Source organism: Streptomyces sp. NPDC048257, assembly GCF_043201855.1.
In the GTDB taxonomy this organism is placed as follows: Bacteria; Actinomycetota; Actinomycetes; order Streptomycetales; family Streptomycetaceae; genus Streptomyces.
In genome coordinates this window covers 57,672-115,342 of the sequence record NZ_JBICZI010000017.1, presented here as the reverse complement: position 1 = coordinate 115,342, position 57,671 = coordinate 57,672, and the positions used below count along the sequence as shown (strand labels likewise).

Genomic DNA, 57,671 nt, shown 5'->3' with positions numbered 1-57,671 from the left:
CAGCTCGTCGATGTACGCCCAGTGCGTGAGCGCGTAGTGGTCGGCGGTGGGGGAGCCCTGGGAGGGGTTCCCGGCCGTGGGCCCGAACGAGACGAGGGAGGAGATCCGGGCCCGGCCGGCGCGGGCGTCCCGGTTCGCCGGGACCGGCGTGAACCGCTCCGCCAGGGGAACGGTCGCGGTGTTGTGCGCCAGATCGGGATCGCTCTCGGGGGTCCACCGGGCGAGCGAGCGCCACACGATCCCGGGGCCGGGGGTCCCCGCCGGGAGGGAGTCCGGGAACCAGTACGAGGCGTACGGGGCCAGGTCGGCCGGCGTCGGTGCCGACGTCGGTGCCGACGCCGGTGCCGACGCCGGTGCCGGTGCGGACGCCGGGGCCCCCGGGGGTAAGGGCGCGGCGGCGGTGTCGGCGGCGGCCCGGGCGCGACCCGCCAGGCCCAGCAGCGCGGCGGCCCCCGCCCCGGTCACCAGCACCCTGCGCCGGGTCGGCCGTATCGCGGCGGGCGGCGGCGTACGCGGATCGACGCCGTTGTCGGTCTCGGGCATGCGGGGCTCCTCACGAGGGGATCGGTCAGGTCACGTCGTGCACGCGCAGCACCTCGGTGATGCCGCGCGCGGCCAGATGGGCCGGTTCTCCGGCCAGCTCCGCCAGGACCACCGCGGGCCGCACCCCCTGGGCCGTCAGCGCTGCCCAGGCTTCGAAGAACGCGCCGCCCGGGGCGCACACCGAGCGCCCCGGAGCCTCCTGCGCCCCGCCGACGTCCACGGCGAGCGCGGTGGACCGCGGTGCGGGGCGGTGCGCGCGGCCACGCCACTGCCCGGCGATCCGGGCGATGGCGGCGCCGGCCGGCTTGGTACGGCGGTCGTTGGTGAGCAGGCCGAGGCCGTACTCCAGCTCCGGGAAGTCCGCGAGCTCCCGGGACACGTCGTGCGAGCACCACCAGGTCACGCCCCACACGTCCGGGCAGTCCAGGGCGTTCGCGACGGTGGCCTCGGTGAAACGCGCCGCGCGTCCGGGCGGGACCAGCGGCGCCGGCGCGCCGACCTCCTGGAGCCAGACCGGGCGATGCGGGTCCAGGGCCCAGGCCTTGGAGAGCTCGATCAGGTACGCGGCATGGTGCTCGGTCGCCGACCCGCTCCCGCCGTGGCGCTGCGCGGTGCCGTTGAACACCCAGGAGTGCACGGCGGTGGCCGCGCCCAGCCGGGCCGCCTGGGCCGCGGTGAAGGGGTGCCCGTCCTGGTACCAGGCGGCGTCGTACTCGGCGTGCAGGTGCAGCCGCCCGGGAGCGCCCTCCTCGCAGGCGGCGAGCATCCGCTCCAGCCAGCGGGCGGCCTGGTCCCGGGTGATCCGGTCGGGGTCGGGGTGCGGGGCGCCGGAGAACTGGTTGATCTCGTTGCCGACCGTCATGCCCAGGAAGTTCGGCCGGTCGGCGAGGGCCGCGGCCAGCGTGCGCAGGTACTCCTCCTGCCCGGCGATCACGTCCGGGTCGGTGAAGATGCTGCGCCGGTGCCAGGTCCGGGTCCAGGCGGGCAGGAAGTCGAAGCTCGACAGGTGCCCCTGCAGGCCGTCCACATTGACGTCGAGCCCGCGCTCGGCGGCCGCATCGGCGAGGGCGACGAGCTGCTCCACGGCACGCGGCCGGATCAGCGTCCGGTTGGGCTGGAAGACCGGCCACAGCGGGAAGACGCGGATGTGGTCCAGCCCGAGCTCGGCGATCGAGTCGAGGTCGGCCCTGACCTCGTCGAGGTCGAAGTCCAGCCAGTGGTGGAACCAGCCGCGGGCCGGTGTGTAGTTGGCGCCGAAGCGGAGCGCGTGATCGGGCACAGGGCGTCCTGGAGTTCTGGGTGAATTCACCGGATGCGCCACAACCTGCCGGTGTCGATGGGGAAAGTCAACAGGGCCTTCCGGCCGTGTACTTATGCGCTTCAGTCCAGTTGACACAAGGGTTCTGTTCGGCGGAGCCTGAGTGTACTAATGCGCTTTAGTTGAGACCGGCAGCGGGGAAGTGCGGGAAATGGACAGTGGTATTTCGGTCACCCGGTCAGCACTCCGGCGCTGTTCACCGGGCCGCCCGGCCCGCCGCCCGGATCGCCCGCCCGGGTGGTCCGCATCCGGATCCGCACGGACCGTCCGGCCGGCCCGCTGCACGTCACCGTGCACGGCCCGGGCCTCGGCACCCCGCCCCCGCAGATCCCGCGCGCGGACCCCACCGCGGACACCGGCACCGCGGTCGAGGTGACCGCTCCGCGCACGGTGGAGCCCGGCTGCGACCCCACCGGATCCGGGACCTGCCGGTCCTGGTGCACCCCGGGTCACCGGCGAACCGGCCCGGGCCGTCGCCGCATCCGGCCGTCCGGAGACCGCCGGGCAGCCGGCCGGGGTGGCCGCGCACGAAGCTCCGTACGCGCAGCGCACCGTCGGTGACCGTGCCCGGTCCGGGGACCACCGGACGGGCGTGCAGGCAGCCTGTCAGGGCAGGATCGCGTACGGTCCGGCCATTGCCATCCGTATTCCGCCGCGCGTGACGCACCCGAAGGACGAATGAGGCAGGCCATGGCCCGCAGACCCACGATCAAGGACATCGCCCGGCAGGCCGGGGTGTCGGAGAGCGCCGTCTCCTTCGCGCTCAACGACCGGCCGGGCGTCTCGCAGGACACGCGGGCCCGGATCCGCCGCGTCGCCGAGGAACTCGGCTGGCAGCCCAACAGCGCCGCCCGCGCCCTGTCCGGCGAACGCTCCGGGGCCGTCGGCCTGGTCCTCGCCCGGCCCGCGCACACGCTCGGCGTCGAGTCCTTCTTCCTCCAGCTCGTCTCCGGCATCCAGGAGGTCCTCTCCGCCGCCCGGACCGCCCTGCTGTTCCAGGTCGTGGAGGACATGGACGCCGAGTGCGCGGTCTACCGCCGCTGGTGGGCGGAGCGGCGGGTGGACGGCGTGCTCGTGGTCGACCCGCGTACGAGCGACCCGCGACCGGCGCTCCTGGAGGGACTGGCCCTGCCCGCGGTCACCATCGGCGAGTCCGGGACCCCGGGCGCCGACACGGGCGGGGCCGGACTCTGCGCCACCCTCTCCTCGGTCCGGGCCGACGACGCCGGCGCCATGGCCCAGGTCCTGGACCACCTCCACGGGCTGGGCCACCGCCGGATCGTGCACATCGCCGGGCTGCCCGGCCTCGCTCACACGGTCCGCCGGATGGACTCCCTGCGGACCGAGGCCGCCCGCCGCGGGCTCGGCCCGGACCAGGTGCGTTCGGTGGTCACCGACTACTCCGACGCCGAGGGCGCGGCGGCCACCCGCCGGGTCCTCGCCGAGCCGCAGCCACCCACCGCGCTCATCTACGACAACGACGTGATGGCCGTCGCCGGGAGCGCGGTCGCCGCCGAGCTGGGCATCCCCGTACCGGGCCGGCTGTCCATCGTGGCCTGGGACGATTCCGCGCTCTGCCGGGTCACCCACCCCCGGCTCACCGCCCTCGTGCGGGACACCGCAGGCTTCGGCCGGCTGGCCGCCGGGGAACTCCTCGCCGTCCTCGCGGGCAGCCCACCCGGTGTCCGGATCAGCGAGCATCCGCGACTGGAGCCTCGCGAGAGCACGGCGCCGCCCCCGGCGCATACTGAATCCTGAACCCTCCCTGGAGCCGCCATCGTGATCATTCCCACCGCCCCCTTCCCCGCACCGCGGGCCGCCGCACGGGCCTCCGGCCCGACGGTGGCGATCGACATCGGCGGTACGAAGATCGCCGGTGCGCTGGTGCACCCCGACGGGACGATGACGGCCACCACCCGCCGCCCGACCCCGCGCGGGGTGGACGCCGACGGCGTCATGGCGGCGGTCGCCGAGGTCGTCGCCGATCTGTCCGAATCGCCGCTGTGGGCCTCGGCCGTCCGCTGCGGGATCGGCAGCGCGGGCCCGGTGGACGCCTCCCGGGGCACGGTCAGCCCGGTCAACATCGGGGCGTGGCGGGAGTTCCCGGTCCAGGAGCGGGTCGTGGCGGAACTCGCGGCGCGCGGAGCCGACCTGCCGACCGTGCTGGCCGGTGACGGGGTCGCGATGACGGCCGCCGAGCACTGGCTGGGCGCGGCCCGCGGCCATGCGAACGCGCTGTGCATGGTGGTCTCCACGGGCGTCGGCGGCGGCCTGATCCTGAACAACCAGCTCCACCCCGGCCCCACGGGCAACGCCGGACACATCGGCCACATCAGCGTGGCCTTCGACGGCGAACCGTGCGTGTGCGGCGGCCACGGCTGCGTCGAGTCGATCGCCTCCGGTACGGCGATCGCCCGCTGGGCCCGGGAACAGGGCTGGACCCCTTCCGGCACCGCGGGGAGCGTGCGCGACGCCACGGCGGCGGGCGTGGCCGCTGCCGCCGCCGAGGGGGACCCGATCGCGCTGGCCGCCTTCGACCGGGCGGGCCGGGCCCTGGCCGCCGCCATCGCGGCCACCGGGACCCTCGTGGAAACGGACATCGCGGTCATCGGCGGTGGGGTGGCGTCCGCCGGGGACACCCTCTTCGCCCCGATCCGCAGACACCTCGCGGCCTACGCCACGCTCTCCTTCGTCAAGGACATCCAGGTGGTGCCGGCGATGCTGGGCACCCACGCGGGGCTGATCGGCGCGGCCGCGGCGGCGACCATGCTGCTGCCCTCGCCCTCGTGAACCCGGTGAAACCCCGGGCGCAGGCCCTGGGAGACCCCGGAGCCCTGCGAGCCCTGGGAGCACTCGCCGCCCGCGGAGTCTTCAGGGCTTGACGGACCGGTAGTACCGGCGCGCGCCCTCGTGCAGCTCCAGGGGGTCGGTGTAGATCGCCGTCCGCAGGTCCACCAGCTGCGCCGCGTGCACCTCGTGCCCGACGCGGTCGCGGCTGAGGATCACCGTCCGCGTCAGCTGCTCGACGAGCTCGCGGTCCGTACCGGCCGTGGTGACCAGCAGGTTCGGCACGGCCAGGGTCGCCACCGAGCTGGTGTTGCGCGCCCGCGCGTACGCGTCCTGCGGCATGACCGCCGTCCGGTAGTAGCGCGCCGGGCTGCCGCTCTCCTGCAGCTGTTCCACCAGGTCGCCGAGCTGCACGAGCCGGATGTCGAACCGCTCCGACAGCTCGCGCACCGCATTGGTCGGCAGGCCGCCGGACCAGAAGAAGGCGTCGATCCGGCCGGCCTCCAGCTCACCGGGCATGGTGTCGATGCCTATGGACACCGGAGTCACGTCCAGCACCGGGTCGATCTTGGCCGCCGTCAGCAGCCGCTCGGCGACGAGGCGCACGCCGGACCCCGGCTGGCCGATGGCCACCCGCTTGCCGCGCAGGTCACGGGCCGACTGCACCGGGGATCCCGCCGGGACCACCAGTTGCACGTAGTCGTCGTAGAGCCGTGCGCACCCCTGCAGCCGGTCGGCGCCGGGCTTCCCGTCGAGCCGGTACTTGGCGACCGCGTCCGCCGTCGCCACCGTGAAGTCCGCCTCACCGGTGGCCAGCCGCTTCAGGTTCTCCTGCGAGCCCTCGCTGGTCTGCAGCCGTACGTCCACCCCGGGCATGTCCCGCCCGAGCGCCTGCTCCAGCAGCTGCCCGTACCGGTGGTAGACGCCGGTGCGCGCGCCCGTGCTGATGGTCAGCTCGCCGTGCAGTTCGGACGGCCCAAAGGGTTTCAGCCACCAGGTCAGGACGCCGAGCACGGCGAGTACGGCCACCAGGACCCGCAGGGCGTGGCGCCTGCTGATCCGGGGCGGTACGAGAGGCATGGCCGAGATCCTGCCACCCGGCCGCCGTCCTGTCACGGCGCGGCCCGTCCGGGGCTCCCGAGCGGAGCCTCACCAGCAGCGTGCGGGCGGCGGGGTTGTGCGGTCCGTCCCTTCACCAGGCCAGAACGACGCGCCCGTTCAGCCCTGGATTTGGTGATCCGCACCGCGCACAGTCCGACGTCGTTGCCGCTGCCGCTGCCGCCGTCTCCGGTCCGCGGGGTGGCTGCCTGCTCCGCCCCGGAGGGCGCCACCGCCATCCCCGGAGCCCGCGCGGCCAACGGACCGGTGCGGCGGGCGCCGCCGCCTCGAAGTCCACCCGCGGGGCGCATCCCGCCTGCGCGCACGCCCGTTCCGGCACCCCCGCGCAGCCCCGTCCCGCGCGGCAGGCCGATCCGGGCCGGCCCGCGCTCCCGCGGTTCGCGGCGGCGGTGGTCACCAGCGGGCCGTCCGCCCGGACCGCCGCGAGCAGGGGCTCGTCCAGGACCAGCTGCAAGGAGATGCCCGCCGGCGGCTCACGGCGCAGGCCGACCACCCAGATCCGGCTCCCCGCGCAGCAGCGCGGCCGGCATCCGCTCCCAGGTGTCCACGAACAGTGCGATCTCCACACCGGGGTGCTCGTCGTGGAAGTCCCCGAGCACCTCCATCACGTCGAGCGCGCCCTCCGTTGCGCCGGCCGCCCCCTGGGACCAGCCCGACGGGCCCCGCCCGCGCAGCAGGCCGGAGAACTCCTCGGCCGCGCGGCGTACGGCCTCCACCGCCGCCGGCGCGGCCCGCGCGGCCCGCGCGGAGGAGAGCCGCGCCCGGCTCCCGCTCCCGCCGCCCGATCCGTGCGCTCAACCCGGGCTGTGACACGTGCAGCCTCGCCCCGGCGCGGGGGAAGCCGCCCCCCTCCACCACGGCCACGAAGTGGCGCAGCCGAGCCAGTTCCAGAAACCCGGCTTCCAGATCTCGGAAGCACCCGCTCTTGCACTTGTGCCGGACGCCGGCTCGACCCCGAAGCCAAGAGCCGATCAGCACCCCGACCCACGCCCGCCCCGCCGCGAGCCGGCCGACGTACCGGACGCCCTCGCCCCGGACCGGTGGGATGACCGACCGGCCCCGCGAGCTCGCCGCGCTGCTCCGCGAGAACGCCGGCCACCCCTGGAAACCGCCCGCCGCCGGCCCCACCGGAGTCTTCGCCCACGACGTGGTCCACGGCCTCGACATCACCGTCGCCGTCGGCCACGAGCGAGGCGTGGACCTGACCGGCATCCAGCTGCGCGCACAGGACCTGGACTGGCCCCACGGCGAGGGAACCCGGCTGAACGCGTGCGCCTCGACCTGCTGCTCGTCCTCTTCGGCCGCCGCCTGCCCGAGGGTCGGCTGAACGGGGGACCGGAGGGCCACCGGGTACCGCCTACCCTTATTGCATGACCAGCAGCGACCGGAGCCAGGCAGTGGACGTGAAGCGAAGCTACGAGGTGCGCACCTACGGGTGCCAGATGAACGTGCACGACTCGGAGCGGCTCTCCGGTCTGCTGGAGGACGCCGGCTACGTCCGGGCGCCCGAGGGCGCCGACGGCGACGCCGACGTCGTGGTCTTCAACACCTGCGCGGTCCGCGAGAACGCCGACAACAAGCTGTACGGCAACCTCGGCCGGCTGGCCCCGATGAAGACGAAGCGCCCCGGCATGCAGATCGCCGTCGGCGGCTGCCTCGCGCAGAAGGACCGCGACACGATCGTCAAGAGGGCCCCCTGGGTCGACGTCGTCTTCGGTACGCACAACATCGGCAAGCTCCCCGTGCTGCTGGAGCGCGCCCGCATCCAGGAGGAGGCGCAGGTCGAGATCGCCGAGTCGCTGGAAGCCTTCCCCTCCACGCTCCCGACCCGCCGCGAGTCCGCGTACGCCGCCTGGGTCTCGATCTCCGTCGGCTGCAACAACACCTGCACCTTCTGTATCGTCCCGGCCCTGCGCGGCAAGGAAGAGGACCGCCGGCCTGGCGACATCCTCGCCGAGGTGGAAGCCCTGGTCGCCGAGGGCGTCTCGGAGATCACCCTGCTCGGCCAGAACGTGAACGCCTACGGCTCGGACCTGGGCGACCGCGAGGCCTTCAGCAAGCTGCTGCGCGCCTGCGGCCGGATCGAGGGCCTGGAGCGGGTCCGCTTCACCTCCCCGCACCCGCGCGACTTCACGGACGACGTGATCGCGGCCATGGCCGAGACCCCGAACGTGATGCCGCAGCTGCACATGCCGCTGCAGTCCGGCTCCGACCCGATCCTTAAGGCGATGCGCCGCTCGTACCGGCAGGAGCGCTTCCTCGGCATCATCGAGAAGGTCCGCGCCGCGATCCCGCACGCCGCGATCTCCACCGACATCATCGTGGGCTTCCCCGGTGAGACGGAGGAGGACTTCCAGCAGACGATGCACACCGTGCGCGAGGCCCGCTTCGCGAACGCCTTCACCTTCCAGTACTCCAAGCGGCCCGGCACCCCCGCCGCCGACATGGACGGGCAGATCCCCAAGGAGGTCGTGCAGGAACGCTACATGCGCCTGGTCGCCCTCCAGGAGGAGATCTCCTGGGAGGAGAACAAGAAGCAGGTCGGCCGCACGCTGGAGGTCATGGTCGCCGAGGGCGAGGGCCGCAAGGACGGCGCCACGCACCGCCTCTCCGGCCGTGCGCCCGACAACCGCCTGGTCCACTTCACGAAGCCGGAGGCGGAGGTCCGGCCCGGCGACGTGGTCACCGTGGACATCACCTACGCGGCCCCGCACCACCTGCTGGCCGAGGGCCCGACGCCGACCGTGCGCCGCACGCGCGCCGGCGACGCCTGGGAGAAGCGCAACGCGGCCCCGGCGCAGCCGGCCGGCGTCATGCTGGGCATCCCGACGCTGGGCGTTCCGGCGCCCCTCCCGGCCGCAGTGGCCGGCTGCTCGGCCCCCTAGGGCCTGACCTGGGTGCGGGGGCGCGCCGGTGCACGTCCCGCCCCCGCGGTACGTCCGGCTAGGCTGCGGATCATGCTCGTAGCCGCTGCCGTCTGTCCCGCCCCGCCGCTGCTCGTGCCGGAGGTCGCCGCGGGGGCCGCCGCCGAACTCGGCGACGCCCGTACCGCCTGCTCCGACGCGCTGGCGGTGCTCGCCGCGTCCCGGCCCGACCTGCTGGTGGTGGTCGGCGCCGCCGACCGGGACCACCGCGGGTCCTACCCGCAGGGTGCCCGCGGTGGGTTCCGCGGATTCGGCGTCGCGAGCGACGTACAGCTCGGGGAGGGCGAGGAGGGGCCGCGGCTGCTGCCCGCCTCGCTCGCCGTGGGCGCCTGGCTGCTCGGCCACGCGCGGTGGGGCTCGGCCCCGGTCGAGGGGCTCGGGGTCGAGGAGCCGCTGGACACCGCGCGCTGCCTGGAGACCGGCCGGGAACTGGGCGCGCGCGCCGCCCGGGTGGCGCTGCTCGTGATGGGTGACGGCAGCGCCCGGCGGACCGTCAAGGCCCCCGGCTACCTCGACGAACGCGCCGCCGCCTTCGACGCGGCCGCCGCCCGCGCGCTGGGCGCCGCCGACGTGGCCGCGCTGGCCTCGCTGGACGCCGGTCTCGCGGCCGAGCTCCAGGCCGCCGGACGGGCGCCCTGGCAGGTGCTGGCCGGGGCCGCGGAGGGCGCGGAGCTGGCAGGGCGTCTGCTCTACGAGGACGCACCGTACGGCGTGGGGTACTTCGTGGCCGCCTGGTCGTAGCCGAGGGGTCGTAGGCCGGGTCGTGGCCACCGCCTCTTGGGACGCGGTCGCAGGGCCGCCCGGGGGACCCCGGAAACCCCGAAGGGGCGCGGGACCGGCATCAGCTGGTCCCGCGCCCCTTCCGGGACCGCCTCAGGAGGCGGCCGGCGGCGTCGGCCCGCCGGGGGTGTCCTTGTGCGCGATCTTGCCCAGGGCGTCCTTCGCCTTGCCCGTGCCGCTCGTGATCCGGTCGCTGTACTTGCCGTGGGTCTTGGAGTCCACGGCCTTCGCCACCTTGTCCAGACCCTCGGCGATCCTGCCCTCGTTCTTCTGGGCGAGGTCCTCGACCTTGTCCTTCGCGGGCCCGAGCTTGGCCTTCAGATTGTCCAGCAGGCCCATGGGTCACCTTCCGTTGGCGGTCGCTACGTGCGGGCGCCCTCGCCGGTCTCGCTGTCCGCGGCCACCGGGGCCGACTGCTGCTTCGGAATGTCCACGGCTTCCACCGCCTGAGCCTCCGCAACAACAGGCTCGGCCGGGTCGGCCGCACCGGACTCCGCCGTCAGGTCCGCCGCCGCGACCTCCTCGGTCACGACCTGGTCCTTACGACGAAAAAACCGATCAAAAACGCCCATGTCTACTCCCGTAACGTTACTCGTGTGAGCGAAGTTCCGCCCTGGCCGGACCGGCCTGCGCCGGGCGTACGCAGGGCGTATGTCCGGCCGGAACCTCGCCAGGGCAACGACCCCGACCCCACTCCGTCACGTAGCTCGATCGGGTACATGGCAGCGTCTTGACCAGGGGCTGCGAGACTGGGGCAGTGAGGAAAGCAGCCCCCGCCCCGCGGGTCATCGCCGTCGTCGGTCCCACCGCGGCAGGAAAGTCCGACCTGGGCGTCGCCCTGGCCCGCCATTTCGACGGCGAAGTCGTCAACGCCGACTCCATGCAGCTGTACCGGGGGATGGACATCGGCACCGCCAAACTGACGACCGGGGAACGCGGCGGCGTCCCGCACCACCTCCTCGACATCTGGGACGTCACCGACACCGCCAACGTCGCCGACTACCAGCGGCTGGCCCGCCTGGAGATCGACAAACTGCTCGCCGAGGGCCGCACCCCCGTCCTCGTGGGCGGATCCGGCCTGTACGTCCGCGGCGCCCTGGACGTCATGGAGTTCCCCGGCACCGACCCCGAGGTCCGCGCCCGGCTGGAGGAGGAGGCCACGCTGCGGGGCCCCGGCGCCCTGCACGCCCGCCTCGCCGCCGCCGACCCGGCCGCGGCCCGGGCCATCCTGCCCAGCAACGGCCGCCGCATCGTCCGCGCGCTGGAGGTCATCGAGATCACCGGCCGACCCTTCACCGCCAACCTGCCCGGCCACGAGTCCGTCTACGACACCGTGCAGATCGGCGTCGACGTGGCCCGGCCGGAGCTCGACGAGCGGATCGCCCTGCGGGTGGACCGGATGTGGGAGGACGGGCTGGTGGACGAGGTCCGCACGCTGGAGGCCCGCGGGCTGCGCGACGGAATCACCGCCTCCAGGGCGCTCGGCTACCAGCAGGTGCTGGCCGCGCTCGCCGGCGAGTGCACCGAGGACGAGGCCCGGGCCGAGACCGTCCGCGCGACCAAGCGGTTCGCCCGCCGTCAGGACTCCTGGTTCCGCCGCGACCCGCGGGTCCACTGGCTCAGCGGGGCCGCCACCGACCGGGGGGAACTCCCCGGACTCGCGCAGTCGTTGGTCGAACGAGCGGTCACAGCCTGATCACGTGATGGCCACGGGACGCCTCACGCGCCAGTAGCGGGGCCGAGGGCGTGCCATCATCAAACTCCAGCGGGTGCGATCACCTGCGATGAACGGCGGCGTACTGAGTCCGAGTGGGGAGGGCGCGTGGCGATGGAGGCCGGCCCTCGCGACACCGGGCGGGACGACACCCGGAGAGAAGCGGATCCGATGCTTCTGGACGGGACGGACGGTCCCGCCGGACTCGGGCTGCCCGCCGACCCGGCGCGACTGACCCCCGACGGCCCGGACGCCCCGGACTCCGCCGAGGCGGAGGCCGCCGCCGGACCCGAGTTCGAGGTGGAACTGCGTCCGCAGCGCCGCCTGCGCCTGTGGCAGATCGCCCCCATCGTCATGCTCGCCGCCACCGGTTCGCTGATGTTCGCCTTCCCGCTCGCCTTCGAGTTCGGCGACGGCGGAGCCGTGGTCGCCATGCTCGGCTTCCTCATCAGCTGCTGCGCCGGAGGCTGGGGAATGATGGCCGCCCGCCGGGTCGGCTACACCTGGCCCGGCCTCCCGGCGCGCGGGAGCGGCCGCCGCCCGGACTGGCGCCTGGCCGCGCTGTACGCCGTGGTCGCACTGGCCGTCGTAGGTCTCGCCGTGTACCGGGTGGCCCGGCTCCGCTGACCGCCCCTCGGACGGCTCGACCCCTCTGAGCAGGGGCTGGGTACGATGGGCGGGTGACGCAGACCACCCTCTCCTTCCTCAAGGGCCACGGCACCGAGAACGACTTCGTGATCGTCCCGGACCCGGACAACGCCATCGAGCTGCCCGCGGCCGCCGTCGCGAAGCTGTGCGACCGGCGGGCCGGCATCGGCGCCGACGGCGTCCTGCACGTCGTCCGGTCCGCCGCGCACCCGGAGGCCGCGCACCTGGCCGACGAGGCGGAGTGGTTCATGGACTACCGCAACAGCGACGGCTCCATCGCCGAGATGTGCGGCAACGGCGTGCGCGTCTTCGCCCGCTACCTCCAGTACGCCGGACACGTCGAGCCCGGTGACCTCGCCGTCGCCACCCGCGGCGGCGTCAAGCGGGTGCACCTCGACAAGGGGGGCGACGTCACGGTCTCCATGGGCCGCGCCGTGCTGCCCGAGGGCGAGGTCACGGTCAGCGTCGGAGAGCGGAGCTGGCCCGCGCGCAACGTGAACATGGGGAACCCGCACGCCGTGGCGTTCGTCGAGAGCCTCGACGACGCCGGGAACCTCTTCACCGCCCCGCCGTTCAGCCCGGCGTCCGCCTACCCGACGGGTGTCAACGTCGAGTTCGTCGTCGACCACGGTCCCCGGCACGTCGCCATGCGCGTCCACGAGCGCGGCTCCGGCGAGACCCGCTCCTGCGGCACCGGCGCCTGCGCCGTCGCCGTCGCCGCCATCCGCCGCGACGGCGCGGACCCGGCCGCCACCGGGGACGCGGTCGCGTACACCGTCGACCTCCCCGGCGGAACCCTGATCATCACCGAACACCCCGACGGGCAGATCGACATGACCGGACCGGCCGTGATCGTGGCCGCGGGCGAGTTCGACACGGCCTGGCTCACCGAAACGGCTTTCGGCTGAAGCTTCCCTCTAATGGGTGATCCGTTTCACGCTGAGCGAGAGGTGGACTGCGCCACGTGGTGGGGTCGGTAACATCAGGCACCGGCCCTGAGGGCTCACCCCATGCCCACCACCGCCGGTCGAAGCCGCCGGAGGTGCCCATGAGTGCAGAGGCCACGAACCCCGAAGCACACCCCGAAGCGCGCCCTGAGCTCCGCAGACGGGGGCGGACCAGGCTCGATCTGCGCCGCCTCGGGCGCGCGGCCCTGCTCGGGCCGACGTCCCGGGACCGGCTCCCGGACGCGATCGGCCACGTCGCCGAGGCGCACCGTGCCCATCATCCGGACGCCGATTTGTCCATTCTGCGGCGTGCGTACCTCCTCGCGGAGACCTCGCACCGCGGTCAGATGCGCAAAAGTGGTGAGCCGTACATCACACATCCGCTCGCCGTCACCCTGATCCTCGCCGAACTCGGCGCCGAGACCACCACCTTGACGGCCTCTCTGCTCCACGACACCGTCGAGGACACCGACGTGACCCTCGATCAGGTCCGCGCGGAGTTCGGCGACGAGGTCTGCTTCATCGTCGACGGCGTCACCAAGGTCGAGAAGATCGACTACGGCGCCGCCGCCGAACCCGAGACCTTCCGCAAGATGCTCGTCGCCACCGGCAACGACGTCCGCGTCATGTCCATCAAACTCGCCGACCGGCTGCACAACATGCGCACCCTGGGCGTGATGCGCCCCGAGAAGCAGGCCCGCATCGCCAAGGTCACCCGCGACGTCCTCATCCCGCTGGCCGAACGGCTCGGCGTCCAGGCCCTCAAGACCGAGCTGGAAGACCTCGTCTTCGCGATCCTGCACCCCGAGGAGTACGAGAGCACCCGCGCGCTCATCGCCGCCCACGCCGGCGAACGCGACCCGCTCCCCGCCATCGCCGAGTCCGTACGCGGGGTCCTGCGCGACGCCGGCATCGCCGCCGAAGTACAGGTACGGCCGCGGCACTTCGTCTCCGTGCACCGCATCGCCCGCACCCGCGGCGAGCTGCGCGGCTCCGACTTCGGCCGCATCCTCGTCCTCGTCGGCGAGAACGCCGACTGCTACGCCGTGCTCGGCGAGCTGCACACCTGCTTCACCCCGGTCGTCTCGGAGTTCAAGGACTTCGTCGCCACCCCGAAGTTCAACCTCTACCAGTCCCTGCACACGGCCGTCGCCACCCCCGAGGGCTACGTGGCCGAGGTCATCGTGCGGACGCGTCAGATGCACCGCGTCGCCGAGGCCGGTGTGGTGGCCCTCGGCAATCCGTACGCCACCGCGACGCCCGACGCCGCCACCGACCCGGACGAGGAGCGCGTGGACCCCACGCGGCCCGGCTGGCTGTCCCGGCTGCTGGACTGGCAGCAGTCCGCGCCCGACCCCGACACCTTCTGGACCGTGCTCCGGGCGGAGCTGGCCCAGGACCGGGAGATCACCGTGTTCCGGGACGACGGCAGCGCCACCGGTACGATCAGTCTGCCGGCCGGGGCCAGCTGTATCGACGCCGCCTACGCGCAGCACGGCGAGGCGGCCCACGGCTGTATCGGCGCCCGGGTCAACGGGCGCCTCACCTCCCTGTCCTCCCCGCTGTCCGACGGGGACACCGTCCAGCTGCTGCTCGCCCAGGACGCCTCCTCCGGACCCGCCGCCGAGTGGCTGGACCACGCGCGGACCCCCGCCGCCCGGATCGCCATCAGCAGCTGGCTCGAAGCCCATCCCGACCGGGCCATGGCCACGACCTCGGCCGCGCGGGCGCCGCTGTCGGTGGTCGGGGCCCGCGGTGGCGGGGGCAACGCCGTCGCCGACCTGCCGGACGCCCCCGTGCGCCTGGCCGGGTGCTGCACCCCGGTGCCGCCGGACGCCGTCGCCGGCTTCCTGGTCCGTGGCGGGGCCGTCACCGTCCACCGCGTCCACTGCGCGGCGGTGGCACAGATGCGCGCCGTGGGGCGCACCTCCGTCGCCGTGCACTGGCGGGCCACGGCGGACTGCCGCGTCACCCTGCTCGCCGAATCGTTCGGCCGCCCGCATCTGCTGGCCGACCTGACCGAGGCCATCGCCCGCGAGGGGGTCGAGGTGGTCTCGGCGACCGTGGAGCCGCCGGTCGAGCAGCGGGTCCGGCACACGTACACCCTGCAGCTGCCCGACGCGACCGGGCTGCCCGCGCTGATGCGGGCGATGCGGGACGTGCCGGGCGTGTACGACGTCCGCCGCGTGTAGCCACGTGTAGCCGTGTCCAGCCGCGGCGTCAGCCCGGCGTAGGCCGGGGCGGCTCCGGAAGGCCCCGTTCGGGTGGTCCCGTCGCGCGCCGTACGCGGCCGTGTGGCGGGCGCTGGTAAGCGGTGGTGGATGCAGCTCTCCTCCCCGCGCCTGCGCGCCGCCCTGCTCGCCGCGGCCTCCCTCACCCTCGTCGCCGCCGTACTGCCCCCACCGAAGCCGCTGGGCATCGGCGACCGGCTCTTCCCGGAGCTCGGGAACCCCGGGTACGACGTGCTCGCGTACGACCTGTCCTTCGCCTACAAGGACAACCTGAGCCCGCTCGACGCCGTCACCGTCATCGACGCCCGCGCCCTGGAACCGCTCGAGCGCATCAACCTGGACTTCACCCACGGCAAGGTGGCGTCCGTCGAGGTCAACGGGGAGCCGGCGCGGTTCGAGAGCGTGGCGGAGGACCTCGTACTGACGCCCGCGCGCCCGGTGGCGGACAACATGCCCCTGCGCATCACCATCCGGCACACCAGTGACCCGCGCGGCCGCGGGGACGGCGGCTGGGTGCCCACGGAGGACGGCCTGGCCATGGCCAACCAGGCGGACGCCGCGCACCGCGTCTTCCCCTGCAACGACCACCCCGCCGACAAGGCGGTCTTCACCTTCCGGATCACCGCCCCGGCCGGTCTCACGGCCGTCGCCAACGGGGAGCAGGTGGCCCCCGCCCTGCGGATCGGTCCCACGACGACCTGGACGTACCGGACCCGGCACCCGATGGCCACCGAACTGGCCCAGGTCTCGGTGGGCAGGTCCGCGGTCGTCCACGGCACCGGACCGCACGGACTCCCGCTGCGCGACGTCGTCCCCGCCCAGGACCGGGAGCGGCTGGATCCCTGGCTGAAGAAGACCGCGGGCCACATCGAGTGGATGGAGGAGCGGGTCGGACGCTATCCCTTCGAGAACTACGGGGTGCTGATCGCGCGGGCGACGACCGGCTTCGAGCTCGAGACGCAGACCCTCTCGCTCTTCGAGAGCAACCTGTTCTCTGGCGAGGGCTACCCCGAGTGGTACGTCGAGTCCGTGATGGTCCACGAGCTCGCGCACCAGTGGTTCGGGGACAGCGTCACCCCGCGGACCTGGTCCGACCTGTGGCTGAACGAGGGACACGCCACCTGGTACGAGGCCCTGTACGCGGACGGTCTCGGCAAGTACTCCCTGGAGCGGCGCATGCGCGAGGCGTACCAGCGCTCCGACCAGTGGCGGGCGGCGGGCGGCCCCCCGGCCGCCCCGAAGGCCGCCGCACCCGGCGAGAAGATCGGGCTGTTCCGGCCGGTGGTCTACGACGGGGCCGCGCTGATCCTCTACGCGCTGCGGCAGGAGATCGGCGCCCCGGCCTTCGACCGGATCGAGCGGCGCTGGGTCGCGGAGAACCGGGACGGGATCGCGGGGACGGCCGACTTTGTCCGCCTGGCCTCGCAGGAGGCGGGCCGGGACCTCGGGGCCTTCCTGGAGCCCTGGCTGTACGGGACCACGACCCCGCCGATGCCCGGGCACCCGGAGTGGAGCGGCGCGGCCGCCGCGTCGGTCAAGGCCGCCTCCGGCAAGGCCCCGGCGGGCGGGAGCGCCCGATAAAGCGTGTGACCGGTGAGGAACGGGCATGTCACCATCGACAGGCCCGCACGGGGAATCCCCCGGCGGTGTGACACGTTGGACGTGACAGTTAACGTGACACTGCTATTCGAATCGACGTAAGGATCCAATGACCTCCTCTTCTTCCCCTTCCCAGGACGCGCGGGACGCACAGGACGTGCCGGACCCGCAGAGCTTCACCGAGAGCCTTCGGGCCGATGCCCTGATGGAAGAGGACGTCGCCTGGAGCCACGAGATCGACGGAGACCGGGACGGCGAGCAGTTCGAACGCTCGGAGCGCGCGGCCCTGCGCCGCGTGGCCGGCCTCTCCACCGAGCTCGAAGACGTCACCGAGGTCGAGTACCGGCAGCTGCGCCTGGAGCGCGTCGTGCTCGTCGGTGTCTGGACCTCCGGCACGGTCAACGACGCGGAGAACTCCCTCGCGGAGCTCGCCGCCCTAGCCGAAACGGCGGGTGCCCTCGTACTCGACGGCGTGATCCAGCGCCGTGACAAGCCGGACCCGGCCACTTTCATCGGCTCGGGCAAGGCGCGCGAGCTGCGTGACATCGTCATGGAGAGCGGCGCCGACACCGTCGTGTGCGACGGTGAGCTCAGCCCCGGCCAGCTCATCGCCCTCGAGGACGTCGTCAAGGTGAAGGTGGTCGACCGGACCGCCCTGATCCTCGACATCTTCGCCCAGCACGCCAAGTCCCGAGAGGGCAAGGCGCAGGTCGCGCTCGCGCAGATGCAGTACATGCTGCCGCGACTGCGTGGCTGGGGTGCCTCGCTGTCCCGCCAGATGGGTGGCGGCGGCGGTGGCGGCATGGCCACTCGAGGCCCCGGTGAGACCAAGATCGAGACCGACCGGCGCCGGATCCGCGAGAAGATGGCGAAGATGCGCCGGGAGATCGCGGAGATGAAGACCGGCCGTGACATCAAGCGGCAGGAACGGCGCCGCAACAAGGTGCCCTCGGTCGCCATCGCCGGCTACACCAACGCGGGCAAGTCCTCGCTGCTCAACCGCCTCACGGGCGCGGGCGTGCTGGTGGAGAACGCCCTGTTCGCCACCCTCGACCCGACCGTGCGCCGGGCCGAGACGCCGAGCGGCCGGGTCTACACCCTGGCCGACACGGTCGGCTTCGTCCGACACCTGCCGCACCACCTCGTCGAGGCCTTCCGCTCCACGATGGAGGAGGTCGGGGACTCCGACCTGATCCTGCACATCGTGGACGGTTCGCATCCGGCGCCGGAGGAGCAGCTGGCGGCGGTGCGCGAGGTGATCCGCGAGGTCGGCGCGGTCAACGTGCCCGAGATCGTCGTGATCAACAAGGCGGACGCCGCGGACCCGCTCGTCCTGCAGCGGCTGCTGCGGATCGAGCGGCACTCCATCGCCGTCTCGGCGCGGACGGGCATGGGCATCGAGGAACTCCTCGCGCTCATCGACTCCGAGCTCCCGCGGCCCGAGGTCGAGGTGGAGGCCATGGTGCCGTACACCCGCGGCTCGCTGATCGCCAAGGCACACGCCGAGGGCGAGGTGATCTCCGAGGAGCACACCCCGGACGGCACCCTGCTCAAGGCCCGGGTCCACCAGGAACTGGCGGCGGACCTGGCGCCGTACGCCCTCGCCAAGCGCTGAGCCGGTGTGACGGCTCGGAGAGCCTGGACGGCCTGACGACCGAGGCCCCCCTGCGGTGCAGGGGGGCCTCGGTCGTTCGGTCTTGCTCCGGGGCTACTTGAACTTGCCGCTGACGGCGTCGAAGACGCCCTTGGCCTCCGGACCGAGGCGCGGGCCGGCCAGCCAGCCCGCCTTGGCCGGGCCGATCGAGGTGTTCGACACCAGCGCCGGCTTGCCGTCGGAGCCCGCCGCGACCCAGCCACCACCGGAGGAACCACCGGTCATGGTGCAGCCGATGCGGTACATCACCGGGGCAGCGGCGTTCAGGGACAGCCGGCCCGGCTTGTCCGTGCACTGGAAGGCGCGCTGGCCGTCGAAGGGAGCCGCCGCCGGGTAGCCGGTCGCCGTGACGCCCGCGACCTTCGGCACGGCCTGGGCGTTGAACTCCACCGGGAGCGCCGTACCGACCGTCTCCTCCAGGGACTTGCCGCTGCCCTTCTCGGGCGTCACGTGCAGTACCGCGAAGTCGTACGGGGCACCCGCGCCGCCGGTCGGACCGCCGGTCGCGATCCACTGGTCGGAGGTCTGCGCCCAGTCGCTCCACCAGACGCCGTACGGGGCCACCTGCTCGCGGGGCGCGCCCTTGAGCTGCGCCGCCGGCTTGCCCGCGTTGTTGTAGGACGGGACGAAGGCTATGTTGCGGTACCAGCCGCCGGCCTTGCCCGCGTGCACGCAGTGGCCCGCCGTCCAGACCATGTTCGACTTGCCGGGGTGGGCCGGGTCCTTGACCACGGTCGCCGAGCAGACCATCGAGCCCTCGGGACCGTCGAAGAAGACCTTGCCGGACGCCGGAACGCTCTGGTGGTAGGGCGGGTTGGCCTGCTTGGCCGTCACCGGCACGGGAGTGGGGTCGGTGACGCCCTGGTCCTTGCCCGCGTCCGGGTCGACGGCCGGGCGCTGCGGCTGCTCGGCGTCACGCATGCGGTCCGGGTCCCACAGGCCCTCGATGATCGGGTTGATGTAGTCGCCCGTCTCGCGGAGCCAGTCCTCCTTCTTCCAGTTCTTCCACTCACCCCCCTTCCACTTCTCCAGGTCGAACCCGTGTTCCTTGAGCTTGTCCTTGAGCTGGTCCGGGATCTTGATCCCGTCCGTGCTCGGCAGGCTCGCCGCCACGGTCGGCTTGGCGTCGCCGCCGGCCTCCCCGTCGCCGGGGCCGCAGGCAGCCGCGGTCAGCGCGAGCGTGGCCGCGCACAGGATCGCGGTGACCGGTCGGTTCGGTCGCATGTCGTTCGTCCCCCTGGGAGTTCGATACGTGGAGTGCAGGCCCCCACTATGCCGCTGCCGCCCAGGACGACACAGGCCGGGGCCGCGGTTCCTGGCGCTCGCCCCTTGCGGGACAAGGATCTTGAGTCAACCCGTGATCCGTCGCCGTCACCGTCGTTGGTACGTACGGGGGATGGGGGAGCAGCGTTCATGTTCGAGTCGCAATCCGGAAGAGCAATCAGTGCGGGAGGACCGACACTCGTGGCTGTCACCGAGCCGGCCGCGGCGGCGGCCGCGACAGAGATCCCGCCTCAAGTGCCGCCGCAGGGAGGCCGGCCACCGGGTCCGGGCGCTTCCGTCGCCCCCGAGGGCATCCTGCGCAGGCAGGCGCAGCGGGAGTCCGCCGCCCGGACGTACGCGCGCTCCCTGCCCATCGTCCCGGTGCGGGCCCGCGGGCTGACCATCGAGGGCGCCGACGGGCGGCGTTACCTCGACTGCCTCTCCGGCGCCGGCACCCTCGCCCTCGGGCACAACCACCCCGTGGTGCTCGAAGCCATCCGGGGCGTCCTCGACTCGGGGGCCCCGCTGCACGTGCTGGACCTCGCGACGCCGGTCAAGGACGCCTTCACCACCGAGCTGTTCGCCAACCTGCCGCCCGCGCTGGCCGCCGACGCGCGCATCCAGTTCTGCGGGCCCGCCGGCACGGACGCCGTGGAGGCCGCCCTCAAACTCGTGCGCACCGCGACCGGACGTTCCGGTCTGCTCGCCTTCACCGGGGCCTACCACGGCATGACCGCAGGGGCCCTGGACGCGTCGGGGGGCGCCCCCGAGGTACGGGTGACCCGGCTGCCGTACCCGCAGGACCTGCGCTGCCCGTTCGGCGTCGGCGGCGCCGAGGGCGCCGAACTCTCCGCGCGCTGGACGGAGAACCTGCTGGACGATCCCAAGGGCGGGGTGCCCGCCCCCGCGGGCATGATCGTCGAACCGGTGCAGGGGGAGGGCGGGGTGATCCCCGCCCCGGACGGCTGGCTGCGCCGGATGCGCGAGATCACCGCGGCGCGGGGGATCCCGCTGATCGCCGACGAGGTGCAGACGGGGGTCGGCCGGACCGGCGCCTTCTGGGGGGTCGATCACGCCGGGGTGGTTCCCGACGTGATGGTCCTCTCCAAGGCGATCGGCGGCAGCCTGCCGCTCGCGGTGATCGTGTACCGCGCCGGTCTGGACGTCTGGTCCCCCGGCGCGCACGCGGGCACCTTCCGAGGCAACCAGCTCGCCATGGCCGCCGGTACCGCCACGCTCGCCTTCGTACGCGAGAACCGGCTCGCCGAGCGCGCCGCCGCCCTGGGGGAGCGGATGCTGGCGGCCCTGCGCGGCCTGGCCCGCGGCCAGGCCTGCATGGGGGACGTACGGGGCCGGGGCCTGATGATCGGCGTCGAACTCGTCGACCCCGACACCGGGGCCGCCGCACCGGCCCTCGCCGCCGCCGTCCGCCAGGAGTGCCTGGACCGCGGCCTGATCGTCGAGCTCGGCGGCCGCCACGGCGCCGTGGTCCGCCTCCTTCCCCCGCTGACTCTGACCGACGAGCAGGCCGCGGCGGTCCTCGACCGCCTGGCCGACTCCATTCCGGCCGCCGTCCGCCGGACCCACTGACCCGCACCCCCGAGGACCCGCGATGCCAGACCCGCACCAGTCCACCCCCGTCACGCCGACCCAGCCGCCGGCGCCGGACCAGCCGCTCCCGCAGCCGCTCCCGGACTGCGGTGCCGGCGCCCCGGGGCAGCCGTCACCGCCGTCGGGCACGGCCGCCCCCGTACGGGAGCCCGCCGAGCCGGCGTCCCCGGCGCCCCGGCCCGACGGGCCCGAGACACAGGGCCCGGAACCCGCGGTCAGCCCGTCGGCCCAGCCCGTACCCGCCGAGGACGCGCCGTCCCCGCCCCCGGCCGCCACGCCGGCCCGCACCGACGGGGCCCTGGTGGCCCCGCCCGACGCCCCGGCCGAGCAGCTCCCAGCGTCCGGTGCCGGGGCCGCAGTGGCGGCCGCGCCCACCGTCCCTCGGCAGAAGGACGGCACGCCCCGGCCCCGTACCGGATGGACGAGCCCCCTCCGGCTCGAGCCGACCACACTCCCCGACCTCCTGAACCACCCCGACCCGGCCGTCGCCGCCGAGACCGCGGCCGTGGAGAACCTGCTCCGCTGCTGGGTCCGCGAATCCGGACTCGGCCGCCCCGACGGCCCCGCCGGCGCCCCCCTGCGCATCCCCCTCCCCGCCTCCGGCACCGCCCTGCTCGTGACCGTCCGCCACTGGTCCCACGCCGGCTGGCACCGCTTCGGTCCGGTCCGGCTCGAAGGCACGACCGCCGTGGCGCCCTCCCTCGACGCCGTCACCGTCGCCGCACTCATCGCCCGTGAGGGCACGAGCGGTGGCCGCGGCGCCGCCGACCTCGTCGGCAGAGTCGCCGACTCGGTGCGCCGCACCGCCGAGTTCATCGCCGACCGGCGCGAACGCCCCACCGCCCCGGCACCCGTGGGCGGGGACCGCTTCCTCACCGCCGAACAGTCGCTCCTCCTCGGTCACCCCCTCCAGCCGGACCCGAAGAGCCGCGAAGGACTCTCCGAGGCCGAGGCCCGCCAGTACTCACCCGAACTCCACGGCTCCTTCCCCCTCCACTGGTTTGCGGTCGAACCCGCCGCCCTCGCGAGCGAATCGGCCTGGACCGAGAGCGGCCGCCCCGTCTCCGCGCCCCAGCTCCTCGGCCGGCTCGCCCCCGGGCTCCCGCTGCCCCACGCCGACGCCACCCCCCTTCCCCTGCACCCCTGGCAGGCCCGCGACCTGCTCCAGCGCCCCGCCGTCACCGCCCTCCGCGACGCGGGACTTCTGCACGACCTCGGCCCGCACGGCGAGCCCTGGTACCCCACCTCCTCCGTCCGCACCGTCCACCGCCCCGGCGCCCCCGCGATGCTCAAGCTCTCCCTGGGCCTGCGCATCACCAACTCCCGCCGCGAGAACCTCCGCAAGGAACTCCACCGGGGCGTCGAGGTGCACCGGCTGCTCCGCACCGGCCTCGCCGAGCAGTGGCAGGCGGCCCACCCCCACTTCGACATCGTCCGCGACCCCGCCTGGGTCGCCGTGGACGCCCCCGACGGCACCCCCGTGCCCGGACTCGACGCCCTGCTGCGCCACAACCCCTTCCGCTCGGGCGACGACCCCGTCTGCATCGCCGCGCTCACCGCTCCCCGCCCGTGGCCCGGGCGGACCACGATGAGCTCCCGCCTCGCCGAACTCGTCACCGGCCTCGCGACCGCAACCGGCCACACCACCTCCGCCGTCGCCGCCGAGTGGTTCCTGCGCTACCTCGACCACGTGGTCCTGCCGGTCCTCGCCTTCGACGCGCTCGCCGGTATCGCCCTCGAGGCGCACCAGCAGAACACCCTGGTCCTCCTCGACCCGGCCGGCTGGCCGATCGGCGGCCGCTACCGCGACAACCAGGGCTACTACTTCCGCGAATCCCGACGTGCGGAACTGGAGCACCGGCTGCCCGGCATCGGAAGCGCCAGCGACACCTTCGTCTCCGACGCCGTCACCGACGAACGCTTCGCCTACTACCTCGGCATCAACAACGTGCTCGGCCTCATCGGCGCCTTCGGATCCCAGCGGCTCGCGGACGAACGCGTCCTCCTCGCCGCCTTCCGCCGCTTCCTCGCCAAGGCCGCGGGCCTCGGCCCGCTCCCCACACGGCTGCTCGACTCGCCCACCCTGCGCTGCAAGGCGAACCTGCTCACCCGCCTGGGCGGTCTCGACGAGCTGGTCGGCCCCGTCGACACCCAGTCCGTCTACGTCACCATCACCAACCCCCTTCACGATTGACGCGTCGGCGCCGACGCGGAGAAGAGCCCCGATGCGTGCCACCGACACCCCGGCCCCAGCCCCCGCCGCCGGATCCGCTCACGACACCCGTGCTGCCACCGGAGTCGTGGAATTCGCCGAACGACGGCGCGAACCACGCCTGAACGCAGGCCTGTTGCCGCTGCTCGCCGAAGCCGACCTGCTGGATTCCCCCGCCACCTGGGGCAGCGTCACCACACCCGCCGGAGCCTTTCGCCTCGAACCCGTACGCCCGGGCCGTGACCTGGAGCTCCTCACGGGCTGGATGAACGATCCCGAGGTGGCCGCCTACTGGGAGCTCGCCGGCCCTGCCGCGGTCACCGCAGCCCACCTGTGGGCCCAGCTCGACGGCGACGGCCGCAGCATCCCCTGCCTCGGCCTTCTCGACGGCATGCCGATGAGCTACTGGGAGATCTACCGCGCCGACCTCGACCCGCTCTGCGGGCACTACCCGGCGCGCCCCCACGACACGGGTATCCACCTGCTCATCGGAGACGGCACGAACCGCGGCCGCGGACTGGGAACGGCTCTGCTGCGCGCCGTCGCCGACCTGATCCTGGGCAACCGCCCCCGCTGCACACGCGTCGTCGCGGAACCGGACATCCGCAACACCCCCTCCGTATCAGCCTTCCTGAGCTCCGGCTTCCGCTGCTACGCGGAAATCGACCTTCCCGAGAAGCGGGCCGCCCTGATGATCCGGGAGCGGGTGCTGCGCAATCTCCTCTGAGTGCCGCCCCGCAAGCCCCGACCGTCGTCGGCAGCTTCGCACCTCTCCCTTCGATAACTCTGCGTGACGAAGCAAAGTTCCCGATCCTCGAGGAGTCCCGTGCCGAACCTCCCCGCAGCCTCCGACGCGGCCGGACCAGCCGTGCCACCCTCACCCCAGCACCCCTGCACGCCACCCGAACTCAATCGCACCACCTGGGACTTCGCCGCTCGCCGGCTGCTCGCCAAGATGCTCGGCGAATTCGCCTACGAGGAGATCATCCGTCCCGTCCCCGCTCAGGCCGCCGCCGGCGACGCCTGGACCCTGGCCCTCGACGACGGCAGCAGCCTCGGCTTCCGCGCCCGCCGCCGCTCGTACGGCAGCTGGCACGTCACCCCGGACACCATCACCCTCACCCCACCGGCGCCCGCACCATTCCCACCGGCGCCCGCCCCGTCCGCCCCGACCGTGCAGGGCGACTTCGGATCTCCGACCGCCTTCGGCGACCCGTACGCCTTCCTCATCCGGGCCCGCACCCTCCTCGGTCTCGACGGCCCCACCCTCGGCCACCTCGTCCGCGAGCTGAGCGCCACCCTCGCCGCCGACGCCCGGCTCGACCACACCGCACTCACCGCCGACGTCCTCGCCGACCTCGACTACGCCGCCCTCGAGGGCCACCAGACCGGACACCCCTGGCTCGTCCCCAACAAGGGCCGCATCGGACTCTCCGCCTCCGACACCGCCGCCTGGGCCCCCGAGGCCCGCACCCGCCAGCGGCTGCCCTGGCTCGCCGCCCACATCTCGCTCGCCACCTACCGAGGCACCGCCGGCCTGGAAGACCCCGCCCGCCTCTACACCGCCGAGCTCGACCCCGTCACCCGCGAGACCTTCGACCGGTCCCTGCGCGACCGCGGCCTCGACCCGCTCCACTACCTCTACCTCCCGGTCCACCCCTGGCAGTGGGACGAGGTCGTCCTCCCCCTCTTCGCCCCGGCGCTCGCCTCCGGCGCCCTGGTGCCGCTCCCGGCCGATCCCGACGTCCGCCTCCCGCAGCAGTCGGTCCGTACCTTCCTCAACCTCAGCCGGCCCGACCGGCACAGCGTCAAACTCCCGCTCTCCGTCTTCAACACCATGGTCTGGCGCGGACTGCCCAGCGACCTCGCGCTCGCCGCACCCGCCGTCACGGCCTGGATCCACTCCCTCCGCGACGGCGACCCCTTCCTCCGCGACGAGTGCCGGGTGGTCCTGCTCGGCGAGGTCGCCTCCGTCACCGTGCGTCACCCCGTCTACGACGCGCTCCCCGAGGTCCCGTACCAGTACAAGGAGCTCCTCGGCGCGATCTGGCGCGAGCCCCTCACCGGCCTGCTCGCACCCGGCGAGCGCGCCCGCACGCTCGCCTCCCTCCTGCACACCGACCCGCGCGGCCGGTCCTTCACCGCCGAGCTCGTCGCCCGGTCCGGGCTGGCCCCCACGGTCTGGCTGCAGCGTCTCTTCGCTGCCCTCCTGCCCCCGCTGCTCCGCTTCCTCTACCGCTACGGCACCGTCTTCTCCCCGCACGGCGAGAACGCCGTCGTGATCTTCGACGAGCACGACGTGCCGGTCCGGCTCGCGGTCAAGGACTTCGTGGACGACGTGAACATCAGCGACGAACCGCTGCCCGAGCTGGCGTCCCTGCCCGACGAGGTCCGGGCGGTCCTGCTCGCCGAGCCCGCCGACTACCTGCCCCAGTTCATCCACTCCGGGCTGTTCGTCGGCGTCTTCCGGTACCTCTCGGCCCTGTGCGAGGACCGCCTGGACGTCCCGGAGAGGGATTTCTGGTCCCTCGTACGGGCGGAGATCCTGCGTCACCAGGCCCGCTTCCCCGAGCTCAAGGACCGCTACGAGCTCTTCGACCTGCTCGGTGAGCGCATCGGGCGGCTCTGCCTGAACCGGAACCGGCTCTACGAGGACGGCTACCGCGACCGCCCCGACCGCCCGCACGCCGTGCAGCACGGCACCGTCCCCAACCCCTTGTACCGGCCATGATTCCTCGGCGGTGCGTTCACTGTCGGTGCGGCCCCGTAGGGTTGGCAGTGCTATGACGAAGCCCTCCCTCCCCGACCTGCTGCACGCCGCCGTCTCCGCCGTCGGCGGCACGGAGCGCCCCGGCCAGGTGGCCATGGCCGAAGCCGTCGCCGAAGCGATCGACGACAACTCCCACCGGCTCATCCAGGCCGGTACCGGCACCGGCAAGTCCCTCGGCTACCTGGTGCCGGCCCTCGCCCACGGCGAGCGCGTGGTCGTCGCCACGGCGACCCTCGCCCTCCAGCGGCAGCTCGTCGAGCGCGATCTGCCCCGGACGGTGGACGCACTGCATCCGCAGCTGCGCCGCCGCCCGCAGTTCGCCATGCTCAAGGGCCGGTCGAACTACCTGTGCCTGCACCGCCTCCACGAGGGTGCTCCGCAGGACGAGGAGGACGGCCTCTTCGACCAGTTCGAGGCGGCCGCGCCCACCAGCAAGCTCGGCCAGGACCTGCTGCGGATGCGCGACTGGGCCGACGAGACCGAGACCGGCGACCGCGACGACCTGACCCCGGGTGTCTCGGACAAGGCCTGGTCACAGATCTCGGTCTCCTCCCGCGAATGCCTGGGCGCGACGAAGTGCGCGTACGGCGCCGAGTGCTTCGCGGAGGCCGCCCGTGAGCGGGCCAAGCTCGCGGACGTGGTCGTCACCAACCACGCGCTGCTCGCCATCGACGCCATCGAGGGCGCCCCGGTGCTGCCGCAGCACGAGGTGCTGATCGTGGACGAGGCCCACGAGCTGGTCTCCCGGGTGACCGGGGTCGCCACCGGCGAGCTCACCCCGGGGCAGGTCAACCGGGCCGTGAAGCGCGCCGCCAAGCTGGTCGACGAGAAGACCGCGGATGCCCTGCAGACCGCCTCCGAATCCTTCGAGCGGGTCATGGAGCTGGCGCTCCCGGGCCGCCTGGAGCAGGTCCCCGAGGACCTGGGCTACGCGCTGATGTCCCTGCGGGACGCCGCGCGCAACGTGATCTCGGCGATCGGAGCGACCCGGGACAAGTCCGTCCACGACGAGGACGCGGTGCGCAAGCAGGCGCTGGCCGCCGTGGAGAGCATCCACGGAGTGGCGGAGCGCATCACCAACGGCTCCGAGTACGACGTCGTCTGGTACGAGCGCCACGACCGCTTCGGCGCCACGCTCCGGGTCGCCCCGCTCTCGGTGTCCGGCCTGCTGCGGGAGAAGCTGTTCGAGGACCGCTCCGTGGTCCTCACCTCCGCCACCCTCAAGCTGGGCGGCGACTTCAACGGGGTCGCGGCCTCCCTGGGCCTGTCCCCCGAGGGCGTCGAGGGTGACGACGTGCCCGTCTGGCGGGGCCTCGACGTCGGCTCGCCCTTCGACTACCCGAAGCAGGGCATCCTCTACGTCGCCAAGCACCTGGCCACGCCGGGCCGCGAGGGGACCCGCGGCGACATGATGGACGAGCTCGCCGAACTGATCGAGGCGGCCGGCGGCCGCACCCTCGGCCTCTTCTCCTCCATGCGCGGCGCCAAGGCGGCCGCCGAGGAGCTGCGGGGCCGGCTCGACAACCCGATCCTGCTCCAGGGCGAGGAAACCCTCGGCGAGCTGATCAAGTCTTTCGCCGCCGACCCGAAGACCTGCCTGTTCGGGACCCTGTCGCTCTGGCAGGGCGTGGACGTGCCCGGCCCCAGCTGCCAGCTCGTGGTCATGGACCGCATCCCCTTCCCGCGCCCCGACGACCCACTGATGAGCGCCCGCCAGAAGTCGGTCGAGGAGCACGGCGGCAACGGCTTCATGGCCGTCGCGGCCACGCATGCCGCCCTGCTGATGGCCCAGGGCGCCGGTCGTCTCGTACGGGCCTCGGGTGACCGGGGTGTCGTCGCGGTCCTGGATCCCCGGTTGGCCACGGCGCGGTACGGGAGCTTCCTGCGGGCCACGCTGCCGGACTTCTGGTACACCACGGACCGCAACCAGGTCCGCCGCTCCCTCGCCGCGATCGACGCGACGGCCAAGGCCGACGGCAAGTAGCCAGCGAGGCCGCTCCGCGTGCCCGGCCCGCCGGTCCCGGGGCATGGAACAACCCCCGGGACCGGCGCAGTGGATCCCGGGGGTTGATGGGGGGCGACGGGGTCAGACCCGACGCAGTACCGCGACGACCTTGCCGAGGATGGTGGCCTCGTCGCCGGGAATCGGCTGGTAGGCGGCGTTGTGCGGGAGGAGCCAGACGTGGCCGTCCTCGCGCTTGAAGCGCTTGACGGTGGCCTCGCCGTCGAGCATCGCGGCGACGATGTCGCCGTTCTCCGCGACGGGCTGGCGTCGGACCGTGACCCAGTCGCCGTCACAGATGGCGGCCTCGATCATGGAGTCGCCGACGACCTTGAGGACGAAGAGCTCGCCGTCGCCGACGAGCTGGCGGGGGAGCGGGAACACGTCCTCGACCGACTCCTCGGCGAGGATCGGGCCGCCGGCCGCGATCCGGCCGACCAGGGGAACGTAGGAGGCGGCGGGCTTGCCCGTGGTGTCCGTGGGCTGCGAGCTCGGCTGGTCGGAGCCGCGCACCTCGTAGGCCCGGGGGCGGTGGGGGTCGCGACGCAGGAAGCCCTTGCGCTCCAGGGCCATCAGCTGGTGTGCGACCGACGACGTGCTGGACAGGCCGACCGCCTGGCCGATCTCCCGCATCGACGGCGGGTAACCCCGCCGCTGCACGGAGTCGCGAATGACCTCGATGACCCTCCGCTGCCGGTCCGTGAGTCCGGAGCTGTCGGCGCGGATGCCTGGAGGTCGACCTGGCAGCGAGCGTGCGGGGCGTACTACGGGCTCCGCATCCGGGTTCAGGTTTGCGTCGTTCATGGCATGCACCGGCTCGAGTCGGCTCTGGCTCTGGGAGCGGTTCTGGGCAGTAATGGCGGCACTGTCTGCGGTGGTGGTCACGTCGGCCCCTCTCGAAATGTTCTCCCTAGCTGGACAACGGTAGTTGCTTTCGAAAGGTTGCGCCAAACACACGTTCGAGTGAAAAATCGCAGATCGTCCTGTGTGGGCATATCAAGAGGTGTATGGACGATCGGTTCGCCGAACGCGGGTTCGGCTCGGCGTCCGCCGCTTACGGTACCCTTCCCGGTCGGATCGCCACCGTCCGGGTCTGGGCCCAGTGTGGCACCGGGAAGCCCCGCGTCCGCTCATCGGACGGCGCGACACGCGGGGTTGTGTAAATCCGCCACAACCCAAGATCTAGTGGTTGGATGAGCGCTGCCACCCAGAAGTTGTGGTCCTCGGGTCTTCCAGGGGCCCCGGCATCGCATATGCTGGTGGCTGCTTCACGAGCCCCCGACGGAGTCCTTCTCCGTCGTTCAGGGGCTCCGTGGGGTGATTCAGTCGTGCCAAGAGGGAGGGTGAGGGAACCATGCACTGCCCCTTCTGCAGGCACCCCGACAGCCGCGTAGTCGACAGCCGCACCACGGACGACGGCACGTCGATCCGTCGGCGCCGTCAGTGCCCCGACTGCTCCCGTCGCTTCACGACGGTGGAGACGGCCTCGCTGATGGTGATCAAGCGCAGCGGGGTGACCGAACCCTTCAGCCGTACCAAGGTCATCTCCGGCGTGCGCAAGGCGTGCCAGGGGCGGCCGGTCACCGAGGACGCCCTCGCCAAACTCGGCCAGCGGGTCGAAGAGGCGGTGCGCGCCACCGGAAGCGCCGAGCTGACCACCCATGACGTGGGTCTGGCCATACTCGGCCCGTTGCAGGAGCTCGATCTGGTCGCGTACCTGCGGTTCGCTTCCGTTTACAAAGCTTTCGACACCCTTGAAGACTTCGAGACCGCCATCGCGGAGCTCCGCGATTCGCAGCCTCATCCTGAAGAGTGCGAGCGCGGTGGGACCGTCCTGGTCCCCGTGCCCGCCTCCGCCGCCGACTAGCCGGACGGTCCGTGCCACGGCGCTCACGCGTCGTGACGCGGCCGGTTCGTCAGGCGAAGAGACGTAGATACAAGAAACAGCACCGTGCCGCGGAATATCGGTGGCACTTTAGGGCGTTTTTGCCCGCATATGGGAGGAAGCGGCATGACAGAGACGGCGAGCGGCTCGGCACGTGGTTCCCGCGCCAAGGGGACCAAGGCTGCCAAGGGCGGCCTGCGTATCGAGCGCATCCACACCACCCCGGGCGTGCACCCCTACGACGAGGTGAGCTGGGAGCGCCGTGACGTCGTCATGACCAACTGGCGCGACGGCTCGGTCAACTTCGAGCAGCGCGGCGTCGAGTTCCCCGACTTCTGGTCGGTGAACGCGGTCAACATCGTCACCAGCAAGTACTTCCGCGGCGCGGTCGGCACCCCGCAGCGCGAGACCGGTCTGAAGCAGCTGATCGACCGGATCGTGAAGACGTACACGAAGGCCGGCGAGGACTTCGACTACTTCTCGTCGCCCGCCGACGCGGAGATCTTCGAGCACGAGCTCACGTACGCCCTCCTGCACCAGATCTTCAGCTTCAACTCCCCCGTGTGGTTCAACGTCGGCACGCCCCAGCCGCAGCAGGTGTCCGCCTGCTTCATCCTGGCCGTCGACGACTCCATGGAGTCGATCCTCGACTGGTACAAGGAAGAGGGCATGATCTTCAAGGGCGGCTCCGGCGCCGGCCTGAACCTCTCCCGCATCCGCTCCTCCAAGGAGCTCCTCTCCTCCGGCGGCAACGCCTCCGGTCCGGTCTCCTTCATGCGCGGCGCCGACGCGTCCGCTGGAACGATCAAGTCCGGTGGCGCCACCCGCCGCGCGGCCAAGATGGTCGTCCTGGACGTGGACCACCCGGACGTCGAGGCCTTCATCGAGACCAAGGTGAAGGAGGAGGAGAAGATCCGCGCCCTGCGCGACGCGGGCTTCGACATGGACCTGGGCGGCGACGACATCACGTCCGTCCAGTACCAGAACGCCAACAACTCCGTCCGCGTGAACGACGAGTTCATGACGGCCGTCGAGAACGGCACCGAGTTCGGCCTGCGTGCCCGTATGACCGGTGAGGTCATCGAGAAGGTCGACGCCAAGGCGCTCTTCCGCAAGCTCGCCGAGGCCGCGTGGGCCTGTGCCGACCCGGGCATCCAGTACGACGGTGTGATCAACAACTGGCACACCTGCCCCGAGTCCGGCCGGATCACCGCGTCGAACCCGTGCAGCGAGTACATGCACCTGGACAACACGTCCTGCAACCTCGCCTCGCTCAACCTGATGAAGTTCCTGAACGACGACGGCAAGGGCAACCAGTCCTTCGACGCCGAGCGCTTCGCCAAGGTCGTCGAGCTCGTCATCACCGCGATGGACATCTCCATCTGCTTCGCCGACTTCCCGACGCAGAAGATCGGCGACAACACCCGAGCCTTCCGCCAGCTGGGCATCGGCTACGCCAACCTCGGCGCCCTGCTGATGGCCACCGGCCACGCGTACGACTCGGACGGCGGCCGCACCCTCGCCGCGTCGATCACCTCGCTGATGACCGGCACCGCGTACAAGCGCTCCGCCGAGCTGGCCGCCATCGTCGGCCCGTACGACGGCTACGCCCGCAACGCCGACTCGCACAAGCGGGTCATGAAGCAGCACGCCGACGCCAACGCCGTCGCACCGCGCACCGAGGACCTGGACAACAGCATCTGGGCCGCGGCCACCGAGGCCTGGCAGGACGTCCTGCGCCTCGGCGAGAAGAACGGCTTCCGCAACGCCCAGGCCTCCGTCCTCGCGCCGACCGGCACCATCGGTCTCGCGATGTCCTGCGACACCACCGGTGTCGAGCCGGACCTGGCCCTGGTCAAGTTCAAGAAGCTCGTCGGCGGCGGCTCGATGCAGATCGTCAACGGCACCGTCCCGCAGGCCCTGCGCCGCATGGGCTACCAGGAGGAGCAGATCGAGGCGATCGTCTCCCACATCGCCGAGCACGGCGTGGTCGTCGACGCCCCGGGCCTGAAGACCGAGCACTACTCGGTGTTCGACTGCGCCATGGGCGAGCGTTCCATCTCCGCGATGGGCCACGTCCGCATGATGGCCGCGATCCAGCCCTGGATCTCCGGCGCGATCTCGAAGACGGTCAACATGCCGGAGACGGCGACCGTCGAGGAGATCGAGGAGATCTACTTCGAGGCGTGGAAGCTGGGCGTCAAGGCGCTCGCGATCTACCGCGACAACTGCAAGGTCGGCCAGCCCCTCTCCGCGAAGAAGAAGGAAGAGGAGAAGGCCGAGGTCACCGAGAAGGCCGAGGAGACCATCCGCGCGGCGGTCGAGAAGGTCATCGAGTACCGTCCGGTCCGCAAGCGCCTCCCCAAGGGCCGCCCGGGGATCACCACCTCCTTCACGGTCGGTGGCGCCGAGGGCTACATGACGGCGAACTCCTACCCCGACGACGGTCTGGGCGAGGTCTTCCTGAAGATGTCCAAGCAGGGCTCGACCCTCGCGGGCATGATGGACGCCTTCTCGATCGCCGTCTCGGTCGGTCTGCAGTACGGCGTTCCGCTCGAGACCTACGTCTCCAAGTTCACGAACATGCGCTTCGAGCCGGCCGGTATGACGGACGACCCGGACGTGCGGATGGCGCAGTCGATCGTCGACTACATCTTCCGCCGCGTGGCGCTCGACTTCCTGCCCTTCGAGACCCGCTCGGCCCTCGGCATCCACTCCGCCGAGGAGCGCCAGCGCCACCTGGACACCGGCTCCTACGAGCCCCTCCAGGACGAGCTGGACAACGAGTCCCTGACGCAGGCGACCCCGCTGGCCGCCGTCCCGTCGGCCCCGAAGCCGGTCGCTGCGGTCTCCCTCCCGGCCCCGAAGACGGCGCACAGCAACGCCGAACTGGTCGAGATGCAGCTCGGTGTCTCCGCCGACGCCCCGCTCTGCTTCTCCTGCGGTACGAAGATGCAGCGCGCCGGCTCCTGCTACATCTGCGAGGGCTGCGGCTCCACCAGCGGCTGCAGCTGAAGGTAGCGGTCCCCAGGTACTGAGTGCCTGGTAGAGCGGGGAGCCGGCGCCATGCCGGCTCCCCGCTTCGCGTGGTGCGCCCCGCCCGGAGCGTCAGTGGGGGATGCGCAGCGGCGGACGGGTGATCTGGTCGTCGCGGAATTCGGCGATCCGGGAATGGACCTGGCGCATCAGGTGGGTGTCCTCGATGCGGTCCAGGTAGAGGCAGCGTGCGGCCAGACCCGGCAGGTCGAAGGCGAAGCACAGCGACATCAGCGGGTTCACGAAGAGCTCGCTGCCCCGGGTGCGGCTGGTGAACTGCACGTCGCCGAAGGAACCCCGGACGGCCGCGGCGATCGAGCCGTTCACGATGCTGGGCCGGTCAGGGGTCTGCTCCTGGGCGTGGGCCACCGCGTCCAGGAAGAGAGCGCCCTCCCTGGTGGCGCGCGGTATGGAGAACGCCCCGAGGTACGCGCCCGCGCGTTCGAGCGCCGCGATGTTCTCCAGCACCAGTCCGTGGCTGACCCCGTGGTACGCGTCCACGCCGAAGCCCACCGACACGACGAGGCGCTGAGGCACCTCGTCCAGCGCGGCCAGCGCCGCGACGCTGGTCAGGTCCTCCTCGGGGGTGCCGAGGCCCGCTTCGTCGCCCCGCATCAGGATGTCCGTGCCGCCGTCGACCAGAACGACCGCGTCGATGCGGTGGAGGTCGACCAGCTCGCGGTAGGCGGCGCGCAGCGGTTGCACGCCGATCTGGGGGAAGGCGTACACGGTGGCCGGGTAGCCGTGCGCCTCCAGCCACTGGGCCAGGGTCCGCTCCGGAAAGTAGGACAGGTGCGGTGCGGAGCGCGGGGTGACGGCGGCGAGGTCGGGGGCCGCCCACCCCTCGGTGGGCAGTCCGGCGAGCGAACTGAAGGAGAGGTTCGCCAGGTGGACCCGCTTGCCCTGGTGCATGAGGGAGAGGGCGAGGGGGAGGCCGGCGTAGATGTCGAAGCCGCCGCCCGCACCGGCGATCAGGATGCTTTCGGCGTCGGCGAGGCGGTCGAAAAGCGGGTTGGTGTGCAGAGCCGTCATGACGATCATTGTGCGGGGTGCCCGTGACGGCGCGCCTCGGGATTTTCACGGCAGTGCGACGGCGGACGACGCGGGGGAGAACGGGGAGATGGTCAGCCATGTGGAGCGGTGACGAGCTGGACCTGGACGCCTATCTGGCGCGGATCGGATTTCCGGGGGACGCGGGGGACGCGGGGGCGTCCGGGGAACTCCGGCCGGACCTCCCCACGTTGTACGCAGTGCACCGGGCCCACACCGCCGCCATTGCCTTCGAGAGCCTGGACGTCCTGCTCGACCGCCCCGTCGCGCTGGACCTCAAGTCGATCGAGGACAAGCTCGTGCACCGCCGTCGCGGCGGCTACTGCTACGAGCAGAACTCGCTGCTGGCCGCTGCCCTGGAGCGGATCGGCTTCGAGGTCTCCGGACGCGGTGCCCGCAACCGCGCCCGCGGGGACTCCCTGCTGGCCGTGACGCACGCGGTCCTCGTCGTCACCGTCGACGGCGAACCGTGGCTGTGCGACGCCGGGTTCGGGCACCAGGGCCCCCGCGAGCCCGTTCCGCTGGGGCGCCCGGGTACCGACGTGCAGCAGGGGGAGTGGACGTACCGCGTCCGCGAGGAGGAGAACGGCGTCCTCGCGCTGTGCCTGCTGCGCGGGGACACCTGGCGGGACCTGTACGCCTTCTCCCCGCAGCAGTACCACCCCGTCGACTACGTCGTGCTCAACCACTACAGCTCCAGCCACCCCGCCTCCTCCTTCGTCGGGCGGCTGGTCGTCCAGTACCCGGGCGACGGCGTCCGCCGGGCGCTCGTCGGGCGGGAACTCACCCGCCTGTACCCCGACGGGCGGGCCGAGCGGGAGACGGTCGGACCGGACGAGCTGCTCGCCGTGCTCGACCGGGAGTTCGGGCTTCGCCTGCCCGATCGGGAAGCGGAGGAACTGGTCCGGATCCACCGCGCCGGGGACTGACCGGGGCCGCACCTGGCCCGTACGATGGCGCCGTGCTGGTCAAGTGGATTCGCTGCACGGTGACGGACCGACGCGGGTTCGAGCGCGGGCAGCGAAAATGGGCGGGGCTGCCGGGTGAGCCGGGATTCCGGGGGCAGGGCGGCGGCTGGAGCCGGGGCCGGCAGGGGGTCGCGCATGTCTTCGCGTTCTGGGAGAGCCGGTCCTTCTACGACTCCTTCATGGCCCGCTCGCACGACCGGCTGGCCGCCGCGCAGAACGGCACCTACACCGATCTGCGGGTCACCCTCTTCGACCACCGCTTCGACGTGAAGACCGGCTTCGAGCCGCGCTTCACCGATGCCGACGTCGTACGGGTCGCGCACACGCGGGTCCGGGAGGGCCGGGTCGACCACTTCGCCCTCATGCAGGAGAAGGTGTGGAATCCGGCCATGGCGGGCTCGCCCGGGATGGTCCGCGGCCTGTTCGGAGAGGCCCCGGGCCGGGAGTTCCTGGTGCTGTCGATGTGGCACGCCGCGGCCGAGCACGGCAAGTACCGGCAGGAGCGGGTCGAGCGGCTCTCGCTGCGCGCCCAGATCCAGGCCGATGTCGAGGCCCTCACCGGCGACGTCGTCGACCTCGAACCCTCCTGGACGGTATGACCGTACGATGACCGCCGGGCCGACCGGCGTGCCCGGTGGGCGGGCAGCCCGATGGCCGAATAGGGTCGTGGGATGGTTCGACCACGCCGCATCGTCCTTGTCCGACACGGGGAATCGGAGGGAAACGCCGACGACTCGGTGTACGAGAGGGAGCCCGACCACGCCCTGCGGCTGACCCGGAACGGGCGCGAGCAGGCGTCGGCAGCGGGCGACCGACTTCGCGAGCTCTTCGGGGACGAGACGATCAGCGCGTACGTCTCCCCGTACCGCCGCACCCTGCAGACCTTCCGGGAGCTTCGGCTGGACCCGACGCGGGTGCGGATGCGCGAGGAGCCGCGCCTGCGCGAGCAGGACTGGGGGAACTGGCAGGAGCGGGACGACGTACGGCTGCAGAAGGCCTACCGGGACGCGTACGGGCACTTCTTCTACCGGTTCGCCCAGGGCGAGTCGGGGGCCGACGTGTACGACCGCGTCGGTTCCTTCCTGGAGAGCCTCTACCGCAGCTTCGAGGCCCCCGACCATCCCCAGAACGTGCTGCTCGTGACGCACGGGCTGACGATGCGGCTGTTCTGCATGCGCTGGTTCCACTGGTCCGTGTCCGAATTCGAGGCCCTGTCCAATCCGGGCAACGGCGAATTCCGGATGCTCCTGCTGGGCCCGGACGGCCGGTACCGGATGGACCGCCCGTTTGAGCGGTGGACCACACCCGAGCCTTATGACCTGGACGGCTAGAGTGGCCCGCGATGACGCCTGATTCCACTCCCGAACGGCGCTACGCGCGCGCCATGGCCAGCCTCCGAGGGCTGGCGCTGGGTGACGCCCTCGGCTCCCAGTACTTCGTCCCCGTGAACTACCCCATGCTCAAGCGGCGCGAGCTGCCCTCCGGCGCCGGCACGTGGCAGTGGACCGACGACACCGAGATGGCCTGCTCGGTCGTGGCCGTGCTGGCCGAGCACGGGCGCATCGACCAGGACGCGCTCGCGAGTTCTTTCGCCCACCACCACGACTTCGACCGTGGCTACGGGCCCGCGGTGAACCGGATGCTGCGTCTGGTGCGGGAGGGGCAGGACTGGCGCACGCTGGCCGCCGAACTGTTCAACGGGCAGGGCTCGTGGGGCAACGGCGCCGCCATGCGGATCGCCCCGCTCGGCGCCTGGTACGCCGACGACCCGGAGCAGGCCACGCACCAGGCGGAGATCTCCGCCTACACCACCCACCAGCACCGCGAGGCCGTGTGCGGAGCGATGGCCGTCGCCGCCGCCGCCGCGCTGGCCGCGAGCACGGACGGCCCCCCGAAGGCCTCCGACCTGCTGGACGGGGTGATCGCGCTGGTGCCGCGCAGTGCGGTGGGCGCCGGACTGCGGCGGGCGCGGGACATGCTGGACTACGGCGACGCGACCACGGTCGCGGCGGTTCTGGGCTGCGGGCGGCGCACGAGCGCGCACGACACCGTGCCGTTCGCACTGTGGTCGGCGGCGCGGGCGCTGGACGACTACGAGAGGGCGTTCTGGACCACCGCGCAGGTGGGCGGGGACGTCGACACGACCTGCGCGATCGTCGGCGGGGTGCTGGGCGCGCGCGGGGACGCCGTGCTGCCGGCCGCGTGGCTGGCGCGTACGGAGGCCCTGCCGGCCTGGCTGCCGGAGGTCGCGGCGGGCTGACGCCCGGTGGGCCGTGGCCGCCCCGTGGACGGGTGGGCCTTGTGAACCCAAGGGCCGTCCCGAATCCCGGGTGGATCGGCGCGCGTCGCCGCGTGGTCGGCAACAGCCTGATACACCCCGTAGGAAAACGCGCCTCCGCCGTGCGATGCACCGCATCCGACGCGTGCCGTAGCCGGCGTCGCGCGCCCGCCCGGGATTGCCGGGGCAGGCCTTAGGGGGTGTCTTGCCGGTCAGGCCGGGCTCGCGTCACCCGGCACGCCCGCCCGCCGCGTTCTCGTCGGTCGCCGACGCTCCGCGTCGGCTCCCTTCTCGGCCTCGCGATCGCACGCATCAGGCACCGCTCCCCGATCCGGCCCGATCGACGAGACACCCCCTGGTGGGGCCTGCGGAGTTGGTGGCGTCCGGCGCGCGGTGAAGTTTCCCGTTCCGATTGTCACGGTCCTGCCACAGCCCGCTTTTGATCCTGTTCAAAACTGCATCGCACCGGCCTACTCTGTCCGCATCGCCGCCCCACCGTGTACTGCGGGGCGGCCGGCAGGGGAGGGAACCCGATGTCAGAGAACACCGGCGGGGCGGACGAAGCCCGGTCCAAGGACGCGGTCAACGCAGCGGCCACGGGCGGGGATTCGTCCGCGACGCCATCCACGGCCGGGGATTCGCCCGCGACGCCGCCCCCGGCCGGGGATTCGCCCGCGACGCCGCCCCCGGCCGGCGGCAGACACACCGGCGCGGCCGGCCCACCGCCAGGGAAGCCCGCCGCCGCAGCGCCCGGGAACCCATGGCAGGTGCGGCAGCACTCAGCCGCGCCCTCGTGGGCCACGCTGGTGCGTCCCGCCGAGGCGGCCCCCATCCCGACCGCGACAATCGTCGCCGTCCTCGCCTCCGGCCTGGCCACCGCGCTGCTCCTCGCCGACGGCATGGGCCCCGGCCTGCTGGTCGCGGTGGTGCCCGCCGTCATCGCCGCGTACGTCGCCGCTCGCGCGGCCCGCCGCAGCGCCCGCCCCTGGACCCTGGCCTGGGTGATCGGCTGCATCGCCCTCCTCGCCATACCCGCCCTGCGCGACTCCGCATGGCCGGCCACACTGGCGATCCTGTCCGCCGTCCTGCTGGGCGCCCTGGCCCTGCACGGCAGCCGCACCTGGCCCGGCGTCCTGCTCAGCCCGCTCGGCTTCCTCGACGCCGGCGTGTCAGGGATCGCGTGGCTGGCGACCGGGCTGCGCTCGCGGGGCGGGGTCAACAAGGACCGCTGGCTGCCCGTCGCCAAGGCGACCGGTGTGGCCATCGCCCTGCTGGTCCTCTTCGGCGCGCTGTTCGCCTCCGCCGACGCGGCCTTCTCCGACCTCCTGGGCGGCCTGATGCCCGACGTGTCGGTGGAGGACGGGCCCGTCCGGTTCATGCTCTTCGTGCTCGGCGCGCTGCTCGCGCTCGCCGCGGCCCGCACCGCCGCCGCCCCGCTGCGCTGGGACCGGATCAAGGTGGCCCCGGGCAAGCCGCGCTCCCGGGTCGAATGGGCACTTCCGCTGATCGTGCTCAACCTGCTCTTCGCCGGCTTCAACGCCGTCCAGCTGGCCGTCCTGTTCGGCGGCTACGACAAGGTCCTGCAGAGCACCGGCCTCACCTACGCCGAGTACGCCCGCCAGGGCTTCTGGCAACTGCTCTGGGCCACCGTGCTCACCCTCGCCGTGATCGCGCTCGCCCTGCGCTGGGCCCCGCGCTCCGGACCGGGCGACCGCCGCTTCGTCCGCATCGTCCTCGGCGTGCTGTGCGCGCTGACGCTGGTGGTCGTCGCCGCGGCGCTGCGCCGCATGGACCTCTACGTGGACGCGTACGGGCTGACCAGGCTGCGCGTGTCGGTGGCCGCGATGGAACTGTGGCTCGGGCTGGTCATCGTACTGATCATGGCGGCCGGACTGTTCGGCGGGCGCTGGCTGGCCCGCGCGTTCGCGGGCAGTGTGGCCGCGGCCGTCCTGGTCTTCGGCCTGCTGTCCCCGGACGGGATGGTCGCCGAGCGCAACGTGGCCCGCTTCGAGACGGACGCGAAGATCGACCTGGCCTACTTCCAGTCCCTGTCGGCGGACGCCGTACCCGCCCTGGACCGGCTGCCAGAGCCCCAGCGGTCCTGCGCCCTGCGCGGGATCAACGACGAGATGGCCCGGGCGGGAGACGTCCCCTGGTACGCGATGAGCCTGGGCGAGTACCGGGCCCGGCAGATCCTGCGCGAGCGTCCGGTGACCGCCTCCTACGAGACCTGCTCCCGCATGGGCGCCTTCGGCAGTCGCGTCGAGTACTAGTCAGCGTCTTGTCGATCAGCCGGGCGAGGACGCGTACGGGGCCGGGTGCGGGGGACATCCCCCGCACCCGGCCCCGTACCGCGCGCCGCGGTCAGGCGGCCGGACCGGCCTTCGCGGCGGATCCGGCCAGGGCCTCCAGGTCGCTCTTGCGCACCCGGATCACCAGCACGGCGGTGGCCAGGGCGAGGCCCGCCATGGCGACGGCCGCGAAGAACGCGGTGGAGATGCCGTGGGCGAGTACCAGGTCACCCCAGGGGTCGGGCAGGAAGCCGGACTTCTCGAACGCGGCGATCTGACCGGGATCCGCCTGCGCCATGAAGGCGGGGACCTGCTTTGCGGCCTCGTCGCGGCTGGCCGTGCCGAAGACGGTGACCAGGATGGACAGGCCGAGCGAGCCTCCGACCTGCTGGCTGGCGTTGAGCAGGCCGGAGGCCGCGCCCGCCTCCTTCGGCGCCACGCCGGAGACGGCGGTGAGGGTCAGGGTGACGAAGTTGAGGCCCATGCCGAAGCCGAACAGCACCATCGGCCCGAGCACCCCGGAGACGTAGGAGCTGTCGGTCCGGATGAACGTCAGCCAGGCCAGCCCGGTGCCGGTGAGCGCGGACCCGATGACCATGAAGGGCTTGGGGCCGAAGCGCGGCAGGAAACGCTGCGAGAGACCGGCGGCCGTGACGATGGCGACCGTCACGGGCAGGAAGCCGAGGCCGGACTGGATCGGGGAGAAGCCAAGGACGTTCTGCACGAACTGGACGATGAAGAAGAACATGCCGAACATCGCAGCGGCGAGGCCGAGCATGATCACGTAGGTGCCGGTGCGGTTGCGGTCGGCGAACATGCGCAGCGGGATGATCGGCTCGCGGGCCCGCGACTCGATGACCACGAACAGCGCGAGCAGGACCACGGCCGCGGCGAACGAGGCGAGGGTGACGGCGTCGCGCCAGCCCTCCTCGGAGGCGCTGATGAACCCGTACACGAGCGAGGCCATGCCACCGGTGGAGGTGAGGGCTCCGGCGATGTCGAAGCGGCCGGGGTGGCGCTCGGACTCGGTGATGTAGAGCGGCGTGAGGACGGCGATCAGCACGCCGATCGGCACGTTGACGAAGAGGACCCAGCGCCAGTCGAGCCACTCGGTCAGCATGCCGCCGGCCAGCAGGCCGATCGCGCCGCCGCCCGCGGAGACGGCGGCGAACACCCCGAACGCCCGGTTCCGCTCCGGGCCTTCGGGGAAGGTCGTGGTGATCAGGGCGAGCGAGGTGGGCGAGGCGATCGCGCCGCCGACCCCTTGCAGGGCGCGGGCCGCGAGGAGCTGCCAGGGCTCCTGGGCGAATCCGCCGAGCAGGGAGGCCAGGGTGAAGAGCAGGATTCCGGTGAGGAACACCCGGCGTCGGCCCAGGATGTCGCCCGCCCGGCCGCCGAGCAGCAGCAGGCCGCCGAAGGTGAGCGTGTACGCGCTGAGCACCCAGGAGAGGTCGGTGGTGGTGAAGTCGAGGGCGCTCTGGATGTGCGGGAGCGCGATGTTCACGATCGTCGCGTCGAGGACGACCATGAGCTGGCATGCGGCGATGACGGCGAGCGCCACTCCGGGGCGCCCCTCCCGGCGGGCCGCGCCCGGTATCCGTGGTGTGGCGAGTTGAGAGCTTGTCACTGAGGATCCCCCCCAAAGTGAAATAGTGAACGTATTCGTTCACTGCGGGTCCACGGTAGGAGCCGCTCCTTAGTGAACGCAAGCGTTCACTAAGGCTGAAAATACGTGCGTCGAACGTGCGAGCCGGTCGGAGGTGGGGAGATGGCGGTTTCACGCTGGTCAGCGCCGTCGCCGGGGCGTCGGCGGGGTCCGGAACTCGAACAGGCGATTCTCGACGCCGCGTTGGAGCGGCTGAGCACGGTCGGCTGGAACGCGCTCACCATGGAGGGCGTCGCGGCCGGCGCGCACACCGGCAAGGCCGCGCTCTACCGCCGCTGGCCGTCGAAGGCGGACCTGGTGGCCGATGCGCTGCGGACCGGCCTGCCGCGGATCGGTGACATTCCCGACTGTGGATCGATCCGTGAGGACCTCTACCTGCTGTGCGCGCGCACGCGGGACGTCATGCGCTCGCGCGCCGGTCAGGCCCTGTGGTCGGTGCTTCACGAATGCGATCACATGCATGCCGACCGGTTCCACGGAGTCATCTGGTCCGGTCTGCAGGAGCCGGCCCAGCGTCTGATCAGGGAGCTTGTCGGGCGCGGAATCGAGCGGGGTGACGTGAGACCGGACGCGACTGGTCCGTTTGTCGTGGATGTCATTCCGGCGATGCTGATGTACCGCACCAAGGTGTGCGGAAGCGAATGGGGGGATGCGGACATTGCGGCGCTGATCGACGAGGTGATGGTTCCGCTGCTCAGGGTGTGAGATGCGGCGGGGGCGGCGCGGGGCGCGTGGAGCGGGTTTCACGTCCGATCGCGCGCGGGTCGGACCCGGGCGGGGGTGTGCAGTGGGCTCGGGGCGGCGTAACCTTGCTGGCGCCATGCCGTACGAAGCACCCACCCACACCGTCGAACGCTCCCTCCGTGCAACCACCGGCGCCAAGGTCATCGCCGGGGTCGACGAAGTCGGACGAGGGGCCTGGGCCGGACCCGTCACCGTGTGCGCGGCGATCACCGGCCTGCGCCGGGCGCCCGCCGGGCTCACCGACTCCAAACTGCTCACCCCCAAACGACGCGACGCGCTGCTCGATGTCCTGGAGGGCTGGGTCACCGCGTACGCGCTCGGGCACTCCTCGCCCGAGGAGATCGACGAACTGGGGATGACGGCCGCCCTGCGCCTGGCGGCCGAGCGTGCACTGAACGCCCTGCCGGTGCGGCCCGACGCGGTGATACTCGACGGCAAGCACGACTACCTCGGCTCGCCCTGGCGGGTCCGTACGGTGATCAAGGGCGACCAGTCCTGCATCGCCGTCGCCGCGGCCTCGGTCATCGCCAAGGTCCGCCGCGACCGCATGATGGCCGAACTCGGTGAACGGGGCGGCGGGATCGAGGACTTCGCCTTCGCCGCCAACGCCGGGTATCCCTCGCCCGTGCACCGGGCCGCGCTGGAGCAGCTGGGGCCCACTCCCTACCACCGGCTCTCGTGGTCGTACCTCGACGCGCTGCCCCGCTGGCGCCACCTCAAGAAGGTGCGCCGCAGCGAGGAGTCGATGGAGCTGGAAAACGGAGGCCAACTCGGCTTCGATTTCTGATCGCACGCACGTGCCACCGGCCGGTACGTTTCGTACCGGTGTTTGATAGACATCAACTCATGCCTCTCACCCCCGCCATCGAGGAGCCTCAGATTCACGAGAGTGCCCAGGGTCCCCGCGTCACGCCGGCCGCGAGCCGCACCGCGCAGACCCCCCGCCCTGTACCTGGTCCGCGTCCCGCCGTCGTACCGCGGCCCGGCCGCCCCGGTCCCGCCCGGCCCGCACCGCCCGCACAGCGTGCGCCGCAGGCCACCCCCGGACCCGTTCCCGCAGCCCCTGCCGCTGCACCCACCACACCGTCCGTCTCCGCGGCGGTGCCGCAGATCCAGCTGATCCCGGCCTCTGCCGAGGGTGCGCTGGACGCGGCCGAAGAGGCCGTCGACCTGCTGCTCGACACCGGGCGTGCGCCCGGCGACATCCTGGTGCTCACCAGTGGCGACCCGCACCCGTGGGCCGCGCACGAGCTGTCCTTCGGCGAGGCAGCGTACTGGGCCCTGCACGACGCCGGGGACGACGTCTTCTACGCGGACGCGGCGCAGGTCCAGCGCGCCGCCGGCCGTCCCGTCGTGGTCTTCGTGGTCAACGGCGGAGCGGTCGACACCGTCGCGGGCACCCTGCCGGTCGCGCTCACCCGGGCGGGTGCGCTGCTGATCGTGTGCGGTGACGCCCAGCAGATCAACTCCGTGCTGGGTGCGGGCGTCTGACGCCCTGTACCCCGGCACGGGCGAAGGGCGGGGCGGGCCTCGAGCCGGCCCCGCTGAAGCCCGCGCCGGGGCCCGATTCGGAGCCCGAGGCCTGATCCGCCGTACGCCCGCTCCCGGGTGTACGGCCGTGAGGCATGCCCGCGTGCCACCTGCACGCGCCGCTGTACGAGGGCGGCCGTGCGAGGTCCGGTCGTACGGGGGTCAGTCGTGCGGGGAGAGTCGTACGGGGGTCAGCGCGCCGCGGTCCGCCGCAGGGCCTCGACCGCGCCGCCCCCGGTGTGCAGGGCCAGCGGAGAGAACTCGGCCACGGCGTCGCCGAGGCGCTGCGGCCGCGAGTCGGAGCTCGGCCGCCGGCCGCCCCGGCCCTCGCCCAGCACCTGCCAGCCGCCGCGGGTCAGCGTGATGTACGCGCCGCAGCGCAGGCCGTGCAGGGTGCACGCGTCCCGCAGCCCCCACATCCAGGCCCCGTCCTCCTCGGTCCACCGCTCGTCGCCGTCGCGGCAGTAGAGCAGCACGGCCGTCCGCACCGGAGTCCGTCGCCGCAGATCGTGCGGGAGGACCCGGCGCAGCCGGGACAACAGGGCGTTGCGGTACTCCCAGCCGTCGGCCGAGGCCGACCTCTGCACGAAGGAGGCGCTCGCAACGAGCTGCTCCTCCGGGCCGAGGACGGCGATCACCGCGGTCGAGGGCACCGGGCTGTGCCGGGAGTGCAGCCCGCTGACGACCTCGCGCGGATTGCGCAGCAGCGGAATGCCTGCCGCCGTCCATTCCGCGGGTTCCAGCAGTCTTCCGTGGCGGCTGGTACCGCCGGTGGCTGTTATCAGGGACGCGGTCGGGGGCGGCGCGAATCCGAAGGTCACGGTCCTCCCTTCGGGTACACGCCCGCGGACGGGCACGGCTGGAGTCAGGGCGCGCCGCAGCGCGGCCCAGGAGGGTGCCGGGGAGCCGAGCGGGAGCACCTCAATTCTCGCGTGGCTTCGGAGCGTGCGGCAACGAGCAATTGAGGCCGCCGACCGGAATTCGCCGGTATGCCGTTCATATCCTTGCCCCGCCACGCCGAGGATGACGCATTCGGCCATCCCTGAAGCGCCGGCACCAGCGGGGGCACCTCTTTCGCGCCTGCCCGCCGCAGCAGCCGGGCGGCGACCGCGGGCGTGCACCCGCTCTCCGCGCGGTCGTCCACGAGGAGCACCGGCCCGAACCCCGGGGCCTGGTCCGTGTACGCAGCCGCGAGGGGGGAGGAGGGCGAGCCGAGGTGCACGTGCCGGCTCCGGTGCCCAGCTGTTCGGCGACGCGGGCCGTCACGCGGGCAGGGGCCGTGGCGGTCGTGGCGCGCGGCGGGACGCCCGGCGGCAGGTCGGCCGGATTGGTCCGCACCCGGCGGCGGCCGGGCGGGTTGTTCGGCCGCTCGGGGCTACGGAACGGGGAGCGCATTCACCGTCCCGCCGGACTTGGCGCTCTGACCTGCGTAAACGCGTAGATCCAGGTTGATGGTGGACAAGAATTCACCCTGGGCACGACGGCGACGGAGCCGTCATTTGCGGCCGTGCGGAGGGCCGCACTGACGGTCGCGTCGTTCGCCACTCCGTCCGCGCGCCCGAACACGGACCGGACATCATCAACCAGCTTGATCCGACCTCGCCGGGTGGCCGTTCTCCGGCGTGGCCGAGGTGGGATGCGTTTAAGGCGCCCGTTGCGCGTCGGGTGCTGATGTCCCGGCCGTTGTCACGGCTCTCGTCGCAATCGCGTCGGCGCTCTTGCCAGGTGATCCGCGCGTGAGGTGACCGCCACGCTGGGTGGATTCGCCGATTGTCGGCGCCATCGGGTTGCATGGGGGCATGGACAACCTGGAGCTCCGTGCTGAAGCCGACACCATCCTCGCTGAGCTCGTCGGTGATCCCGGGGGTTCGGCGCGGCTGCGGGAGGACCAGTGGCAGGCGGTGGCGGCTCTGGTGGAGGAGCGACGGCGGGCGCTGGTGGTGCAGCGCACCGGCTGGGGCAAGTCCGCGGTGTACTTCGTCGCCACCGCATTGCTGCGCAGGCGCGGCTCCGGTCCGACGGTGATCATCTCGCCGTTGCTGGCACTGATGCGCAACCAGGTCGAGGCGGCGAAACGAGCGGGGATCCAGGCGCGGACGATCAACTCGGCCAACCCGGAGGAGTGGGACACCATCTATGGGGAGGTCGAGCGCGGCGAGACCGACGTCCTCCTCGTCAGCCCGGAGCGCCTCAATTCCGTGGACTTCCGTGATCAGGTGCTGCCCAAGCTCGCAGCCACGACCGGCCTGCTCGTGGTCGACGAGGCGCACTGCATTTCGGACTGGGGCCACGACTTCCGGCCGGACTACCGCCGGCTGCGCACGATGCTGGCGGAGCTGCCGGAGGGTGTGCCGGTCCTCGCCACCACGGCGACCGCCAACTCTCGGGTGACCGCGGATGTGGCCGAGCAGCTGGGCACGGGGAGCGGGGACGCGTTGGTGCTGCGTGGACCGCTCGACCGGGAGAGCCTGCGGCTCGGGGTGCTGGAGCTGCCGGATGCGGCGCACCGGCTGGCGTGGCTGGGGGACCGGCTGGGGGATCTGCCGGGTTCGGGGATCATCTACACGCTGACCGTGGCGGCGGCGGAGGAGGTCGCGGCGTTCTTGCGGCAGCGCGGCTATCCGGTGGCTTCCTATACGGGGAAGACGGAGAACGCCGAGCGGTTGCAGGCGGAGGAGGATCTGCTGGCGAACCGGGTGAAGGCGCTGGTGGCGACCTCGGCGCTGGGAATGGGTTTCGACAAGCCGGACCTGGGGTTCGTGGTGCACCTGGGGTCGCCCTCGTCTCCGATTGCCTATTACCAGCAGGTGGGGCGTGCGGGGCGTGGTGTGGACCATGCGGATGTGTTGCTGCTGCCGGGGCGGGAGGACGAGGCGATCTGGGCGTACTTCGCTTCGGTGGGCTTCCCTCCCGAGGAGCAGGTGCGTCGCACCCTGGCGGTACTGGAGGAGGCGGGCCGTCCGCTGTCGCTGCCGGCGCTGGAGCCGTTGGTGGATCTTCGGCGCTCGCGCCTGGAGACGATGCTGAAGGTCCTGGACGTGGACGGGGCGGTCAAGCGTGTGAAGGGCGGCTGGACCGCCACCGGGCAGCCGTGGGCGTACGACGCGCAACGGTACGCCTGGGTCGCGAGGCAGCGGGCGGCGGAGCAGCAGGCCATGCGCGACTACGTCTCGGCGACGGGCTGTCGGATGGAGTTCTTGCAGCGGCAGCTGGACGACGAGAAGGCAGTCCCGTGCGGCCGCTGCGACAACTGCGCCGGACCCTGGCTGGAGGCGGCCGTGTCTCCCGCGGCCCTCGCGTCGGCGACCGGCGAACTGGACCGCCCGGGGGCCGAGCTTGAGCCTCGCAAGATGTGGCCGACCGGGCTCGCCGCGGTCGGCATGGACCTCAAGGGCCGAATCCCTGCGGGCCAGCAGGCGGCCACCGGGCGCGCGTTGGGCAGGCTGTCGGACATCGGCTGGGGCAACCGGCTGCGCCCCCTGCTGTCGGCGCAGGCCACGGACGGGCCTGTCCCGGACGATGTGCTGGCCGCCGTCGTGACGGTGCTGGCCGACTGGGCCCGCTCACCGGGCGGCTGGGCCGGCGGTGCCCCTGACGCGGTGGCGCGGCCGGTGGGGATCGTCGCCATGCCGTCCCGTACCCGTCCGCAGCTGGTCGGCTCACTGGCCGAGGGCGTGGCCAGGGTCGGCAGGCTCCCGCTGCTGGGCAGCCTCGCCTACACCCCGGAGGCCGACGCGTACCCGGCGCACCGCAGCAACTCCGCCCAGCGGCTGCGCGCCCTGGCCGCCTCGTTCACCGTGCCCGACGCACTCTCCGCAGCCCTGGCCGCGTCCCCCGGCCCGGTCCTGCTCGTCGACGACTACACCGACTCCGGCTGGACCCTGGCCGTAGGTGCACGCCTCCTGCGCCAGTCCGGTGCGGGCGAGGTGCTCCCGCTCGTCCTTGCGCTGGCCGGGTAGGCGAACTCCGCCCGTCTTCTCGATCAGGCCGGGCTCGCCCGCCGCTGGGAACCCGAAGGATTCCGGCTCCGGCTGTTGCTCACCGCCGCCGAACTCGTGCCACCGCCTGCCTGACCGGTGGCGTTGGGCCGGCGTCCCCACCCGGGCCGTCTACCGGCTCCGGGCCCGCGGCCTGTCCCGCCCCCGAAAAGACCACACCGCACAAACACAGAGTTCCCGCCGGTCAACTGATGGTGACTCATGAACGAGTGGGGCCAAAGGCTGTCCCGTAATCCCGGACGGGCGCACGACGACAGCTACGGCATCTCGCCGCGTTGTCGGAGCGCTCGAATGCGCCCAGTATCGCGGCGCCCCTCCGCCGTGCGGGGCACCGTGTCTGCCGCCGTGCGCTGATCCACCGGGGATTACGGGACAGCCCTTACTGAAGCGCCTGCGGCCCCGACCCCGTAAAGCAAAGGCAAAGATATGCCTCTGCGGGAAGTGGCACATGGTCTGTTTTGAGCCACGCGGCAGAAGTCGCCCCTGCCGGCATCCGTGGTGGAGTATTCGGCGTGGAAGGGGCTGCCGTCGCTCCCGGTCGGGCCAGGGGCCCTGCCGTTGTGCAGGGAGATCGAATGCCGGATCAGGGTTCGGGACCGGATGGTTCCAGCCAGAGTAGGGGTGCAAAGTAGGGGTACTCCCGGCCTTGATCGCTCTGCTAGACATGGTTCTACCGAAACGCGCGTACGGAAGTGGCGGAAGGGTTCGAGCCGCCGAACGAGCGCGCTGCATCTGGGGCTTGGACAGGGAGTTTCAGTTCGTTGAAAAAGCAAGAAACTAGCCTCTGGGTTCGCCGCTACCACGCTTCGGACGAAAGCCCGATCCAATTGGTCTGTCTGCCGCACGCCGGCGGCTCGGCCTCCTTCTACTTCCCCATGTCCCAGGTGCTGGCTCCGGCGGTGGACGTGCTCTCGGTGCAGTACCCCGGCAGGCAGGACCGCAGGGACGAGCCCGGGATCGTCGACATCGGCGCCTACGCGGACGCCCTGACCGGGCAGCTCGTACCGTGGCTCGATCGCCCCCTGGCGTTCTTCGGCCACAGCATGGGCGCGATTCTCGCCTTCGAGGTGACGCGCAGGCTGGAGCGTGACCACGGCGTCACTCCGGTGCGGATTTTTGCTTCCGGCCGACGCTCGCCCTCCAGTTTCCGCCACGAGACCGTGCATCTGCGTGATGACGACGGGATTGTGGCGGAAATGCGGGAACTCAGCGGGACCGACGCGAAGATACTCGGAAACGAAGAAATCCTCCGCATGGTGCTCCCCGCTATCCGAAGCGACTACACCGCCATCGAGAACTACCGTGCCGCGCCGGAAGACGTCGTGCGTACTCCCATCACGGTGCTGACCGGTGACGCAGACCCGAGGACCAGCCGGGAAGAGGCGGACGCCTGGAAGGCGCACACGACCGGTGGATCCGACATGCATTGTTTCCCGGGTGGCCATTTCTTCTTGGCGAATCATCAGGAACAGATCATGAAAATTGTTTCGGAGGAACTCGCCGCAGCAGCTCGAAAAGAGTGAGCAGAACGCCGTGAACCGGTCCGGGGAAACCCGGCACGCCCCGTGCCAACCTCCGCTGCAGCGCGGAGCCGGGAAGCCGAATGACCAACGGCCGACCGGTGGCGACCGAAAGGGGCAGGCCACGGTGACGGGCCACCGGTGCATACGGTGCGCCGGAACACCAAGCGGTGCGGCGGCGCGCCTGCGTCGGGCACCCACCGGGCCCATGGCGAGGTCTTAGCAAGTCGTGCAGTTCGGGGGAAGGAAAGTCAATGGCGGTTAGGCTCGTCGAGCGCGAGAAACAGCTGGAGACACTGAAGGAATTGCTCGGCAGCGCAATGCGTGGCCGGGGACGCGTCGCCGTCATCAGTGGGGCAGTCGCCGGCGGGAAAACGAGTCTGCTGGAGACCTTCACCGAAGAGGCGATCTCCGCGGGCGCGCTGGTGCTGGAAGCCGCGGGCTCCCGGGCGGAGCGCTATCTGCCCTTCGGTATTCTGCGCAGAATCCTCGACAGTGCGGCCCCCCTGTCGCCCGAGGTCCACGCCTACGCCACCGAACTGCTGGACCGCGTCTCCGCCGAGACGACGGACGCCGAAGGTACCGTCGAGGCCGGTATGCGCGTCCTGCCCCATGTCGCCACCGCGCTGTTGCGGATCGCCCGGAACCGGACCGTCGTCATCGCGGTCGACGACGTCCACCACGGCGACGAACTCTCCCTCGCCTTCCTGCTGTGCCTCGCTCGCCGAGTGCGGCAGGCGGGTGTTCTGATCGTGCTCACCGAAGCCGTCCGGCTGCGGTCCGCGCAGCTCGCCTTCCACGCCGAACTGCAGCGCCAGCCCAACTGCACCAGCCTCCGGCTTCCCCTGCTCACCATGGGCGGCACCGCGCGCGTCCTCGCCGACCACTTCTCCCCATCGGCGGCGCAACGGCTGTCCGCCGAGTGCCAGGAGACCACCGGCGGCAATCCGCTGCTGGTCAGGGCGCTGGTCGACGACGGCCTCACGGCGCTCGGGGACAGCGAGCCCTTCCAGCGGCTCGCCCCCGCCGAAACCTTCGAGCGCGCCGTGCTCGACTGTCTGCACCGCGGCGACCCCGAATTGCTGACCGTCGCCCGGGGCGTCGCCGTACTCGGTGGCGCCTGCTCCGCGGTCCTGCTCAGCCGGATCGTCGACCTGCACGTCAAGGCCACCGAACAGGCTCTCCAGGACCTCAGCCGGTGCGCCGTCCTGCAGGGCGGCTCCTTCCGCGACCCCGCGGCCCGCACCGCCGTCCTGGAAGCCACCCCTCCCGCCGCGCTGTCCGCACTGCACCTGCGCGCCGCGAGACTCCTGCACCAGGAAGGCGCGACGGCGCTCGATGTCGCCCGCCACCTCCTCGCCGCCCGCAAGAACGTCGAGGACTGGGCGATCCCCGTCCTCCAGGAGGCGGTCGAGTACGCCCTCGTCGACGACGAGCACGAACTCGCCCTGCGCTGCGGGGAGCTGGCGGTCGCCTCCTGTGCCGAGGGCCCCCGGCACGCCGCCCTCAAGTCCCGGCTGGTGAGCATTGTCTGGCGCAGTAGCCCGGCCGCGGCCGAGGGGCATCTGCGGCAGCTGTCCCGCGAGCTCGCCGCCGGCCGGCTCGCCGATCGTGATCTCGTCCAGGCTGTGTCGCTCCTGGTGTGGATGGGGGAGTCCCGGGGCGCGAGCGAGGCAGTACTGCAGCTGCAGAAGACCGACAGCAAGGCCGAGGCGGCCGGACGGGCGCCTGCGTACGACCCGAGCACGCTCGCCGCCGCCCAGAGCTGGCTCTCGATGGTCAGCCCACCGACCCGCGACATCTTCGACGCCCTGGACCCGCGGTGGACAACGCTGTCAGGCGCGCCGGGGGCGCTGCCCGTCGTGGGGCTCGAGACCGTCCCGTACGACATGCCCGACAACGCCTACGTCCAGGCTGCCGACGCCGTCCGCACTGCCCTGCGCGGCGGGACCCAGGCCGACGCCGCCGTCAGCAAGGCCACCCGGGTGCTCCAGCGCTACCACCTCAGCGACCGCACCCTCCAGCCACTCGTTTTCGCCCTCCTCGCCGTCGTCTACGCGGGACGCCTCGACCTTGCCTTCGCCTGGTGCGAACGACTGCTCGGCGAGTGCTCCGCCCACAACGCCCCGACCTGGCAGGCCGCCCTCGGCGTGGTCCGGGCCGAGATACTGCTGCGCCAGGGCGATCTGCCCGGCGCGGCCGCCCAGGCACGCCACGCCATGTCCCGCATCTCCTTGCAGAGCTGGGGCGTGGGCATCGCACTGCCGCTGGCCATCCTCGTCGAGTCCGAGGTCCAGATGGGCGACCACGAGGCGGCGATGAGCCTGCTCGAACAGCCCGTGCCCGAGGCCATGTTCGACACCCTTGCCGGCCTGCACTACCTCAGGGCCCGGGGCCGCTGCCACCTGGCCACCGGCCGCTACCACGCCGCCGTGCGAGACTTCCTGAACTGCGGCGAGCTGATGCAGGCCTGGGGCATGGACGCGGCGGAGCTGGTGCCGTGGCGGCTGGATGCCGCCGAGGCGTGGCTGGCCCTCGGCAACGTCGCGCGCGCGAAGGAGTACACCGAGCAGCAGAAGCAGCGCGAGACGGGGCCCGCGGGCAGCCGGACGCGTGGCTTCCTGTTGCTCACGCTCGCCCAAACCGGCGGTGACCTCACGTTCCGGCTCAAGCGGCTCATCGAGGCCGTCGAGACCCTGGAGGAGGGCGGGAACCGGCTCCAACTGGCGGTGGCGCTGGGGGAGCTGGGCCGCGGCTACCGTGCGCTGGGCGATTTCAACCGGGCCCGGATGCTGGTGCGCAAGGCCTGGCACGTCGCCAAGTCCTGCGGCGCCGAACCGCTGTGCCAGCAGTTCATGCCGGGCCAGGTCGACGGGGAGGCCGGTGCGCAGAGCGGCCGGGAGGCAGAGCTCCTCAGTGAGGTCGAGGTCCTGTCCGAGGCCGAGGCGCGGGTCGCGCTGCTGGCGGCGCGCGGCCACACCAACCGTGAGATAGCGACCAAGCTCTATGTCACGGTGTCGACGGTCGAGCAGCATCTGACGCGCATCTATCGCAAGCTGAAGGTGAAGCGGCGCCGCGATCTGCCCGCACGGCTGTCGGACATGAGCCTGCCGAGTATCGCCTGACCGCGCTCGGCGCCGGGAGGGCGGTGCTCGCCGTCCCGGGGCCGAACCCGTCAGGACAGCAGGCCGCGCTCCAGTGCCGTGATCACCGCGGCCGTCCGGTCCGAGACCGACAGCTTCTTGAACGACCGCAGCAGATGCGTCTTCACCGTGGCCTCGCTGATGAACAGACGACGGCCGATGTCCGCGTTGGTCAGCCCGAGGCTGACCAATTGGAGCACCTCGCGCTCACGGTCCGACAGCACGGGCGGCTCCACCACCCGGGCCCGGAACAGCTTGGGGGCCAGCGACGGCGTCAGGACCGTCTCGCCGCGGGCCGCCGCCTTCACCGCCTGCACCAGGTCGTCGCGCGAGCTGCCCTTGAGCAGGTAGCCCGCCGCGCCCGCCTCCACGGCCCGCAGGATGTCGGTGTCGCTCTCGTACGTCGTCACGATCACCACCTTGGTGGCCGGAGCGGCGCGCAGCAGGTGGCCGGTGGTCTCCACCCCGTCCATCCCACCCATCCGAAGGTCGAGCAGGACGATGTCGGGAGCCAGCCTGGTGACCATCGCAATCGCCTCCTCGCCCGAGTCGGCCTGCCCGACGACGCTCACGCCGTCGGCGGACTGCAGCATCGAGCGCAGACCCTCCCGTACGACCGGATGGTCGTCGACCAGCATCACGCCGATCGTCTTGTCAGCGCTCATCGGCTTCCTCTCCACTCGCGGGCACGGGCACTGTCACCTCGATGGTGGTGCCCTGCCCGGGGCTGCTGACCACGGTCGCCGCCCCGCTGATCTCGTGCACGCGGGTCTGCATGCCGCGCAGCCCGCTTCCCTGCTGGTCCCCGGTGACGGCGAACCCGGGTCCGTCGTCCCGTACGAGCAGCCGCACGGTGTCCTGTGCGTACACGAGCCGGATCTCGGCCGTGCGCGCCTTGCCCGCGTGCTTGCGGATGTTCGCGATGGCCTCCTGGAGGGAACGCAGCAGGACCACGCTGACCGCCATCGGCAGCTCCCGCTCGTCTCCCTCGACGGTGACGTGCGCCCGCATGCCGGTCTGCGCCGTCAGGCCCTCGGCCTGCCGCCGCGTCGCCTGCACCAGCGAGGACTCCTGCAGCGCGGGCGGGGTGAGCTCGGTGACGAACTCGCGTGCCTCCGCCAGGCTTTCGCGGGCCACGCGCCCCGCCAGCTCCAGATGCGACCGGGCCAGTTCCGGGTCGGCCGTGAAGTCGGTCTCGGCGGCCTGTACGAGGCCGATGATGCTGGTCAGGCCCTGGGCGAGGGTGTCGTGGATCTCCCGAGCGAGCCGCTCGCGCTCGGCGGAGACCCCCGCCTTGCGCGACAGCCGGGCGACTTGCTCGCGGTTGCGGTGCAACTCCTCGATGAGATCGGCCCGTTCCCGGCTCTGCCGGGTCACGCGGGTGATCCACAGCCCGAGCATGACCGACAGGGCGATGCCGAGGAGCGAGGTGGGCAGGACGGCCAGGATGTCGCGGCTCAGGGTGCCGCCGCGCAGCCACACGACGGTGACCGGCATCAGATTGGCCAGCGTGACCACGGCGATCGCCGGTGAGGTCGCCAGGCTCATCATCAGCATCGGGACCACGGCGAACAGCGCGAACGAGGCGGCGAGGTCGAAGACCACGGCCACCGCGAACAGCACGAACAGGCCGACGGAGAAGACGATGCTGCGCCGGCCGTGCCCCTGGCCCTCGTCGATCATCGTGCTGCGCCCCAGGGCGGCGTACCAGGGAACGGCCACCGTCAGCGCGGCCATGGCCACGGCACGGTGGACCTGCTCACCCGCGGAGGTGAACAGCAGCATGGTGGTGACGGCGTACGAGACCGCGAAGAGAGCGTCCCACAGGCCGAACCACCGGGTTCCCGCCTCGGGCGCGTGATGCGGGCCGTCGGTCGCCTGCGCCGCCCGGGTTTCAGTGCTCACCCGACAAGTCCTATCACTCCCGCCGGGCGCGGTACGAGGGCGGCCCGGCGGCGTCCACCGTGTCCACCGGTCGGTGGACAGCGGAACCCACCGGTCGGTTGTCCTCGCATCCCTCGCCCGCCCCCTAACGTTGCAGGTGAGAGGCATGAAGTTACCGCAATGCCGGACGACAGGCACTGCCGAAGCAAAGGAAGAGGTCCATCCCCTGAGCCCGTTCTTGAACGCACTGAGCGCCGGCGGGATGATCCTGGTCATCATTCTGTCGACCGACCTCGGCACCCGCCGCGTCACCAATATGCGGATGCTGCCCCCGATCCTTGCGGTCGTCATGGCCCTCGCGCTCTTCGTGCACACGCTGCCGATCGACGGCAACGACCCCTCGCTCCAACTGGCGGGCATCGGCGGCGGTATCATCTGCGGACTGGTCGCCGCGGCACTGCTCCCCGCCCACCGGGACGCCGCCGGTGAGGTCTACACCAAGGGCGGTATCGGCTACGCGCTGGTGTGGACCGCACTGTCTGCCCCGCATGTGCTCTTCGCCTACGGTTCACAGCACTGGTTCAGCGAGGGCATCGTCCGGTTCAGCACCGACTACAAGCTCAGCGGACAGGCCGTCTACTCCAACGCCTTCGTCTTCATGGCCCTGGCCATGGTGCTGACGCGGATCGCCGTCCTGCTGAACAAGCGTCGCCGGCTGCGCGACGGCCAGACTCCTGCGGTCGGCAACACGGCGGCACACCAGGCGAGTTCCGCCCATACGCACTGATATGACGGAGCGTCAGATCCGGCTGCGGTGCAAGATCGTTCCAGAACTAGGGTGAAGCAGTGAAACACATGGATGATGTCAGGCTCAGGCCCCCGCGCAATCGTGTCGAAGCCCGGGCAGTGGGCTGGTGGACGCTTCAGTCTGCGATGTTCGCCCTGCCCCTGCCGATCGTCTTCGGCGTGCTGTATCTCTCCATCCCGCCCGCCAGGCCGTTCTTCGGCTGGGCCTTCGTGATCTCGCTCGTACCGGGCCTCGCCTACATGGCCGTCATGCCCGTCTGGCGCTACCGGGTGCACCGTTGGGAGACCACCGACGAAGCCGTCTACGCGGCGTCCGGCTGGCTCTGGCAGCGCTGGCGGGTCGTGCCGGTGTCTCGTATCCAGACCGTGGACACCCTGCGCGGACCTCTCCAGCAGCTCTTCGGCCTCTCCGGCATCACCGTCACCACCGCCTCCTACTCCGGCGCCGTGAAGATCAAGGGAATCGACCGCCGGATCGCGCAGGAAGTGGTCGAGCACCTCACCAGGACGACCCAGGCCACGCCGGGAGACGCGACATGAGCCACGGCACCGAACAACGGGAGGCCACCGGAACCTCCCACGGCGCCGCCGAAGGCCCCGAATGGAGCAGGCTCAGCCCCAGACTGCTGTGGGTCAACCTCAGCATGCTCGCCGGACCGCTCGCCCTGTTCGCCGTCACGGTCGCCTTGACCGGCGCCAACCTCCAGGCCATCATCTCGCTCGGCTCACTGGTGATCACCTTCCTGGTCATCACCGGGATCAGCACGATGCGGCTGCTGACCACCCGCTTCCGCGTCACCGGCGACCGCGTCGAACTGCGCTCCGGCCTGCTCTTCCGCAGCCGCCGCTCGGTCCCCGTCGACCGGATCCGCAGCGTCGACCTCGAAGCCAAGCCGATGCACCGCCTCTTCGGCCTCACCTCGCTGCGCATCGGCACCGGCGAACAGAGCTCGTCCGCCGGCCGCCAGCTCTCCCTCGACGGCATCACCAGGCGTCAGGCGAGGGAACTGCGCAGGCTCCTCCTCGCCCGCCGTGGCAGCGGCCGCGCCACCGGCCGGGACGAAGACGTCACCATCGCCGAGATGGACTGGGCCTGGCTGCGCTACGCGCCGCTCACCGTCTGGGGCGTCGGCAGTGTCTTCGTCGGCGTCGGCTCCGCCTACCGCATCCTGCACGAGATGAAGGTCGACCCGCTCGAACTGGGCATCGTCAAGGACATCGAGGACCGCTTCGGTTCCGTGCCCCTGTGGTTCGGCATCCTCGTCGCCGTCGTGATCATCGCCGTCGCGGGTGTTGCGATCTCCACCGCCACCTTCGTCGACTCCTGGACCAACTACCGCTTGGAGCGGGAGCAGGACGACAGCTTCCGAATCCGCCGCGGACTGCTCATCTCCCGCTCCGTCACCATCGAGGAGCGCCGGCTGCGCGGCGTCGAGGTCGCCGAGCCGATGCTGCTGCGCTGGGCGGGCGGCGCCAGCCTGAGCGCCATAGCCAGCGGCCTCAGCAACAGCGACGAGAACCGAAACCGCTGCTCCCTCACCCCGCCCGTGCCCCGGGACGAGGCCCTGCGGGTCGCCGCCGACGTCCTCGCCGAGGAACAGTCCCCGACGGAGCTGACCCAGCTCGTCCCGCACTCCCGCGTCGCCCTGCGCCGTCGCATCAACCGCGGCCTGCTGGTCCTCGCGCCTGTCGTCGCGATCCCGCTGGGCCTGGGGCTGTGGCTCACCCCGGTCCTGGTGCACACGGCCTGGATCACGGCACTCGTCGGCCTGCCGGTCGTCATCGTCCTCGCCAACGACGCCTACCGTGCCCTCGGCCACGGAATCCGCGACCGCTACCTCGTCGTCCGTGCCGGCACCTTCACCCGTCGCACCGTCGCCCTCCAGCGGGACGGGGTCATCGGCTGGAACATCAGCCGCTCCTACTTCCAGCGACGCAACGGACTGCTCACCATCGGCGCCACCACCGCGGGTGTCGGCTGCTACAAGGTGAGGGACGTATCCGTCGGCGTCGGCCTCGCCTACGCCGAAGAGGCCGTACCCAAGCTGCTCGCCCCGTTCATCGAACGCGTCCCGCGCGGCTGACCCCCAGACCAACTGGCGATCCCCCGAGAGGTGGAGGGGCGGCTCCCCCGTGCCGTCCCTCCACCTCGCACCCATCGCCCCGCACACGGTAGGGGCCGTACCCGGAAACGACTTCCGGGTACGGCCCCTACCGCTCTTCCTCCGCACGCTCAACCGACCAGCTCCTCCAGCCTCGGCACCAGCGACACGGGAGAGGGCATCGTCCCGATCTCCCGGCGCACCTCGCGCGCGACCGCCGTCATCTTCTCGTCCGACAGCAGCTGTCCGAGCACCTCCGCGCCGAGGTCGTCGGCCGTGCCGAGCAGACCCGCACCCCGGTCCCGTACGGCCTCCGCATTGATGTGACGGTCCGCTCCGTCCGGAAGAACGAGCTGCGGCACCCCCGCGTTCAGCGCCGCCAGCGTCGTCCCCGCACCACCGTGGTGCACCGCCGCGTCGCAGGTCTGCAGCAGCGCCGTCAGCGGCACCCACCCCACGGCCCGTACGTTGGCGGGCAGTTCGCCGAGGGCCGTCGTGTCCACATCGCCCAGCGCCAGCACGAACTCCGCGTCCACCTCGGAAGCCGCCGCCGCAAGCCGCTGCACCGGGCCCAGGCCGTTGATGTGTACCGAGGCCGTGCCCAGCGTCACCCCGACCCGGCGGCGCTTCGGCTGCTCCAGCAGCCA

General features: G+C 72.0%; 46 protein-coding genes and 1 pseudogene (2 of these 47 cut by a window edge). 32 read left to right on the top strand and 15 right to left on the bottom strand.

All coding sequences use genetic code 11. The annotated features are described in order from the left end of the window. Together ACGFZK_RS26920 and ACGFZK_RS26915 are read right to left on the bottom strand one after the other, a co-directional pair. On the bottom strand, positions 1 to 543 hold the 5' end (the start) of the coding sequence (locus ACGFZK_RS26920) for an endo-beta-N-acetylglucosaminidase (RefSeq protein ID WP_393851429.1). 1,653 nt of this gene lie to the left of the window's left edge; 543 of the gene's 2,196 nt are visible here — the first part of the coding sequence; it begins with the start codon at positions 541 to 543; the stop codon falls past the left edge of the window. Between the two features lie 25 nt (positions 544 to 568). Continuing rightward, positions 569 to 1,822 (bottom strand): glycosyl hydrolase, encoded by a 1,254-nt coding sequence (locus ACGFZK_RS26915; RefSeq protein WP_393851428.1) that lies wholly within the window; start codon positions 1,820 to 1,822, stop codon positions 569 to 571. A gap of 729 nt (positions 1,823 to 2,551) precedes the next feature. Between ACGFZK_RS26915 and ACGFZK_RS26910 the strand changes: the two genes are divergently transcribed. Next, entirely contained in the window at positions 2,552 to 3,619 is a 1,068-nt protein-coding gene (locus ACGFZK_RS26910; protein ID WP_393851427.1) for a LacI family DNA-binding transcriptional regulator, read from the top strand. A 27-nt stretch (positions 3,620 to 3,646) separates the two neighbouring features. Next, a complete protein-coding gene (locus ACGFZK_RS26905; RefSeq protein WP_393851462.1) occupies positions 3,647 to 4,651 on the top strand; it encodes an ROK family protein in 1,005 nt (334 codons plus the stop codon). 81 nt (positions 4,652 to 4,732) lie between these two features. Here the strand turns inward: ACGFZK_RS26905 and ACGFZK_RS26900 are convergent, their stop codons facing one another. The 3 genes and pseudogenes from ACGFZK_RS26900 to ACGFZK_RS26890 all read right to left on the bottom strand — a co-directional run. Next, positions 4,733 to 5,728 (bottom strand): TAXI family TRAP transporter solute-binding subunit, encoded by a 996-nt coding sequence (locus ACGFZK_RS26900; protein ID WP_393851426.1) that lies wholly within the window; start codon positions 5,726 to 5,728, stop codon positions 4,733 to 4,735. Positions 5,729 to 6,240: 512 nt separating this feature from the next. After that, positions 6,241 to 6,483 (bottom strand): hypothetical protein, encoded by a 243-nt coding sequence (locus ACGFZK_RS26895; protein WP_393851465.1) that lies wholly within the window; start codon positions 6,481 to 6,483, stop codon positions 6,241 to 6,243. 85 nt (positions 6,484 to 6,568) lie between these two features. Then, positions 6,569 to 6,622, bottom strand: a pseudogene (locus ACGFZK_RS26890) (hypothetical protein); the annotation flags it as partial. A 190-nt stretch (positions 6,623 to 6,812) separates the two neighbouring features. Between ACGFZK_RS26890 and ACGFZK_RS26885 the strand changes: the two are divergent. The 3 genes from ACGFZK_RS26885 (at position 6,813) to ACGFZK_RS26875 (ending at position 9,432) form a co-directional block, all read left to right on the top strand. Then, complete coding sequence (locus ACGFZK_RS26885; protein WP_393851425.1) at positions 6,813 to 7,094, top strand: hypothetical protein; 282 nt, start codon at positions 6,813 to 6,815, stop codon at positions 7,092 to 7,094. Positions 7,095 to 7,137: 43 nt separating this feature from the next. Beyond that, positions 7,138 to 8,652 carry a tRNA (N6-isopentenyl adenosine(37)-C2)-methylthiotransferase MiaB gene (gene miaB, locus ACGFZK_RS26880; RefSeq protein ID WP_393851424.1) on the top strand — a complete coding sequence of 505 codons (1,515 nt, stop codon included), beginning with the start codon at positions 7,138 to 7,140 and terminating at the stop codon, positions 8,650 to 8,652. 72 nt (positions 8,653 to 8,724) lie between these two features. Next, the gene (locus ACGFZK_RS26875) at positions 8,725 to 9,432 is read left to right on the top strand and encodes a hypothetical protein (RefSeq protein ID WP_393851423.1); all 708 of its coding nucleotides are present in this window, start codon (positions 8,725 to 8,727) and stop codon (positions 9,430 to 9,432) included. Positions 9,433 to 9,564: 132 nt separating this feature from the next. Here the strand turns inward: ACGFZK_RS26875 and ACGFZK_RS26870 are convergent, their stop codons facing one another. Together ACGFZK_RS26870 and ACGFZK_RS26865 are read right to left on the bottom strand one after the other, a co-directional pair. Then, positions 9,565 to 9,810, bottom strand: coding sequence for an antitoxin (locus ACGFZK_RS26870; protein ID WP_393851422.1), 246 nt, complete (start codon positions 9,808 to 9,810; stop codon positions 9,565 to 9,567). 23 nt (positions 9,811 to 9,833) lie between these two features. Continuing rightward, on the bottom strand, positions 9,834 to 10,001 hold the full coding sequence (locus tag ACGFZK_RS26865) for a gliding motility protein (protein ID WP_393851421.1): 168 nt from the start codon (positions 9,999 to 10,001) through the stop codon (positions 9,834 to 9,836). A gap of 227 nt (positions 10,002 to 10,228) precedes the next feature. Here ACGFZK_RS26865 and miaA point away from each other — a divergent pair, with 227 nt between their 5' ends. From miaA to hflX, 6 genes are all read left to right on the top strand, one after another. After that, positions 10,229 to 11,167: a tRNA (adenosine(37)-N6)-dimethylallyltransferase MiaA gene (gene miaA / locus ACGFZK_RS26860; protein WP_393851420.1), complete on the top strand. Its 939-nt coding sequence runs from the start codon at positions 10,229 to 10,231 to the stop codon at positions 11,165 to 11,167. 132 nt (positions 11,168 to 11,299) lie between these two features. After that, on the top strand, positions 11,300 to 11,812 hold the full coding sequence (locus tag ACGFZK_RS26855) for a hypothetical protein (protein ID WP_393851461.1): 513 nt from the start codon (positions 11,300 to 11,302) through the stop codon (positions 11,810 to 11,812). A 53-nt stretch (positions 11,813 to 11,865) separates the two neighbouring features. After that, entirely contained in the window at positions 11,866 to 12,741 is an 876-nt protein-coding gene (gene dapF, locus ACGFZK_RS26850) for a diaminopimelate epimerase (protein ID WP_393851419.1), read from the top strand. A gap of 140 nt (positions 12,742 to 12,881) precedes the next feature. After that, positions 12,882 to 14,972 carry a RelA/SpoT family protein gene (locus tag ACGFZK_RS26845; protein WP_393851418.1) on the top strand — a complete coding sequence of 697 codons (2,091 nt, stop codon included), beginning with the start codon at positions 12,882 to 12,884 and terminating at the stop codon, positions 14,970 to 14,972. A 129-nt stretch (positions 14,973 to 15,101) separates the two neighbouring features. After that, positions 15,102 to 16,592, top strand: a complete 1,491-nt coding sequence (locus ACGFZK_RS26840) for a M1 family metallopeptidase (RefSeq protein ID WP_393851417.1) — start codon at positions 15,102 to 15,104, stop codon at positions 16,590 to 16,592. A gap of 127 nt (positions 16,593 to 16,719) precedes the next feature. Then, on the top strand, positions 16,720 to 18,225 hold the full coding sequence (gene hflX, locus ACGFZK_RS26835) for a GTPase HflX (protein ID WP_393851416.1): 1,506 nt from the start codon (positions 16,720 to 16,722) through the stop codon (positions 18,223 to 18,225). Positions 18,226 to 18,318: 93 nt separating this feature from the next. On the opposite strand, the gene ACGFZK_RS26830 is transcribed toward hflX, so the two are convergent. Next, the gene (locus ACGFZK_RS26830) at positions 18,319 to 19,488 is read right to left on the bottom strand and encodes a trypsin-like serine peptidase (protein WP_393851415.1); all 1,170 of its coding nucleotides are present in this window, start codon (positions 19,486 to 19,488) and stop codon (positions 18,319 to 18,321) included. A gap of 240 nt (positions 19,489 to 19,728) precedes the next feature. Here ACGFZK_RS26830 and ACGFZK_RS26825 point away from each other — a divergent pair, with 240 nt between their 5' ends. The 5 genes from ACGFZK_RS26825 (at position 19,729) to ACGFZK_RS26805 (ending at position 28,104) form a co-directional block, all read left to right on the top strand. Beyond that, positions 19,729 to 21,117 (top strand): diaminobutyrate--2-oxoglutarate transaminase family protein, encoded by a 1,389-nt coding sequence (locus tag ACGFZK_RS26825; RefSeq protein WP_393851414.1) that lies wholly within the window; start codon positions 19,729 to 19,731, stop codon positions 21,115 to 21,117. A gap of 22 nt (positions 21,118 to 21,139) precedes the next feature. Beyond that, positions 21,140 to 23,332, top strand: a complete 2,193-nt coding sequence (locus ACGFZK_RS26820; protein WP_393851413.1) for an IucA/IucC family protein — start codon at positions 21,140 to 21,142, stop codon at positions 23,330 to 23,332. A 31-nt stretch (positions 23,333 to 23,363) separates the two neighbouring features. Then, a complete protein-coding gene (locus tag ACGFZK_RS26815; protein WP_393851412.1) occupies positions 23,364 to 24,077 on the top strand; it encodes a GNAT family N-acetyltransferase in 714 nt (237 codons plus the stop codon). Positions 24,078 to 24,176: 99 nt separating this feature from the next. Further along, entirely contained in the window at positions 24,177 to 26,081 is a 1,905-nt protein-coding gene (locus tag ACGFZK_RS26810) for an IucA/IucC family protein (RefSeq protein WP_393851411.1), read from the top strand. 52 nt (positions 26,082 to 26,133) lie between these two features. After that, positions 26,134 to 28,104, top strand: coding sequence for an ATP-dependent DNA helicase (locus ACGFZK_RS26805; RefSeq protein ID WP_393851410.1), 1,971 nt, complete (start codon positions 26,134 to 26,136; stop codon positions 28,102 to 28,104). Positions 28,105 to 28,206: 102 nt separating this feature from the next. Here ACGFZK_RS26805 and lexA read toward each other — a convergent pair whose 3' ends face one another. Then, positions 28,207 to 29,007 carry a transcriptional repressor LexA gene (lexA, locus tag ACGFZK_RS26800; protein ID WP_327264806.1) on the bottom strand — a complete coding sequence of 267 codons (801 nt, stop codon included), beginning with the start codon at positions 29,005 to 29,007 and terminating at the stop codon, positions 28,207 to 28,209. Between the two features lie 469 nt (positions 29,008 to 29,476). Here lexA and nrdR point away from each other — a divergent pair, with 469 nt between their 5' ends. Beyond that, positions 29,477 to 29,989, top strand: coding sequence for a transcriptional regulator NrdR (nrdR, locus tag ACGFZK_RS26795; protein WP_393851409.1), 513 nt, complete (start codon positions 29,477 to 29,479; stop codon positions 29,987 to 29,989). 144 nt (positions 29,990 to 30,133) lie between these two features. Next, positions 30,134 to 33,022, top strand: coding sequence for a vitamin B12-dependent ribonucleotide reductase (locus ACGFZK_RS26790; RefSeq protein WP_393851408.1), 2,889 nt, complete (start codon positions 30,134 to 30,136; stop codon positions 33,020 to 33,022). Positions 33,023 to 33,115: 93 nt separating this feature from the next. Here ACGFZK_RS26790 and ACGFZK_RS26785 read toward each other — a convergent pair whose 3' ends face one another. After that, a complete protein-coding gene (locus ACGFZK_RS26785) occupies positions 33,116 to 34,075 on the bottom strand; it encodes a DUF1152 domain-containing protein (protein ID WP_393851407.1) in 960 nt (319 codons plus the stop codon). A 98-nt stretch (positions 34,076 to 34,173) separates the two neighbouring features. On the opposite strand from ACGFZK_RS26785, the gene ACGFZK_RS26780 reads away from it, so the two are divergent. The 5 genes from ACGFZK_RS26780 to ACGFZK_RS26760 all read left to right on the top strand — a co-directional run bounded on the left by ACGFZK_RS26780 (position 34,174) and on the right by ACGFZK_RS26760 (position 39,612). After that, a complete protein-coding gene (locus tag ACGFZK_RS26780; protein WP_393851406.1) occupies positions 34,174 to 35,022 on the top strand; it encodes an arylamine N-acetyltransferase in 849 nt (282 codons plus the stop codon). Positions 35,023 to 35,054: 32 nt separating this feature from the next. Further along, positions 35,055 to 35,660: a YdbC family protein gene (locus ACGFZK_RS26775; protein ID WP_030709623.1), complete on the top strand. Its 606-nt coding sequence runs from the start codon at positions 35,055 to 35,057 to the stop codon at positions 35,658 to 35,660. Positions 35,661 to 35,732: 72 nt separating this feature from the next. Continuing rightward, the gene (locus ACGFZK_RS26770) at positions 35,733 to 36,392 is read left to right on the top strand and encodes a histidine phosphatase family protein (RefSeq protein WP_393851405.1); all 660 of its coding nucleotides are present in this window, start codon (positions 35,733 to 35,735) and stop codon (positions 36,390 to 36,392) included. An 11-nt stretch (positions 36,393 to 36,403) separates the two neighbouring features. Next, positions 36,404 to 37,321: an ADP-ribosylglycohydrolase family protein gene (locus ACGFZK_RS26765; RefSeq protein WP_393851404.1), complete on the top strand. Its 918-nt coding sequence runs from the start codon at positions 36,404 to 36,406 to the stop codon at positions 37,319 to 37,321. Positions 37,322 to 38,106: 785 nt separating this feature from the next. Continuing rightward, complete coding sequence (locus ACGFZK_RS26760) at positions 38,107 to 39,612, top strand: DUF4153 domain-containing protein (RefSeq protein ID WP_393851403.1); 1,506 nt, start codon at positions 38,107 to 38,109, stop codon at positions 39,610 to 39,612. Between the two features lie 91 nt (positions 39,613 to 39,703). On the opposite strand, the gene ACGFZK_RS26755 is transcribed toward ACGFZK_RS26760, so the two are convergent. Further along, a complete protein-coding gene (locus ACGFZK_RS26755; RefSeq protein ID WP_393851402.1) occupies positions 39,704 to 41,257 on the bottom strand; it encodes an MFS transporter in 1,554 nt (517 codons plus the stop codon). Between the two features lie 141 nt (positions 41,258 to 41,398). Here ACGFZK_RS26755 and ACGFZK_RS26750 point away from each other — a divergent pair, with 141 nt between their 5' ends. The 3 genes from ACGFZK_RS26750 (at position 41,399) to ACGFZK_RS26740 (ending at position 43,531) form a co-directional block, all read left to right on the top strand. Continuing rightward, positions 41,399 to 42,001, top strand: a complete 603-nt coding sequence (locus ACGFZK_RS26750) for a TetR/AcrR family transcriptional regulator (RefSeq protein WP_393851401.1) — start codon at positions 41,399 to 41,401, stop codon at positions 41,999 to 42,001. Between the two features lie 115 nt (positions 42,002 to 42,116). Further along, the gene (locus tag ACGFZK_RS26745) at positions 42,117 to 42,827 is read left to right on the top strand and encodes a ribonuclease HII (protein ID WP_393851400.1); all 711 of its coding nucleotides are present in this window, start codon (positions 42,117 to 42,119) and stop codon (positions 42,825 to 42,827) included. A 59-nt stretch (positions 42,828 to 42,886) separates the two neighbouring features. Further along, positions 42,887 to 43,531: a hypothetical protein gene (locus ACGFZK_RS26740; protein WP_393851399.1), complete on the top strand. Its 645-nt coding sequence runs from the start codon at positions 42,887 to 42,889 to the stop codon at positions 43,529 to 43,531. Between the two features lie 230 nt (positions 43,532 to 43,761). Here the strand turns inward: ACGFZK_RS26740 and ACGFZK_RS26735 are convergent, their stop codons facing one another. After that, positions 43,762 to 44,391 carry a hypothetical protein gene (locus ACGFZK_RS26735; RefSeq protein WP_393851398.1) on the bottom strand — a complete coding sequence of 210 codons (630 nt, stop codon included), beginning with the start codon at positions 44,389 to 44,391 and terminating at the stop codon, positions 43,762 to 43,764. Between the two features lie 978 nt (positions 44,392 to 45,369). Between ACGFZK_RS26735 and ACGFZK_RS26730 the strand changes: the two genes are divergently transcribed. The 3 genes from ACGFZK_RS26730 to ACGFZK_RS26720 all read left to right on the top strand — a co-directional run bounded on the left by ACGFZK_RS26730 (position 45,370) and on the right by ACGFZK_RS26720 (position 52,213). Further along, positions 45,370 to 47,529, top strand: a complete 2,160-nt coding sequence (locus ACGFZK_RS26730; protein ID WP_393851397.1) for a RecQ family ATP-dependent DNA helicase — start codon at positions 45,370 to 45,372, stop codon at positions 47,527 to 47,529. An 800-nt stretch (positions 47,530 to 48,329) separates the two neighbouring features. Continuing rightward, positions 48,330 to 49,091: a thioesterase II family protein gene (locus ACGFZK_RS26725; protein ID WP_393851396.1), complete on the top strand. Its 762-nt coding sequence runs from the start codon at positions 48,330 to 48,332 to the stop codon at positions 49,089 to 49,091. Positions 49,092 to 49,342: 251 nt separating this feature from the next. Continuing rightward, positions 49,343 to 52,213 carry an AAA family ATPase gene (locus ACGFZK_RS26720; protein ID WP_393851395.1) on the top strand — a complete coding sequence of 957 codons (2,871 nt, stop codon included), beginning with the start codon at positions 49,343 to 49,345 and terminating at the stop codon, positions 52,211 to 52,213. A gap of 50 nt (positions 52,214 to 52,263) precedes the next feature. Here ACGFZK_RS26720 and ACGFZK_RS26715 read toward each other — a convergent pair whose 3' ends face one another. Continuing rightward, on the bottom strand, positions 52,264 to 52,896 hold the full coding sequence (locus ACGFZK_RS26715; protein ID WP_393851394.1) for a response regulator: 633 nt from the start codon (positions 52,894 to 52,896) through the stop codon (positions 52,264 to 52,266). Beyond that, the gene (locus ACGFZK_RS26710; RefSeq protein WP_393851393.1) at positions 52,886 to 54,136 is read right to left on the bottom strand and encodes a sensor histidine kinase; all 1,251 of its coding nucleotides are present in this window, start codon (positions 54,134 to 54,136) and stop codon (positions 52,886 to 52,888) included. The genes ACGFZK_RS26715 and ACGFZK_RS26710 overlap by 11 nt, the downstream gene beginning before the upstream one ends. Positions 54,137 to 54,353: 217 nt before the next feature. On the opposite strand from ACGFZK_RS26710, the gene ACGFZK_RS26705 reads away from it, so the two are divergent. The 3 genes from ACGFZK_RS26705 to ACGFZK_RS26695 all read left to right on the top strand — a co-directional run bounded on the left by ACGFZK_RS26705 (position 54,354) and on the right by ACGFZK_RS26695 (position 57,006). After that, positions 54,354 to 54,902 carry a hypothetical protein gene (locus tag ACGFZK_RS26705; RefSeq protein WP_393851392.1) on the top strand — a complete coding sequence of 183 codons (549 nt, stop codon included), beginning with the start codon at positions 54,354 to 54,356 and terminating at the stop codon, positions 54,900 to 54,902. Between the two features lie 68 nt (positions 54,903 to 54,970). Next, a complete protein-coding gene (locus tag ACGFZK_RS26700) occupies positions 54,971 to 55,462 on the top strand; it encodes a PH domain-containing protein (protein ID WP_393851391.1) in 492 nt (163 codons plus the stop codon). Beyond that, positions 55,459 to 57,006 carry a PH domain-containing protein gene (locus tag ACGFZK_RS26695; RefSeq protein WP_393851390.1) on the top strand — a complete coding sequence of 516 codons (1,548 nt, stop codon included), beginning with the start codon at positions 55,459 to 55,461 and terminating at the stop codon, positions 57,004 to 57,006. The genes ACGFZK_RS26700 and ACGFZK_RS26695 overlap by 4 nt, the downstream gene beginning before the upstream one ends. Before the next feature lie 149 nt (positions 57,007 to 57,155). On the opposite strand, the gene ACGFZK_RS26690 is transcribed toward ACGFZK_RS26695, so the two are convergent. After that, positions 57,156 to 57,671: the final stretch of a nucleotide disphospho-sugar-binding domain-containing protein gene (locus ACGFZK_RS26690; protein ID WP_393851389.1), read on the bottom strand. Its footprint extends 603 nt past the window's final position; 516 of the gene's 1,119 nt are visible here — the last part of the coding sequence; the start codon falls outside the window, past its right edge; its stop codon occupies positions 57,156 to 57,158.

Coding starts and splice junctions, on each gene's coding strand:
- ACGFZK_RS26815 (WP_393851412.1), top strand. CDS start 23,364: ATGCGTGCCACCGACACCCCGGCCCCAGCCCCCGCCGCCGGATCCGCT.
- ACGFZK_RS26715 (WP_393851394.1), bottom strand. CDS start 52,896: ATGAGCGCTGACAAGACGATCGGCGTGATGCTGGTCGACGACCATCCG.
- ACGFZK_RS26785 (WP_393851407.1), bottom strand. CDS start 34,075: ATGACGGCTCTGCACACCAACCCGCTTTTCGACCGCCTCGCCGACGCC.
- ACGFZK_RS26900 (WP_393851426.1), bottom strand. CDS start 5,728: ATGCCTCTCGTACCGCCCCGGATCAGCAGGCGCCACGCCCTGCGGGTC.
- ACGFZK_RS26830 (WP_393851415.1), bottom strand. CDS start 19,488: ATGCGACCGAACCGACCGGTCACCGCGATCCTGTGCGCGGCCACGCTC.
- ACGFZK_RS26805 (WP_393851410.1), top strand. CDS start 26,134: ATGACGAAGCCCTCCCTCCCCGACCTGCTGCACGCCGCCGTCTCCGCC.
- ACGFZK_RS26700 (WP_393851391.1), top strand. CDS start 54,971: ATGGATGATGTCAGGCTCAGGCCCCCGCGCAATCGTGTCGAAGCCCGG.
- ACGFZK_RS26820 (WP_393851413.1), top strand. CDS start 21,140: ATGCCAGACCCGCACCAGTCCACCCCCGTCACGCCGACCCAGCCGCCG.
- ACGFZK_RS26730 (WP_393851397.1), top strand. CDS start 45,370: ATGGACAACCTGGAGCTCCGTGCTGAAGCCGACACCATCCTCGCTGAG.
- ACGFZK_RS26885 (WP_393851425.1), top strand. CDS start 6,813: ATGACCGACCGGCCCCGCGAGCTCGCCGCGCTGCTCCGCGAGAACGCC.
- ACGFZK_RS26720 (WP_393851395.1), top strand. CDS start 49,343: ATGGCGGTTAGGCTCGTCGAGCGCGAGAAACAGCTGGAGACACTGAAG.
- ACGFZK_RS26875 (WP_393851423.1), top strand. CDS start 8,725: ATGCTCGTAGCCGCTGCCGTCTGTCCCGCCCCGCCGCTGCTCGTGCCG.
- ACGFZK_RS26790 (WP_393851408.1), top strand. CDS start 30,134: ATGACAGAGACGGCGAGCGGCTCGGCACGTGGTTCCCGCGCCAAGGGG.
- ACGFZK_RS26855 (WP_393851461.1), top strand. CDS start 11,300: ATGGAGGCCGGCCCTCGCGACACCGGGCGGGACGACACCCGGAGAGAA.
- ACGFZK_RS26745 (WP_393851400.1), top strand. CDS start 42,117: ATGCCGTACGAAGCACCCACCCACACCGTCGAACGCTCCCTCCGTGCA.
- ACGFZK_RS26870 (WP_393851422.1), bottom strand. CDS start 9,810: ATGGGCCTGCTGGACAATCTGAAGGCCAAGCTCGGGCCCGCGAAGGAC.
- miaB (WP_393851424.1), top strand. CDS start 7,138: ATGACCAGCAGCGACCGGAGCCAGGCAGTGGACGTGAAGCGAAGCTAC.
- ACGFZK_RS26910 (WP_393851427.1), top strand. CDS start 2,552: ATGGCCCGCAGACCCACGATCAAGGACATCGCCCGGCAGGCCGGGGTG.
- ACGFZK_RS26750 (WP_393851401.1), top strand. CDS start 41,399: ATGGCGGTTTCACGCTGGTCAGCGCCGTCGCCGGGGCGTCGGCGGGGT.
- ACGFZK_RS26765 (WP_393851404.1), top strand. CDS start 36,404: ATGACGCCTGATTCCACTCCCGAACGGCGCTACGCGCGCGCCATGGCC.
- ACGFZK_RS26740 (WP_393851399.1), top strand. CDS start 42,887: ATGCCTCTCACCCCCGCCATCGAGGAGCCTCAGATTCACGAGAGTGCC.
- nrdR (WP_393851409.1), top strand. CDS start 29,477: ATGCACTGCCCCTTCTGCAGGCACCCCGACAGCCGCGTAGTCGACAGC.
- ACGFZK_RS26840 (WP_393851417.1), top strand. CDS start 15,102: ATGCAGCTCTCCTCCCCGCGCCTGCGCGCCGCCCTGCTCGCCGCGGCC.
- ACGFZK_RS26845 (WP_393851418.1), top strand. CDS start 12,882: ATGAGTGCAGAGGCCACGAACCCCGAAGCACACCCCGAAGCGCGCCCT.
- ACGFZK_RS26770 (WP_393851405.1), top strand. CDS start 35,733: ATGGTTCGACCACGCCGCATCGTCCTTGTCCGACACGGGGAATCGGAG.
- ACGFZK_RS26695 (WP_393851390.1), top strand. CDS start 55,459: ATGAGCCACGGCACCGAACAACGGGAGGCCACCGGAACCTCCCACGGC.
- hflX (WP_393851416.1), top strand. CDS start 16,720: ATGACCTCCTCTTCTTCCCCTTCCCAGGACGCGCGGGACGCACAGGAC.
- ACGFZK_RS26780 (WP_393851406.1), top strand. CDS start 34,174: ATGTGGAGCGGTGACGAGCTGGACCTGGACGCCTATCTGGCGCGGATC.